Raw genomic sequence first — 57,671 nt, 5'->3', positions numbered from 1 at the left:
GCCCATGACTTTCCGGCATCCTTTGTCGTATATAATGCGGAGAACCCTTTGTCTTGTAGGGTTACAAAACCATGCAGAGAATCTACAAAAGACATATCCATGATGTAGCCTTTATTAGGAATGGCAAACGGCGTATCCTTTGAATCGTATGGTGCCTCAGTACTCTGCATAATCTTCTTCCAATTTGCTCCACCGTCATCTGTTCTGTAAAGGTATTTCTCCTCTTTCCCCATGGAAGAAGCTGATGATGTAAGAATCCACCCACGGGTAATGGTTGTGAAGGAGATTCCTTTGATATCATCCGATTTAGGTAAAGAGGATATCTTCCAATGAAGCCCTCCATTTGTCGTCCGAAGTACGACCGTTTCTTGGGTTCCTTTACCATTACGAACAATCCAACCGTTATTCTTATCTATGAAGAACACATCTGTTCCATATTTCGGGTTAGCAGTAAATTGTACATTCGCTGCGGGAGAAATGTTAACCCAAGTGCCTCCACGATCTACGGTAGAATAAAGCCTTATCGAATTTCTTGTTAGTCCCCATGCTAGCCCAGTCGTCTCGTTAAGTAAATGGAAATCAACTAATCGAGTCTGAATCTGATATTGTTCCTGTTCTTGTGCTTCAGAAGGCGTGGATACTGGAACTACATTCAATGTCTGTCCAAGTTCACTAAGATCCTCTTGTTCTTGCTCAGGTGGTTGAGATTCTAACACTCCACTATTGTTATTGGAGCATGCAGTAAGTAGCAAACCTAGTAATATGATAATACTGATGTATTTATGTCGTCGTGACTTCATCATTTCTGCCTCCGTTCATACGAGCTTCCTAAAAGTCTTTAAGAGTAATTCCTCTATCAATAACCTTCGTCTGTGTTAACTTGAAATTAGTACAAGTATAATCTAAGTGAACATTATATCATATAATGCGATTTGCATAACTAATAACAAATAAAAAAAGAAAAAACACGAAAATTATATTTAATGCACTTAAATATTAACTCAATAAATCATACTGCAAGTTGTCGGAGCGCTAAAAAAAATACCCATAGGATTTAAAGAATCCCATGGGCTGCTTTTTTTATTGAATGTACTCAATCGTTAGATTGTCTGATTTAATGATTTTCCACTCACCAGCTATACTTTTCTTTAAAGTATCGATACTTTCTGATTTTAAATTAGCGAATTCTGGACCCTTAACTTTCACAAGAGTACTTATATAGTACACTTTAGCTTCATCAGCTGAATTGGATATTATTTTCACGTTTGAATACGTTGCTTTCAAATCAAAAGCCGCATTAACTTGCACCATCCCGGACATCAACGCATCTAAATTTTCATATGAAGGATCGTATGTTGATTTTAATGCTTCCACGTCTTTATTCTCTCCCGATGCCCTATTCTTCTCAATCACCGCTAACACTTTCTTTTGCTCAGCATCTGATAAAGTAATTTTACTTTCTTTTAGTAAATCCTGCTTAAGATAATCTATTTTAACAATTTTAGAAGTAGATATTTTCCATTCTCCATTGACTTTATTCAGATTAATGATCAAGTCAATTTGGTTATCTCCAAACTCTGGTCCCGAAACTTTTGTAGTAGTTTGTTTTAATTTTACAGATGCTTTCTCTTTCTCTACACTGATTACTTCTATATTTTTAAATTCGTATTTGAGGTCATAAATCGCATTTATCTGCCCCACTTGTGCTTTCATCTGTTCAATACCAGGTGTACTTGGATCAATTGTAGACATATATCCTTCCAAATCTTCATTTTGGGAGTAGAATAAGTTCTGATCAATCACATGTAGAATTTGTTCCTTTGTGGAAGCAATATATACCGTCTTCGTTCTGCCATCCCAGCTTACATCCTTACCGGATGTTTCGCCAACGAAACGTAGAGGGATCATGGTCACATCTTTTACAATTGTAGGAGCAACGGTAAGCACTTTCTTCTCACCATTAACAAAAGCCGTTTTACTGCCAATCGTAAGCTCAATATCTAAATCATATGTAGACCCTGTTACCGTTTGAGTTTCTTCGTTCCAAATAACTTTCAGTCCTAACTTTTCAAATACCGGTTTAAATTGAACTAGCGTGGTACCTTTTTCGTTCAAAGGTTTGACAGTGAAATCAACGGCTTCACCGTTCACAAATACTTTCGTTTGTTCCTCTTTCACTTGCTCTTTAGCAAAAACTTGTGAGCTTGTAAAACTCAATGTCATTACAGCCATTAAGGCAACCAAAAATCTTTTCTTCATAATTCACTCTCTCCTGTCTAAATTATATAGCAAACAATGATTCAATAGAATCACTGTGATGCTTCCAAGGTAACCGTACTGTTCTTATAGGACCAGTCTAATTGGGGGAATTTGCTTTGGATAAAAGAAGGACTGACATAACTGATTCCATCGCGTATTACTATATTTGTAGAGTTAAGAGACAACTTTTCTTTCATATCTTTCTTTGTGAAGACTAGTGATTTTGAAACATGATCCATTGTAACGTTTCCATCCAGGATCGCCATGATAAGACGGGTTGGTACTAAAATATCTTTTTCTTTCACAATAAAAGCTTCTGATCCATACCCTACAAATTGAGCGTGATTGAGTGAATATTCAGTTTTTGTCAATTTTAGCTTCACACTCTTGGCCCCTGCGGCATAATAAGCTTCAATCATTTGTTCCACGTCTCCACGAGCTTCAATATCTGGTTTAATACCCTTCTTGTTAACTGAATGACGATTTGGGGTGAAGTATTCCTCTGTGGTTATTTTCAAAGCTCCCCCATTAAACACAGTCATTATGTTTTGTGTTACGCCTTTTCCATAGGTATTTACTCCAATAACCTTTGCTAGTTTATAATCCTGCATCGCTCCAGCAAAAATCTCTGATGCGCTTGCCGTGTTTTCATTCACCATAATGATTACAGGATACGTAGCCTTCTTCCCCCCATTAACCATGATCGATCTCTCTATGTCATCCTTATTTCGGCTAATCATTAATACTTGATCCTTCATGAAATGTGTTGCAATTGCTTTAGCAGTCTCAATATACCCGCCACCGTTATTTCGCAAATCAATAATTAAAGCCTTCATTCCTTTACTCTCTAGTTCAGCTAGCGCAGTAGTGAAAGCTTTATCAGCATCAGCAGAAAAAGAAGATAACGCTAAATATCCAATATCTTCAGCCAGTGTCTTTGAGCGGACAATCGGATACTCCATTTTTCTAAGAGGGACGACAAAATTCTTCACTACATTCCCTCTATTAATACTAAGCGTAATCGTACTTCCTTCGACTTTCTTACTTAATGCCTCTGTAAATAACAAATTCACATTAGTATGGTTGAGCTTGTTTCCGTTTAATTTATGTATGTAATCACCTTTGAGTAGACCTGCTTGTTCTGCCGAAGATCCTGTGGCCACTTCGGAAATATATACCCCTTTATCATCGTGATCCATAGTTATACCAATACCCAAGTAATCTTGATTAATAACGTTTAAAAATTGGGATTGTTCTTCATTAGTAAAGTACTCTGTATAAGGATCATCAAGTGAATCAATCATGCCTTTGATCGCTGCATTCGTTAATTCTTCCTTACTTGCATCACTTAAATGATTCGTATGGATCATCTGTAATATTTCATCGATTTTGGTTGAACTATCTGTTCCACTAGCTTTTGCATACGAGGAGAACTGACTTATGCCTATCATTGAGGTGAATATGAGAATAGTAAGTGATTTACGGTAAAATTTCATAATAAGAATGGATCCCCTTTAATCTGCTATAATTAGATAAATATCAACACGTTTATCTATTTTATCCCACAATTTAACACTAAGCAAACTCTTCTTTAATTCTACAAAATATATCAATTTCATCCCTATCATATCATGACAGTGATAGAGCATGATTCTATACACCAAAAAGACCATGAACGTTGATCGTCATGGTCTAAAATACGAAAATTTCCTCACATCAATAATGTTGTTAACGATGCGTGTTACTTATTTAACTTACTATGTCGGTAACCATATGCGAAGTATATAACTATGCCGATCAGTAACCATATCAGAAAACCTTGCCATGTTTCTTTACTTAAATTGAACATTAAATAGAAACAAGCCCCAGCACTTAATAATGGAATAAAGGGTACCCAAGGAACTCTAAACCCTCTCGGTAGATCTGGACTTGTAATTCTCATGACGATGATTCCTAATGAAACGACCGCAAATGCGAATAGTGTTCCAATACTTGTAAGACTCGCCAGCCTGTCCAGCGGAATTAACCCGGAAAGTACGGCAATAATGATACCTGTTGTCCATGTACCGACAACTGGAACCTGTGTCTTCACATGGATTTTAGACAGGACCTTGGGTAACATGCCGTCACGGGATATTGCAAATAACAAACGTGATTGCCCATACAATAACACTAGGAGTACCGTGGTCATACCTGCAATTGCACCCAATGATATAAGACCGGCCACCAAGTTCTGATTAACAAATCGAAGTGCGAAGGCAACAGGATCGGTCACATTAAGCTGTCCGAAGGGAACAATTCCTGTAATGACTAAGGATACAACGATATACAGAACTGTACATATCGCAAGCGAAGATATGATCCCAATAGGTAAGTCTCGTTGTGGGTTTTTCACTTCTTCCGCTGCAGTTGATAAGGCATCAAACCCAATATAGGCGAAAAATACTGCTGCCGCACCATTAAATACGCCAGACATCCCATATGGTAAAAATGGGGACCAATTTGAAGGTTTAACATAAAAAATACCGACAGCTACAAATAGTAATATGACAGCAATCTTGATTACAACCATAATGGTATTGAATCGAGCCGTTTCCTGAATTCCTCTAGTTAACAAATAAGTAATGAAGAGAATAATGAGAACGGCTGGAAGATCTATGTAGGTTCCCTCCGACATATTATAGGCTCCAGATATAGCTGTAGGCAGTTGGATGCCGAATCCATCTAATAACCCTTTCAGATAACCAGACCAACCGCTGGCTACTGCTGCACCTGCAACACCGTACTCGAGTGCAAGGTCCCAACCTAGAATCCATGCAAACATCTCACCAAAAGCAGTATAACTATACGCATATGCGCTTCCCGATACTGGAACTGATGATGCGAATTCAGAATAACAAAGAGCTGCTAAGACACACGCTATAGCCGCAATAACAAAGGACAGTACCAGACCAGGCCCAGCATGTTCAGCCGCTGCAACACCTGTAAGCACAAAAATTCCGGTGCCTATAATGGCTCCGACGCCTAGAATAGTCAAATCCATTGCACCAAGTGATTTTTTTAGTTTTGTTGTCTGATCTCCTGCATTTCCCTCTTCAATGTAACTTTCTGCTGACTTTTTCCGAAATAAATCCATGATCTCTCTCCTTATTGCTTCTTATGCCGCTTGTTATTATTATCGATTATGATGTGCCAAGTCAAATGAGAAAAAACGGAAATTATAGGCAATACGATATCTTGTGCAATTCTCAAGTGACATATACCTTTGATATAAACTTTGAAAGTAACAAAAAAAAGCAGCCACGAGGGCTGCTTTAGAAGGATTAACTATTAGAATTCAACCATGAGTTCAACTTTACAGTAACGGTGTTTATCTTTTTCTATAAGGGTAAAGGTTACATTCTCATGTTGCCATTGATCTCCTTCTTCTAGTTCCGATTGATGACCATATAGCCATCCACCAATCGAATCCCACTCTTCGGTTTCAAATTCTGTCGGAAGTAAGTTATTGATTAGTGATAAGGAAGCCTTACCATCGGCAATAATATGATTCTCACCAACTTTGGTGATCTCCTGCTCTTCCTCGCTATCGAATTCATCCCGAATCTCACCAACAATTTGTTCCAATATATCTTCAATGGTGACCATACCTGATGTACCACCATATTCATCGACCAGAATTGCGATATGCGTGCTTTCTCTTTGCATTTTCTTCAACAATGCATCCACAGAAGCTGTCTCGGGGACAGACATAACAGGTTGCATCAAGGTTGAGACTTCAACGTCAGGGTTATCATCGTAGGCTAAGAAGAAACGCTTCGTATTAATAATTCCTATAATGTTATCCTTGTTCTCATGTGCTACAGGAAAGCGAGTATACTGCTCTCTCTTAATGATCTCCATATTTTCCTGCTGGGTCTTATCTGTATATAAGCAAACCATATCTGTACGAGGAACTAGAATATCCTTCGCAAGCATGTTGTCAAAAGCAAAGATACGATTCACATAGCCTAATTCATTCTTGTTGATCTTACCACTTTCATAACTTTCATTTATAATAATCTGAAGCTCTTCCTCGGAATGTGCTTCTTCATGTTCTGATGCAGGTTTGATACCGAACATTCTAACTAATTGATTGGCCGAGCCATTCAATGTCCAAATAAAAGGTCTCATCAACTTGTCGAACCATATGATAGGTTGGGCAGTTAATAATGCAATAGTCTCCGTCTTGCGGATAGCAATTGTCTTAGGTGTCAATTCACCTACTACAACATGCAAGTACGTAATAACGACAAATGCGATGATGAAAGAAATGAGATCATTTAAACCCTGGGATAACTGCATTTTTGCGAATACAGGATGTAGAATACTTTCTACTGTGGGCTCACCCAACCAACCTAATCCGAGTGATGTAATCGTAATACCCAATTGACAAGCAGATAGGTAACCATCCAAATTGGAAATTACTTTTTTTACAGCTAATGCATTATTTCGGCCTTCACTGATCATCTGATCCACTCGACTAGAACGAAGACGAACCATTGCGAATTCCACCGCTACGAAAAAAGCTGTTAATGCAATTAATATAGCGATTAATACTAAATTTAACCCCGGCCTGCCACTTTCCACTACTTCATCTTCTCCTTTAAAAAATTATGATTTTAATAGATACAAGAAACAATTATACAACTATCCTAATATTTTTACAAAAAAATCTTGAATCTGCTAGGGTTGCGTAGTAAGTAATTTCATTCCCAACCCAATATAAATGGTCGCTGCGGTAACATTGGCATATTAACAGAATCATTTGAAGCGGTACATAACCATGAGAGTATTGAACAAATTGCGGTAAGCATGTAAGGAAAAATATAGCGACCTTTGGATTTAGAATATTCATCGTCAGTCCTCTAAGCAATAAACTTCTCTGACTCTTAGGCTCTGCTACGTTTAACTGAATCGGATTCTTACCGTATGAACGGCGTTACCAAGACTTAGACCAACTGCCGTATAGATTCCCGCTTTCCTTCCATTGGTCATTCCTTGTATGTTGCGATTATTCCTCTTCTAAATCATCATCTGCTACATTTGGAGATTGTAGTAGCCGTTCTGAGACCGATCTAAAGCTCTCTGGTTGTAGTAATTCAACAGGTGAATAACTTTTATCAAAGGTAAACGCGTCTCCTTCAATAATGACAGCATAGCCATCGCGCAACTTTGTCAGATGTATTTTATCTCCATAATCAGCGAGGAAACCTTTGATGAAAGTCTCTCCCAATTTGAACTTAATCTCAATCTCGGGCTTGATCTCTATAATTCGGGTGGCAGCTTCCACAACTTGTTCTGGTTCCCACTTTTCCTGTAGATTACGCTTATCACTGGCTGCCCAAAGTTCCAGTTCCCGCTCTTCCTGATGACGTTCCTCGTGGCTTGAATCAGGCCATTTATTCTCAACATAGGTTTGAACGAATTCCATAACATGTTCGTTCACGATCTCTGGAATCGATTGCTCGTAGGTAACAAATTTCAAGAAATCTTCGAAATATCTCGCATGTGATGATTGATGGATTTTGAGTTCCCAATCTTCCACGATACCCTCTTCTGGCATATAGGGATATTGAATCGATTTCATGTTTTTTGCATTAATAGCCATCTCTACTTGACTTACCAAGCTTTTCTCATCGGAAATTCGAGCGATTTTCTGTTCGAAATCACATTTGAAAACGAATATAAAGGGATCATCCAAATGCGTCGCTAATACAGACTGAACGATAATCAACGCCCCACCCCGAACAGCGCTGGTATCTAAATAACTACGAAGAAGATCGTCACATGCATTTTTGTAGTCTTCTTTATTATCTGTGGTACGAAGTCTTAAGAACAAATTGAAGTTGGGATTACTATCAAGATCATGCCCTGGTTCTACAATAAAACGACCGATTTTGGTAGGTGGTTGCTCACTGTTCGGATTCTTCTCCACCTTACGTTTGGCCGTTCGGGTAAATTCTCCATCGAGGAACTTACTGATTTCGCTATCGATGTATTCTTGTTCATCCAGTGTTTGATAGTGTTTATAGCTTTTGACAGCTTGACCGTCACGGCTTTCCACCTGTATGACAAAAAAAGATAAGTGCTGTACGCTAAATCGCATGATGAACTCCTTTTTAGTATGAATGTTATTGTCTAATTCAATTGATCTCATTGGGTAATCTGATAAAAGTGATAGCTATTACATATAATAGGTAAGGATATAAGATCGAAAGCTTTTATAATGAAAACATTCGTCCAAGGCTATGCCAATTCTGTTCTGTCAGAGCTGCTACGGCATCAGCATTCACTTCACGGCAAGCCATAATAATAGCTTCATGTTCGCTGACTGCGCTCAATTCACACTGTGAACTAAATCTAGCTAATTCAAGTCGACGTAGCTTAGGTGTAATGCGTTCCAAGACAGCTTCAATCTCAGGATTAGCCGCTGCCTGCACAAAAATGGCATGAAACGCGTCATCTTCTTGGATTGCTTGTTCTGAATCTTTCATTTCTAAGGCTTGTAGAAGTCGTAGATTAGTCGCTTCTAATCGCAAAATATGCTCATTTGTGAGCATAGGAACTGATGTTCTAGCCACGAGCGCATGCAAGGCAGCAACGATTACTAGTGTTTGTGTAGCTTCAGTCTCATTTAAAGGCGCTACACGGGTAATTGAACCCGCAAATGACTGAATAAGCCCTTCATCTTCTAACCGCTTGAGAGCCTCGCGAACTGGTGTTCTGCTCACACCAAATTGCACTGCTAATTCTGCGTCACTGAGTTTCTGACCTGGAGAGAACTGCAACGTCACGATCCCGCTTTTGAGTGAATCATAAATCTGATCACGTAGCGTGGATCTTTTTAGTTTTTGAATATGAGTGTTGTTATCCATCAAACCAATATATTGCATATCGGTTTTGATAGCAAGAGAATTATATTGGTAGATTCGCTAATACTCAGCATACTTCGAGACATAATACATGTCATCATGAATAACCACGGTCTCAAAGGCTTGGACGAATCGTATAACATTGGACCCATATATCTGGTCGATTTTTCGATTGAATTTCCAATGAATTCTTTCCGATGAAGTAATCTTCAAATAAGATCATGATTTCCACTAGAAACACCCGAAAAGGTTAACATAATAATTATTATGTTAACCTTTTCGGCACTCATATCTGCTGACTTATCATTTCATCCTTATTTTCTTCATTAACTTGTCCATTCAAAGAGAATGACGGTAATTCTATAGTCAACCTCGACATGGCTTCTTCTTTCTCGCGACTCGTAATATGCGTATATACCGTTGTCGTCTGAATGGAAGAATGACCTAATAGCTCCTGAACCGTGCGTAGATCCGCTCCTTTGCGCAATAACATGGTTGCAAATGAATGGCGTAACTTATGGCTGGAATACGGAGTTCGCTGCAGTGGAGGGACATCCATTTGAAATCGTTCAAACGTTTCAGATGCCGCCTGTTGAATCGACCGTATCGATAACCGACGCCCTTTTTGTGAGATGAACATGGCATCTTCTTTGTTGCGCTTAGGCTCTAGGCGTTCATTTACTGCCCGCTCCAGCACAGGACACACGGATTCAGGGACAGGAACGGTACGCCATTTGCGACCTTTACCGAATACGCTTAGCGATCGACGTTCCGAATTGAAATCACTTAGATTCAGCGTATGAACTTCTCCCACTCGCAGACCCATATATGCCATCAATAAGAATATCGCAAGATTGCGATCTCGATGTTTCCCCTCTACTGCACTAAAGAATCTTACCATTTCAGATTCATCTAGATACACCGGTGCTCGGTTCTTATCTGTCTTAGATTTCTTAATATCTAACGCCGGATTTACGTTATGTAGTTCCAATTCGATCAAAGCTTTAAAAAAACAAGATACCGAAGCATGCTTGCGGTTACGTGTCGCATCACTCACACCGCGTTCGCGAACAGATGATAAATAAGACACAACATGAAACTTCTTCACACTCTCTAGCGACTTACCTCCAAGTGCCTCCAAGAATTCATTCACGTCTCCAAGATAAGATCTCTGTGTATACGTTGTATAACCGGCGTCCTTCATCCAAATTAAAAAGGCGTCCAGCGCTTCTTCGTAGTCTTGACTATAATCATTCACGCTTTCTCCACCTCCGCTTCTTTACAACAACCTATTCTAACATAGATTAACGATGAGGAACGGAACAATTATACAATTTCCATTCGACTCAATACATGACCAAGAATATCTCTGAACTCGCAGTCCAAATTATATTATCACTCGTAAACCTCGGATCACGAGTATAAGTTAACATAATAAATATTATGTTAACTTATATACTTATTCTGAATTTTAATCCATATTTTAGATGCCAACCTATTTTTTGAAATGTCCGCATGGTGGATTTACTTCTTGACATTGATTTTCCTCTTCAGGCCATAAATTGTAATTAATAAGACAATTTCCCATTAAAAGCATTATTAACAACGCAAAAGTTGTTGGTACTTGTTCAACAAACATTATAAAAACGGCTTACAATCGAAACAGCGTATAATTTGTGTTATACGCTGTTTATTTTCGGCATTTATAGGCCTTATTCTATCCCTCTGCCCAATAACTAGTGTCGGGTGTCATGAATGTGTACCGATAATTTGGCTGCCTTTAATCGCTTATTTTTTCTGTACTTAAAAATCGATCATGACGCTTTGTGTTGAGCTCGTCTGACTTGCAACAATTAAAAGCGGCTGCGTGACACACTCTTTAGTAAAAACGGGGTGCGGTGGTCTATGAATGACCGCCGCGCCCCGTTTTTTATATTTCTATTTTTTTCATTTTCTTACTAATTGCGTGTATATATTTAATTGTAAGTTTCCATAACACTTTCCCCAACCAAAACATCAACACACCAATCACAATAGAAATTGGTAAGAACTGCATTGGGCTTGGTGTAAATGCTCCCATTTCGATTGTTATTCCGGCAATATCATATCCCATAAGATACCCGACAAATTTAATAATTCCGCCTATTAGTGTAATAACTCCACTAATCATTAAAGCAATGGAAAGAGTACTGATAAAAGGCAAAAGAAACATACCGCTGACGCCTGTAAAGCTGCTACAAAATGCAAATACAGCGCCGAATTTACGCCAACTAAATTTACTGTTCTTTGAAATGGCTTCACCTAAGTATGCTTTCGCTAATTCTTTTGGGTTTCCTAACCGTTCGATGATTTGCTCAGAAGATACACCATTATTTTGCAATTCAAGCATTACACTTTTAATTTCTTTTACAATGTCAATACGCTCCGAATCGGACATAGATTTCAAATACTTTTCAATTTTTACAAGATAGTCATTCATAATTTTATCCATCATTTAACGCTCCTTAATTTCCGATATAGCTGTTAATAAATTATCCCATTCTAAGGACATAGCGTTTAAGTATTCGTTTCCTTTTTCTGTAATGGTATAATATTTTCTCGGTGGTAAGCCCACTGTACTTTCTTGCCAAGATGAAGAAATATATTCTTCTTTCAATACTCTTCTAAGCAGAGGATAAATTGTATTTTCTTTTGCAGCAACAATAGGATACTGCTCTAACTTACTTATGATTTCATACCCATAATATGGTCGCTGCTTTATTAGCAATAGAATACAATATTCGAGTGTTCCTCGCTTAATTTGTGATTTCCAATCTTCTACATTCATGTAATGTACCTCCTGCATTTACATCGTACAACACAGTACATCAAATATCAATATATCGGAATTTTTTTATTCAACGGAATAGAGATATTTTGAAAGAAATTCAGTACCAACAACTCCCGAACTCAAGCAGAAACAGCGGGCAAGGTTACGCAATAGGGGCGCATATGCCCTTGTATAACGCAGGTTTTCCGGAAAAAATTGTCAGACGACAAGTACATATAGACATTGGAAGCCGCTAAAAAATAGTAGCATCTAAAATACGTATACGTTGAAAATAAGAAGTCTATTGGTTTGGAATTTGAGATGAATCGGTTAGTTTGCTATTGACTAAGCGGGGAAATACACGTTGTAGAAAATAAAACAGCGCATCGTTAAAACGTTGATTAAGTCCTTCTGGGCTCATGAGTGTAGCTGTATTTACATAAGCTGACTACATAATCGAGTGAGGGAATCACTTGCTACATGTTGACTGATCCAAATACATAAAGCAGCCAAATCTCGTGCGCCATCCTTTCCTATGATTCTACAGAAAGAATAGCGTACTTTCTCATTTTATGGAGGGATTTTGTTTTTTTGTTTTATTAGCTTAATAGCGTTGGGTTGCCGCCAGAATTCCAAAAAGCCCCAAACTTATTTTTAAAAGTAAGTTGGGGCTTTTGAACCAAAAAGGTATATTTTTAACTATAAAAACTATGACAAAATTATTCCGTTTTTCCTTTTTGCCTACTTGCTAAATTCAGCAAGTAAAATATTTGTAAAAGGATTAGGACTGGTATCTCTACCCATACTGTTCAAACTGACGACCAACGTATGCTTGCCTCCAAGTGTACCTCCAGCAAAAGTAGAAAACCCTAGAATGCCACCTGTGTGTCCCCATATCGAGACACCGTTTGGAAGCTTAGTTTCAAAGATTCCCAGACCCCATCCATCCATTCCTGCTCTTCCTGTAGGAACTGTAGTAAGCATTTGTTTTAGTTGCTGTTCCTTCAGTAATTTGCCACCGAGCAAGGAAGAGAAGAATTTATTTAAGTCGTCAGCAGTAGAAATCATATCTCCAGCCGAGCCACCTGCACTTGGGTTATAATAAGTAACGTCTTTTATCTCACTTGCTTCGTCTGGTTGGGAATATCCCCGAGCATGCTTGGTGCCTGGAATAACGCTTGAATTGCCAGGTAGGAATGTATCCGCCAATTCAAGCGGTTCAATAATCCGATTTTCAATCTCTTCCGCGTAGCTGTTTCCGGTTACTTTTTCAATAAGAATACCCAGTAATACGTATCCTGTGTTTGAATAAGACCATCCCTTTCCTGGTACAAAGTCTGGGGGCAGAGAAATCCCCATCTTCACTATTTCTTCAGCCGTATACGATTTTTTTGTATCCATAAAATCAGCGTCTTTTGACCTTGAGTATTCAGCGATACCACTTGTATGGTTCAATATCTGCCGGATGGTAATCTGTTTACCATTATATCCGTTTCCTTGAATGACACCAGGCAACCATTTTTCGATGGAGTCGTCTAGATTCAAGCGGTTCTCTCCAGCTAATTGAAGTACAACCGTTGCGGTGAACGTCTTCGTCACGCTGCCAATGCGAAAACGAAAATCTGTTTCCATTGGTTTCTTGGTGCTCAGATTCGCTACCCCAGCGGCATAACCCCACGTTTTTCCACCCTTAGAAGTTTTAGCAAGTATCCCCGGGAATCCAAGTTGCAATGTATCCCGCATTGCTTGCTTGACGTAATTATGATCTCGTTGAGTACTTGTTTGTAACGAACTAGATACATTTTGAGTGGGCTCTGCTTTTACAATTGAGGTTGGCGATGTGTATAGCAGGGAACTTCCAGTTAATAAAAGGGCCAGACTTGCAAATGTAATTTGACTACGTATTTTCATAAGGCATTCCTCTTCTCTATTAATATTGTATAGGTGGTTGCTTGTTGTTCCATATTAATCACACAGCTATCACCTACGCCAATGACGAAATGTCATCATTAAGTTTATAATCATCTTCATAATTGTTGTTTTACCAACACCATTCTGTCTAACAAGCGGTAAATTCCTTTTTTCCATATGTATGTTAACCCCAGAAATTACTTCTATTCCTTGAAATACTCTTGTTAACTGGTTTGTATTTCATACATACGTCATATATCTGTTCCGCCTTTCACACCTACCTCCTGAATACATCGTACAACACAGTACCTCAATTGGCAATAGTATATCAGAATTTATTTATTCAACAAACAGAAACAGCGGGTAATGTTACGCAATAGGGGCGCATATGCCCTTGTATAGCGCGGGTTTCCGGGCGCGTTTGAGAGGGTATACCTTTTTCACTAAAAATCAGCGTTCTGCTACGTGGACACACCGATAGTAAAAACGGGGTGCGGTTGGTCTATGAATGACCGCCGCGCCCCGTTTTTTATATTTCCATTTTTCTCATTTTATGACTAATTGTGTGTATATATTTAATTGTAAGTTTCCATAACACTTTCCCCAACCAAAACATCAACACACCCATCACAATAGAAATTGGCAAGAACTGCATTGGGTTTGGTGTAAATGCCCCCATTTCGATTGTTATTCTGGCAATATCATATCCCATAAGATACCCGACAAATTTAATAATTCCGCCTATTGGTGTAATAACGCCACTAATCATTAAAGCAATGGAAAGAGTACTGATAAAAGGCAAAAGAAACATACCGCTGACGCCTGCAAAGCTGCTAGAAAATGCAAATACAGCGCCGAATTTACGCCAACTAAATTTACTGTCATTTGAAATGGCTTCACCTAAGTATGCTTTCGCTAATTCTTTTGGGTTTCCTAACCGTTCGATGATTTGCCCAGAAGATACACCATTATTTTGCAATTCAAGCATTACACTTTTGATTTCTTTTACAATGTCAATACGCTCGGAATCGGACATAGATTTCAAATACTTTTCAATTTTCACAAGATACTCATTCATAATTTTATCCATAATTTAACGCTCCTTTAATTTCTGATATAGCTGTTAATAAATTATCCCATTCTAAGCACATAGCGTTTAAGTATTCGTTTCCTTTTTCTGTAATGGTATAATATTTTCTCGGTGGCAAGCCCTCTGTACTTTCTTGCCAAGATGAAGAAATATATTCTCCTTTCAATAGTCTTCTAAGCAGGGGATAAATTGTATTTTCTTTTGCAGCAACAATAGGATACTGCTCTAACATACTTATGATTTCATACCCATAATATGGTCGTTGCTTTATTAGCAATAGAACACAAAATTCGAGTGTTCCTCGCTTAATTTGTGATTTCCAATCTTCGACATTCATGTATTGTACCTCCTGCATATACATCGTACAACACAGTATATCAAATATCAATAGTATATCATGATTTTTTTATTCAACGTAATAGAGATATTTTGAAAGAAATTCAGTACAAACAACCGCTGAGCGCAAGCAGAAACAGCGGGCAATGTTACGCAATAGGGGCGCATAAGCCCTTGTATATCGCGAGTTTCCGGGCGCGCAATCCATTCATCATCGAATTGTTTCTTTTCCGATTGTACCTATTCAGGAATCTCTTCGATTCCACCGTGTTTTAACATAATCGTTAAAAGTAGTTTACCGTCACTCTTAAGGGCATATTTCAAATTATTGAGACTTTTGTCAACCAACGCATCAGGTAACAGTGAAAATGAACCAAATGGAATTATGATTAAGTACGCATTTTACTGTTTCCGCACATAGGTTCGAACACTTTCATATTCGCGTCTTTTACAAAAGAAAAGGTAAAAATCAAGCTCTTTCCCTTCTGAATATGGTTTACTGCTATTTACGCGGGTCTGAATCGGTATATATTCTTGACATCCGACAACTAGTGTCCACCCTAAATGCAGTCACAACCTTATCCTTGTTGAGATCTTAAATATTTATCAAACGCAAAAGACCCTATATCTCCAATAGATTAAAGGGTTTTGTGTGTCTTCTATTATATTAACGCTACCAATGAAAGCTCATTGGACTTCAGATTATAAAGACTGAGCAAGGCGGAATCCCAGGTCGTCGATGAAAAATGTCGGGTGACTGCGACGGCGACAGGTTGCCCCACATCCCCTTTCCTCTTCGGCCCAGCTACCCCCGCGAAAGATTCGGTAGGATCCATATACCTTCTCATCATATAAATCCCAACACCATTCCCAGACATTCCCTAACATATCATGCAACCCCCATGCATTCGGTTCCTTTCTTCCAACTTCATGGGTTGTACCTTCTGAATTCTCATTATACCAAGCGATCATATCAATCTCTCCGTATCTATATCCTGTAGTCCCCGCTTTACATGAATACTGCCACTCTGCTTCTGAAGGAAGGCGATAGCCGTCTGATTCCCAATCGCAAATAATATCTTCACCATCATTGCTTATCGAATAGCACTCTTTCAATCCTGCCTTCTGAGAAAGTGAATTACAAAAAGCAATAGCATCATTCCAAGATATATTCACAACTGGCTTGTGATCTCCACCATCAGATATAGGTGATTTCTTAGTGATGGCATAATATAGTTCATCAGTCACAGGGTACTGAGCAAGAAGGAAGGGTCTTACTTCGGCCTTCCATTTCCTTTGTGTTCTATCGTCTCTTAATTCTATCTCTCCACCTGGGATTTTTACCATTGGATAATCAATAAGGCTATTTAATGCATTTGACATTCAACTTCCCTCCCACTCTATACTAGCCATATCTGCTAGATCTACCTAGGTTAACATCACATTACAATGAAATATACTCATCAAAAATAGTTCACCAATAAGTCAACCAATGCTCAATTTAACGACAGCTTGTTGTTCATTTGACAAGAAAAATATATCCTTCCCTTTGTTACACTCACTGATGAAATCTTTCAAACTCTTACTTGAATACACCGAAAAATCACCGACAATCGCCATTTTTACATGATAATTAATAAACTTTTGTAATATTTCTCCTGCAAGCCGTGTGCTTAAGTCGAAAAACTCCTCACATAAAGCTGATTTATTCAAAATGATACGATCACAACCTGCTTCATAATTTACGGTTGCTATAAAATCTAATGCCGACTGAACATCAGTTATCAAAATCTCACTGCTGCTTACAACGGCAATTTCTACATCGTTCTCTTTTATCATAGTAATTTTCATAATTATCCTCCATATTAAGTTGTTCAAATAAACGTTCTGCATTGATTATGTCCTAGGTCATATTTCAAAAATAGACTCTTCCAGTTTACCCCTCCAATAGGGTTTCTTGAAATCAATATACCCTCATATGGTCAAAAAATCTAGAAAATTCCGGAAATTTATGAAACCATTTTGTATCATTTGACAAAATCTCGTGACAAACTTAACCTTTTTGAGCATAATAATGTAATAGTAAAATCGTATGTTGATCTTTACATACATTAACACCATACATAGGAGGTATTATTTTTGGCAAGTTCCAATTCTCAATCGTCATCAACGGCATCAACAGTATATCCTATACTATTTGCGATCAGTATTGTTCATCTCTTGAACGACACGATGCAGTCAACCGTCTCTGCTCTATTTCCGATTCTTAAGGATTCTATGAGCCTTAGCTTCAGCCAGATTGGTCTGATTGCCTTCGCTATGAATATTACGGCATCTCTGCTACAGCCACTTGTGGGAATGTTCTCGGACATTAAACCACGACCGTACATACTGCCATTAGGTGTTTGTTTCACTTTGTTGGGCGTCATCATGTTATCCATAGCTCCCAGTTTCGCGATTGTATTGCTATCTGTCATATCGATCGGAATTGGATCGGCTGTATTTCATCCAGAATCATCACGTGTTGCATTCCTAGCAAGCGGAGGTAGACGCGGTCTTTCACAGTCTATTTTCCAAGTTGGGGGAAATATCGGGAGTGCATTAGGCCCTATCATGACGGCACTTATTTTCGTGAAAATCGGTCAATTTGGTGTTATCTGGTTCTCCATCGCCGCTGTCATTGCTATTGCTATTCAGTACAGAGTAGCACAGTGGTATGGTAAGCTCCCACTTCATGTACGCCCTGCAAAGAAGAACAAGGCGTCGGCGGAAGCTCGTACTCACGGATTAAGTCGTACCCATGTGATATGGACGATTGTTATCTTGGTATTTCTCGTATTCTCTAAAAATGTCTATATGTCCAGTATCACGTCCTATTACACATTCTTTTTGATCGAAACCCATGGTGTAACAGTCCAGCAAGCGCAGTACTTTTTGTTCGCTTTCCTTGCAGCAGCGGCTGTAGGCACCTTCTTCGGGGGTCCCCTATCTGATCGGTTTGGACGGAGGAATATCATATGGTTGTCCATTCTAGGCACAGCACCATTCTCAATCCTTCTTCCTCATGTGCCGTTGGGATTAGCGGCTGTCCTGAGCATATGTGCAGGCTTCATACTATCTTCGGCGTTCTCCATCATTGTGGTGTATGCACAAGAACTTGTACCAGGTAAAATCGGATTGATATCCGGCTTATTCTTCGGTTTAGCCTTTGGATTAGGAGGATTAGGCTCGGCTGTAATGGGGAATATCGCGGATTTCACAAGTATCCCTTTTATCATGAACATTTCGTCCTATCTGCCTTTACTCGGGATTTTAGCGATCTTCCTTCCTAAGGATAAGGAGATTAGTGGATAACATTAAGCGATAAGCATTACAACAAAAAGAAGCTGCCAGTGCACCCGACTAAATATCGGAACACGCTGGCAGCTTCTTTTTGTTGAAACGATCTATTTTAGAGGAGAATGATCATCATATCTTATCCGTTAATTCATTATTCAATCAGATCAACTGCATCCTGTGATACCCACACTTTACCCTCGATCATAACGGTCAAAGCGTTGAGTTTGATGCTCTTTCCATCCAAAATAGCAATATTTTTATCGATTGGTAGCTTAAGTGTTTGGCCAGCCTTTTTCACGAGTATGACAGGATTTGTTTTATCAGTCTTGTCGATTGTAACCGTGGCACCTTTATCTTTGAACTTCTGACCAGATACGAACAGTGTATCTTCTAGCGAAGTTAGATCTAATCCCGTAACGTTTTGGATGTATTTGTTCACATCCGTGTTCTGGATCACGCCACTTTGAGCGAAATCAGTTGGTTTGAAATTAGCTGGATGATAGGCGAACAAGCCGATTTCTTCCGATGTGTGATCATCTGTAGAGAAACTTACGCCTATTTTGTCCCCGATAATTTTACCAATGACTGGTGAGAGGTTATCCTTCAATCCTTCTCTAACGGCATCAGCTTCTTCTTTCGTCAAATTACTAAGTCCGTAATTCTCAGCAAGAACTTGTTTGAAATTCTTCTCATTAATGATGCCTTCAATGCCGTAGCTCGTACGCTTTGCGTTCTTGAACACCGATACCAAATCTTTGGCAGAATCGTAGTTGGTCATATTGAGTCCACCTGTAGCATGGTCAGAGACAGATATGACGGCTGTGTTCCCATCTTTCTTAGCAAAATCAATCGCTTCTTTGAAAGCTTTATCAAACGCCAATGTTTCGCTGATAATTCCAACTGGGTCGTTATCATGTCCATACCAGTCAATTTGACTCGCTTCAACCATCAAGACAAATCCCTTCTCATTTTGAGACAATTTATCGACAGCAACTTTAGTCATTTCAGCAAGACTTGGCTGCTCTTTAGGGTTCAGGTCAAAGTCAGCATCTAGTGCTTCAGGTTGGAATAACCCCCAAATTTTGTTCGTCGTCGATTTCATCAGACTTGCTTTATCCGTTACATATTCATAGCCATTGGATTTAAGTACTTTCGTTAAATCTTCCCCATCCTTACGATTAACCTCTTCCTTACCTGGTACGAGGTACCCTGATCCGCCCCCAAGTAGCACATCTACTCCGCTATATACCATTTGCTCCGAAATTGAATCGGCATTGTCGCGAGAATACGCATGGCTCAGGAATGTCGCTGGTGTAGCATCCGTCAATTCACAAGTAAATACGCTACCTGTGCTTTTTCCTGCAAGTCTAGCTGCATCCATAATCGTAGGGAGTGGTTTGTTCGCATCCCCAGGTTTAACCGCATCCACAAACGGCATCGTTATTTTATCAGGAAGAATGGATACGCTTTCACTCCTGATTTTATGGCCTGTGGCATAAGCTGAAGCACCTGCTGCTGAATCCGTAGTGATGGAATCCGTGGAATAGGTTCTGACCAGTCCTGTAAAATACTTATCCATCGTAAGTGCTTGACCGCCCTGATACCAACGAGTCAGATTCACATCCGACAGACTCATACCATCCGTCACAAATATGATAACGTTCTTTACCGCTTTGTTAGATGAAGCATCTGTTGTAGTACCGCTTGCATATGTAACCCCATTACCTCCTACAAGCAAACTGCATGAAAGTGCTGTAGTACAAATGCCTGTTATTAATTTTTTTCGCATAATAGACTCCCTCTAATTAATGTATTGTGAATATATTTATATTGTAGAACATGGATGTTAGCTGAAATACCATAATTCAACTTGTTGTATTAATTCGACAAATATTTATCGCAATTAATTTACATTGTGAAAACATTCCTTCTAAAAAGTGCTTTGTATCCTGCAAAGTTCTCGAGGCGACCGGTTTGAAATTTGAAGTTAAACCGCTTTAACTTTCAACACAACATGATTATATGCTTGAGAAATTGTAATTAGAATCTTGGAAAACGCCTTCTTAAGATAATCATAATCATAGAAATGAGTTTAGACATACAAAAATGAACAAGATCATACTAATAAAATATATGATTCTGCATTGTTAGTTAACATAATAATTATTATGTAAACTATATGTTCTATCATTGCTCTACTACCAACTTTTTCGCATTAAATTAATTTTTTTACACAGCGTTTACATTTATATTGTAAGCTAATAGAGAATAATGACGATAAATCAAAGCATGGTGGAGGAATTATGATTACAGAAGAAAAAGCAGTATTAAATCGCACCTTACCATCCGTATATTTGAATCGAGATCTAAGTTGGCTTGAATTTAACTGGCGCGTCCTTCAGGAAGCCCAGGATACAGACAACCTCCTCTTAGAACGAGCTCATTTTCTAGCCATTGTCTCTACCAATTTAGAGGAATTCATGAGCGTTCGCGTGGCAGGTATTCAAGACCAGATTAGAGCGGGGTATACTAAAAAAGATTTCACAGGCTACACCCCTTTAGGGCTGTACAAACGTCTTTTGAAAAAAGTATCCAAAATGATTAATGAACAGTATCGTACGTTTCGTGATATTACTAAATTACTGTCCAAAGAAGGTGTTGTATTCTCCACCTACGATGAATTGACTACCGTTCAACAGGAAGTTATGGACAAGTATTATCAAGACATCATATTTCCAGTATTAACACCTATGGCAGTGGATCAAAGCCGACCTTTCCCGCTGGTTCATAGTCAATATGTTTATTTATCTGTCGTGCTTAGCCGAATTGGAAACCCTGTAGAAGAACCCTTTTTCGCTATTTTACAAATCCCGTCTAATCTAGCTCGTTGTATCGCACTTCCTCATCGCACCAACAGTAAGAAGCGCCAATTCATCTTTATTGAAGATCTGATTAAGCAACATATACATACGTTATTTAGCGGATACACGCCCATCGCAGTTCATGAATTCCGCATCACACGTAACTCAGATCTTACGATCAATGAAGAAGGCGCCGAAGATCTATTGGAAGAGATTGAGAAGGAATTACGCAAGCGCCGATGGGGATCTCCTGTTTGTTTGGAGGTTGAAAAAGGCATTCACCCGTACGCTCTAAGTCAGTTACAACATGAATTTGAAATTACCGATTTTATCATAGAAATTGATGGTCCACTCGACCTCAGCTTTCTACATCGTTTTGCAGGGTCATTGAAAGGGTTTTCTCATTTGAGTAACGCTCCTATCGAGCCAGTGTATCCTATGGAATTCGATGAAAATGAGGACTTTTTCGAGGTCTTAAGAGAACGTGACGTGCTTGTGTATCATCCTTACGAATCATTCGAGGCTGTGACAGATTTTATCATTCAGGCTTCTGAAGATGAACATGTCATGGCGATTAAGATGACGTTATATCGGGTGAGTGGTAACTCTCCGCTCATTCAAGCTTTAGCTACCGCAGCAGAGTCGGGTAAACAGGTTACTGTCGTGGTGGAATTGAAGGCGAGATTTGATGAGGAACGTAATATCGCATGGGCGCGTAAGCTTGAAAAATCAGGATGCCATGTAGTGTATGGCCTTATTGGATTAAAAACACATGCGAAGGTTACGCTAATCGTGAGGCAAGAAGATCATGGCTTACAGCGTTACGTGCATGTAGGTACAGGAAATTACAACGATAGCACTGCCAAAGTATATACGGATCTGAGTCTATTCACTTCCAATCATGACATTGGTATAGATGCTTCAGAGCTATTCAACCAGATGACGGGATATTCGAATAATTATGATTGGGATGCGATTACCGTCGCACCGTCCAATATGAGCCAGTCCCTCTTCAAACTTATACGTAGAGAAGCTGAACACGCAGCTGCTGGCAGACCTGCAGGTATTATTGCTAAAATGAATTCTTTATCGAATCAAGAAATGATAGACGAGCTATATGCAGCATCCCAAGCTGGAGTTCAGATAGACCTCATTGTACGTGGTGTATGTTGCCTACGACCTGGTGTACCTGGTTTAAGTGAACACATTACGGTACGGAGCATTGTTGACCGCTTTCTAGAACATTCACGCATCTATTATTTTGAAAATGGAGGTACGCCAGAGGTATGGATCTCCAGTGCGGATTGGATGACTCGGAACTTAACGAGACGTATCGAGCTCATGTGTCCGGTATATGACCCCGATATCTTGAAGCTAGTGTCCAAAATATTGAAATTAACACTTAAAGACAATGTTAAATCTAGATTCCTACAGTCGAGCGGTAATTATGAGTTCTCAGACGACAAAGAGGCTCCATTTAGGAGCCAGTATGAAGCAATGAAGGTTAAGAAATGGAAGAAAAATCAATCTTTAACTTGAGATCCCAAGCACTCTTGAATACTTTAGCTACACTGTCCATTTCTTCTTGTTCGATCCATGTCTCCACATCGCTCTGAACGGTGAGATGCAGGTTCTTATTGGCAATCTCTGTGACAATTGCTTTAACAGCCTGCGTCTCACTTTGATCAAGAGCGATACACAACTGTACCAAGGATCCTAACTTATGAATCCAAACTTCGTCGGAAGCAAGGAGGATGTCCTGATGGTCTAGGGACAATTTCTGCTTCCGGCTTTTTGTATTATAGGAGGAGATTAAGGCACAAAGAATGATCTCCCTATGCGTAAGTCCTCGAATCGATGAATTCATGATCCAATACTGGGTATGTCGACTGTATTGATAGTAATTGATGTGTCCCCCAATACGGTACAACATAATTGACACGTATAGAAGCTTCTTATGCTCCTCGTCATCTCCATCACTTTTCAAATTATCGTACAACATATTCGATAATTTGTAGACATGCTCTAAATGAACCCTTGAAGCCGCTCCCTCAAATGAGAGTAATGTCTTGATACTATAATCAAGCGTACTTGGTTTAACGGCATGCGCGGGATTGATGAGATCATGTAGCATCCCTTCACGTAAACCTTCTCCACTGATAAGACAATGTTTAGCTTGGATATAATGATAGACCGTATGGACAATAATGAGTCCAGAAACGATAATATCGGCCCGACTCTTGGACAATCCATTGATCTGTTTACGTTTCTCTAAAGGAAGGCTTGGTAGTATATTATAGAGCTGATCTACACTGTCTGTCGTCAGAGTGTATCCATGGGAGATTGGCATGGAGTAATGAGCGTCTTTCTGGTCTATTTTACCGAGAGAACGTATCGTTCCACCTAGACCAAATAAAGGTAATTGAGGTCTCGATTGCATCCAATCATGCTCTTCAAGCATGCTAAGCACATATTGACGCAGATTGAGTATTTGTTCTTCATTCCAATTCCCATCGTTGCCAAACTTGACGTTAGTGTTCACTGCGCCAAAGGGTAAGGACACACTTTTCTTAAAACTACGGTTCTCAAACAGTGTGATTTCTGTACTTCCTCCGCCGATGTCGACAATGAAACCATCCTCAATATCAAAGGAATTAATGACACCTAGAAATCCGAAATATGCCTCTTCTTCCCCTGAAACAAGTTTAATATCTATAGAAGATTCCTGTGACAGGAACTCGATAATTTCTTGAGAATTAGTAGCATTACGAATCGCTGCAGTTGCTCCCGCACGAATCGTATCCACTCCGAAGTTGATACAAACCTGTCTGAATTGTTTGAGAATGGGTACAATCGTGCACATCTCTTTCTTGTCCAGACTTCCCTGTTCATTAATCTTCGCACTCAAACGGGCGGAATGTTTACATTCCTTAATAATCTTGTACCCTCCACCTTGTGTTGTATCATAAATGACCAACCTAATGGAATTGGAACCAATGTCGATTATGCCAATCCGATATGGATTTTCTATCATCATATATACTCCTCTTTCTTGCTGAATGGTCAACGGGTTAATATGGATATCTAAGTCATTAATATACCATATTCCTCCTATAATATTTAATGTGGGTCAGATATTTAACAATGATACTAGGATTACTGATGATTGTGTCTTTATACAATATGCTGAAAGTTCAATAATGGGAAAATAGATATCGTTGATAAAATGTATGGATTAGATGAGAGGTCGGAGGATACTTACGATCGGTTCAACACAAAATCTGTGCTTGATGAAGCAGGAATTGAATAACAGGAGTTTCTCCAGTTAAAGCAACTCAAACACCGTCGCAGGAGAACTTAACTGGAGAATTTCCAGTTAGATACAGGAAAGCTGAGTATTCTCTATAATTAACAGGAGGTTTTCCCGCTAAATCAAATTACCCAGCGGACACTGACACTATTATCGCTCTATCATTTTCAAGAAAACATCTGATTCTATATCCATATTACTTTATATCGATTTAGTTAATCCGCACAGAAATCTCATCTTCCGTTGGTTCATCGAATTTAGAATCGAAGAATTGCCGCATGTCCTCATCAATAAGATACACATTCGATTTACCATTAACTATATCTTGATTTCGCATATGTAATTGCTGCTTTGTTTGAATGGCTGGTGTATTAATATAATGCAGTTCAGTTGATATTCCTTTATCCAAAAAGTATTGCCGGACTTCTAATCTGTCTTCCTTACTCCAAAAACCAAAGTCCAGAACCACATTCACATCTATAGATACTAATTCCTCTGCAAGTTGATATAAATATGCAATACTTTTACGATGGATGCGTTGATGTTGATCGCCCAAATGTTCATCAAACAGCGAAAGCATTAAATCATCACATGATAAAACCATCGCTCGATGAAGCTCTTTTAATGTCTTGGCATAGGTACTCTTCCCGCTTCCTACTTTGCCACATAGCATATATATGATCGCCACGCTAATCTTCACTCCTAACGGTAAGCTGACTGATATGATTATAGATAATACTATCATAAAAGAGTATCAACGCATCACCATCAACCTAAAAGAATTAAGGACGCCACAATGAAAAAGAGCTTACATTACTAGCTTCCCAGCAATTTAAACTCTTATTCAAATATTAAATTTCAAACCCCATTAAATCTTTAACACGTTTGACGTTTGCTTCGGAAGTTAATTGTTCAAGTAAGAGAAAAGCAACATTAAAACCAGTAGCGGGATTCGATGAAGTTATAATATGGCCGTCGTGCACAATAGGTACGTTCTGAACGTTTGCACCAAATGATTGCAATTGATCTTGTCGATGACTCGTTGGATGACTGTAGGTAGTTGCCTTTCTATCTTGTAATATCCCGCTTTTACCCAAGGCTAAAGATGCTACGCAAATACTAGCAATCGGTTTTTGACTAGCATGAAAGTACCTAATAACTCCAAGAAACCTTTCATCAAAAGCATCATTGTAAAAACCAGCTTCTTCAAATCCTCCAGGGATAGCTAGGGCATCAAATTCTTCTACATCTATATCTGAAATCACTCTTTCAGGAATGATCGTGAAGTTCCAAGTGCATTTTACTTGTTCTCGTAATCCTACAGTGACTAATTCTGTAGATCTATCACCTTCCCACTTATTCCAACCAAAAACGTCTGTAAACACACTAGCTTCCGCAGCTTCAAAGCCATCTGCTAATAATAACAATATCTTTTTCATTATTAACCCTCCTTTGTTATTATATTAGACAGAAATTAAGGCTAATAACACAAGGTAGGAACGATTAAACTACCGTTTTTCTTTACTTAATTAGGAGAATGATCTAGTATTCTTTATAAAAAAAAGGTCGTGTACAAATGGATCAGATCGATGAGAGAATATTAACCGAATTACAGAAGAATTCTAAGATTTCAATGAAAGATTTGGCTGAAATTGTTCATTTGTCTTCACCAGCTGTCATTGAACGAGTCAGAAAGTTAGAAGATAATGATACGATTGAAGGATATCATGCGAGTGTCTCCCTAGAAAAATTGGGTCGGAATATCGTGGCACTTATATTGTTTGAATCAAAGGACTGCAAAGCTCTTGCAAACTTCTGTCATCATCATCCTGACGTATTGGAATGCTATCGGGTGGCCGGAGAAATTAGCTATATTGCAAAAGTAGCAACTCATTCAGTGGAGAGTTTAGAAATATTTATTGATGAATCCATGAAATATGGAACACCTTCAACTAATATTGTTTTGTCATCCAATGTGAAGAAAGTAAGAAGTACTTATACAAAGGAAAGTTACCATGGGGAGGAATGATGTACTCCTCGATTAAGTAAGTAATATTCCCCCATCAACGGATAAAACCGTTCCTGTTGAGTAAGGGCTCTTCATCAGGTACAATACTGCATCCTTGCATCTTCTGGTTGCCCAATTAGACTGAATTCCCCGCTAGGATCACTTTTTTACTAATCTCTTATCATACGTACAGCGGAAACGATGTATAAGATAAGGAATACACCAAATAGATTCCAAACGCTAGGTGTTGATGCTAAAGTTAAATAAAGACCGTACGGCAACGACCAAACAAATACTATAGACATTAAGATCGCACTTCTTAGAAACGAAACAAGGATGCCTAGACATGCCGGTAAGATCAACATGATAGAAATAATTAGTATGGTATCGTTACCAGCCGGTGTGCTAGAATACGGATTCTAGAACAATAAAATGAGACACAGAATGATACATCCTACAGAAGCGATCATAGCAATAAAATCAAAGTGTTTTGAGTTCATTAATCGCCCTCCATCGTTAATTACGCCGCTATTTAGCCTAAACTCCTTTTATCTCAATCAGAACCGTCTCACAAACTTATTTTTATGAATTACAGGAATGTGATTGTCCTCCGCCCACCTCGCAAGTTCTTCCATCCCCTTGTCTTCATCAACATGAAATTGAAAACACCAATGGACTGGTACAATAACTTTGTTGTTTGGTTTAATTCCAAGAATGTAGTTCTTTCTTCTTATATTCTTCATCACCATCAAGCTCTTAATCTGGTTAGATTCAAGTGTACGTCCGCGAATTGATACGTATTCCGAATGGATGAAAAGATCCCATGGCTTCTTCAATGACCTAATTACTATGATCCCTAAAGAAATTATGCAAAATGACAGTAATCCAACTTCCATATAAAATGAGATCCAATCCACATCATTTCTTCGAATGTGTCGAAGAAAACTATTCAATATCAAACCCGTAAAGAAACCTATGAATATGAAATCAAAGATCCCTGATGGATTTTTGATCTTGAAGGAACTACTTTGAAGTATCCTTTCATCCATGATGGTTAACCCACCTCCTAACGTACTCTACCTACCAACTCAACTATGATTCGTATAATAAATGAGTAAATCCGCCCAGGTATTCTTCAAAGGAAAACTCTTCTGAAGTATCTTAGTTACCCAGAATAGACCTACTATCGTTATTCACATTTCCATTGGAACTCATTCTCGAGTATAGACATCATTATCAAATCATGAAATTCTTCATCATAATACAATGTATCTCTAAGAATACCTACCCGCTGAAAACCAATCTTCTCATAGACATGTATGGCTCTTGGATTAAATGTATAGACACCCAGCTCAATACGATGTAGGTTTAACGTTTCAAAACCATATCTGAGCATAAGCTTTATCGCTTCGGTGCCATATCCTTTTCCAACATGTTGCTTCCCGATACCGATACGAATATTCGCACTTCGATTCATAGAATCCATTTCGTTAAGCACGACTTCTCCCATAAATTCATCCGTATCCTTTGATACGATCATGAAATCGACACGATCCTCATTGGGGATACTAATTTTCTTAATCCAAGTGGCAGTTCCATCTAGTGTGAAATCCCCATGTGTACCCGTCAACCGATTGCCCTCAGGTTCCAACAAATAAGAATAATATAACTGAACGTCAGACTCCCGTGCAATGCGCAGATTAATAGTACTACCTTCCATTTGACTTCCTTTGCATTGTTCCTTCATATGTAATCCCTTCCACTCTCACTTATATTCAACCACGATTCTTATAAATAACAAGTCAGTCCAGTTACTATCCATTAAGCAAGTAAAACTCTGTTCTTACACTTTCAAGGAGAAACCCTGTCCTCACAGCAATTAATTACATTAAAAAATCTATTATTGTATCATTAACAATTTCGTGCTAATCCATCGTTAAGGCGTGACCCGCACCCTGTATAACACTTGTATGTACGTTAGGTAGTAGCTGTTTGGCTTTAGATAACATTTTGTCGTAATCATAGATGACTTCCTGATCTCCAACCATCAATAAAATCTCCATTGAGGGACACTATTCATCCCTGAGATTACGAACTGTCGTATGAGCGCATCAGCCTTCTCATCTGGTTGATAGGTTCGACTCATGAACCCTGATAATTCTTTATGAATCCTAAATTCAGACGGTAACACGATAGCAGGATATACTTATAAAAAGAATTTGGGAGTGATTTTGTGAATTCCAGCTGCAGGTGCTAATAAGATCATTTTATTTACTTTTTCAGGAGAATTTAGATAAGGATTCAACACTCGGATACCACATCATCGCACTGAACGTCATTCCATGTAAAAGAATTAAAGCGGGAGCTTCTATCGAACCTGATGCAACGATATGTGTCTCACCAAAACGCGTCGAAATCATTAGATCTTCAAACGGTACATTCCATACCTTCATAGTCTCATCATATGCTTGAATGAACTGTTCTCTATTACCCTTTTCACGAAAAATAGAATAGCTACTATCCATAAATGAATCCCCACTCTCTGATAATCACTTAAGTTGTAAACATAGCAGCAAGTATTTAGTTTAATGAGTACGAGCTAATTGAGATGCGAATTTGATGTGATGATTGATCCTTTGGGAGTTTGTTTATACCATTTATGGTATAAACAAACGTACAAGAGAGCGAGCAGCGCAACAAAAGAGCATTCATATCCACCTACCGAACCGTTTATGGACAAAAGGAATCTGATTGAGCTCTGCCCAGCTCTTAAATTCCTTCATTCCCTTATCTTCATCCTCCAGAAAGCGAAAACACAAATGGGTTGGTACATACTTTTTGTTGATTGGTTTAATGCCTACAATTGGTTTGAAATATCCCATGACCATCACAATTTTGATCTGATTAGCTTCAACTGTGCGACCGTTAATGAATAGGGATTCCGGACTAATATGTAGGATAGACGGTTTTATAAATGCTCTAACCCTAAAGAACATGAACAGTGGCCAAATTATTAAAAACAGAACCAGAGCACATTCGATAAAAAAAAGGATCCAAGGAACATTGTCGCCCTTAATTAATAGAACTACCATAGGCATGTGCATTATCGACAGAATGATAAGCGATATGATTGGTCCAACCATTGAAGGATATTTGATCTTAAATTTACTGCCTTGAAACATATTTTGCTGCATCGTAGTTATTTCTCCCCTTCAACCCTTTAACACCTTCCATATAATAACACATTAAACAGGATAAAGTTGGATAATTGATACAATAAGCCCTCTTCGTAACCTACTTTCAACAATAAAAAAAGACCCCCTATATAGGGTCCTTGTTCAGTCAAACTCAGTCTCTAGCTAGACATCATACTCAAGTTATGAAATGCGCCTACCAATCTCTTTGAATCCCCTCGTGTTTAAATCCTATCTCATATACATGGATGGCTCTCGGATTAAATGTATAGACTCCAAGGTCCTACAATTACATTATTTAACCTCATTAATAATTCATGAAGTTAAAACATAGTCACGGATTCATCATATCCACCTGATAAACTGTTTATGAATAAAAGGAATCTGATTCTCCTCTGCCCATTTCGACAGTTCTTTCATTCCCTTATCTTCATCATCTAGAAATCGAAAACACAAATGGATGGGTACAATTTTGTTATTCTTTGGTTTAATTCCTAGAATTGGTTTGAAGGAACCTCTTACCATCACCATCTTAATTTGGTTAGCCTCAACTGTTCGACCATTAATGAATAAAGATTCCGGATTGATCCGCAGGAGCGATGTTTTCATAAATGACCTACAAATATTGATTACTAAGACAATGGAGATTACTAAAATCCACCCGTAAATGACATAAGTAAGGAGTGAAGCGCTATTATCTTGCCTTGTATCGTAGATTGCAATCCTCAACATCATCACCAGTAAAATAATAAAACATACGATTTGAACAATCCCTGATGGATTTTTAATCTTAAACTCATTGCTTTGAAGCATCATTTGCCCTCTTTCTTAGATCTATTCAGCTCAATTAACGTGTCTACCTTTTGCTCTAAGGACCTCAATGTTTCAGTCGTTAATCGTTGTTGAATAGTCCTGTTTTTAATATATCGAATCAAGCTATACAAGGACAGTATGAACAGCCCCACTACTAGCCCAATGGAAACAATCGTAATCATTATAGTTTCCCAATGGATATCCATTTCCAACCCCCTACGCATCATCAGATTATTTTATTTGAATCTCATCTTCCTCGGAACAATCGAAACATATTACGGTTTGGTTTTCTAATACTATACCGCTAATAAATCCATCATAGCAGTAGATTTCTTTCGAGCATTCTTTGCAGTGACCAACAAATTCTTGCATACAGATTGCCTCCCAAGTTTAGTTCAACAGATTCATCTATTAAACACGAATATGGATGTCCTTTGCCTGAATAGCATCAGTAACTACTTCACTAGGATGTTTCACGTAATCTTTTAAAATATGCTGGACTGCTGTCTTATGGTCTTCTTTACCCGCAATGAACACGATATCTCCAGCCATAGCTAATTCAATGGCTCTAGTTACCGCTTGAGTCCGATCCGACATCAGCTCATAGGTGGTATTATTCAATGATGTATATTCTCCAAGCTCACTTTGTATTTGCTTTATCTTCCTATTCGTAGCTTGAGCTGATAATTGTTCCGTGATCACAATCACAACATCACTATACTTAGCAGCTATATCACTCATCCGTGAAAGTGAGTCACCCTCATTATCATTTTCACAACAGCTATACACCGTAATCAATCTCTGATTCCCAAGTTCACGCAAGGTTGACAGTGCATTGTTTAATGAATCTGGTGTATGCGCGTAATCAACAATCACAAGAAAGTCCTGGCCCCCATCTATAATCTCCATTCTACCAGTCACATTGGTGAATTCAGACAATGCTTGTTGAATAACATGAAGCGGGATTTGCTCGCTTAGGGCAGTCGCAATAGCTGCAAGTGCATTGTAAACATTAAAAGAACCAACCATCTTACATTCGATAGGAACCGTTCCTGCGAAGGAGACCAGTCTGAATGTCATTCCTGTACCCCTTAGTCGAATGTCTTCAGCCATTACGTCTGCTTGCTTGTAAATACCGTACGTGATTACTTGTGCGGTTGTTAGACTATGAAATACTTCGGATGCTTGATCATCCGCGTTGAGAATTGCGAATTTGTGGTTTGCATGTTCAGGTGAGAACGAATTGCCCATTCTTGAGAATAGGGCTCCTTTTGCCATAAGATAGTTCTCCATCGTCCCATGATAATCGAGGTGATCATGCGTTAAATTCGTAAATACGGCTGTTCGAAAATCGCATCCCACTACACGTCCAATATGTAAACCTTGTGAAGTTACTTCCATTACACAATAGTCTGTCGAACAATCCTTCATTTTTGCCAAATTCGCTTGAAGCTTGTGTGGTTCTTGTGTATTGATGCTACTTTTGCGTATTGTGTTTCCTATCTTTGTTCCGATATTGCCCATTAGACCCGTCCGATAACTAGCATGAGACAAGATCGCTTCAATCATGTGACTTGTCGTAGTCTTACCATTGGTCCCTGTCACACCAATTAACTTCAGATCATGACTTGGATATCCGTAGAAATGTGTGGACACCACGGCTAATGCAAATCTAGCATTTGGTACTTTTATAGTGGGTACTTTGGCGATGACATCTCTTTCAACAATTAAAGCCACAGCTCCGGCTTCTATCGCATGATCAATATATTGGTGACGATCCTCTTGAAGTCCTGCAATACCTGATATACATACGAATAAATCACCTTGCTTCACTTCTCGCGAATTCATATTAATCCCGGATATATCAACGTCCAACTCTCCCTGAACGGAAGCAATCGTTAACTGCTCAATAAGTTCTTTTAACTTCAAGTAGGCAACCTCCAATATATGATGGATTGTAACACCAAATACGACAGAACTTACGCATTCCTCTGTAAGATTCGAATCTTTTACATAAGTATTCGTTAAAAGTTATATTTTTCCTGTAATAGATTGAAACACCCATGATAAAATCCTCTGGAGATTGCGCTCCAAAGGCTATTTGTCTGTATCATTCAGTACTTCACTATGCTGATAAGACTTCGTATTTGAGCACCATCGATTGTTTTATAATCACTTTTTTCATCAAATCACGCTGTACAGACATTGGCATATTATTGAGATTCTCTTCTTGCACTAAGGCTAACAGTGCTGTTTTCGTTGCATCTATCGCAAGATTTTCATCTTTCAGGATGTAGTATGCCACTTGATAACCATACGTTTCTAACCGTCTCAACACTTCTATTGTTCTATTAAAATAATCCGTTGATCTCATTATATCTACCTCGCCTGTACGTAGTGACGTTGATTTAACGATTCTAAACAAATCATAAGCGCACTATTCAGCAATTTCCATATAGATTCTTTCCACGTTACTCATTGTCCAATTAGTTCCTAATGGCTTACCATCATAAACAATCTCACCTGTATATCGAATCGCTCCATTCGTTTCATCTAGTACAGCAACCTTGGGAATATCATTTTTGTGAGATAGAATATACAGTCTGTTATTTTTCGTTATTCCCATTACGATTTGATCTGCATCCAGTTGCTTGGCAGTTAAGGAGATAACTTTATTGGCTAACGATCCTGTATCTAAATTGTAACGTGTTAATTTAATAAATTCTTCTTCATAAATCAGGATAGAAAGAACGTTACCATCTAAACTGAGATTTCCGATATCATCGATTCCAGCTTTCATCAGTGTTTCTGATAGATCAGTTAATTCACCTGTTTTATACGCATAGGAATAGAAATGCTCATCCATGTATTCGTTTACTCTAGGTTGCTGATCCGTAACGCTTAATATTGCATAATCACTAGGAGAAGAAACAATGGAGTTCATAATACTCCGATCAAAGAGCTCAACATAATCCTTCGTGGTATCTCCAAAGGCAATTCTTCCATTGTTCGTAATTGCTCCACTATTTATATTAATAGCATAATCACGATACTCACCCTCTGAACCATTGATAATCCCAGTTGAACGTTGGCTTATAAGTAAGTGGATCTGCTCACCATTCAACTGAACATCCTCGATAAAGGTTTGAGAATAGTTCGTGGAATCATCCACTTTGGTTTCATAATGCTTAACTACACCTGTTGTCTTATTAAGAAGGTCTATACTTAATACTATCTCTGTTTTGGCATTATAAGTAATATGAACAACTGCATCCGCATAAATAATCCATTTATCGTCCTTATAGAAGTTACTAATTTTCCCTTTGCCCCTCATAAAAGATCGATGATCCTTGATAATCTGACGGATATCAGTTTGCTCGGTCATCCCTGACCCTGTACCCCAGAACATTTGGGTAAATAAATTGCTCCTAATCGGATAATCGCTACCCTCAGCAGTAGCAAATATGGACTGGTATCTTCCCCCCTCTAAAAAGCCACCTTGAACCACAATCTTGGTTCCCTCGTTTACATCTCCCGATACTTTAGATATCTTATACTCCGGAAAACGTACAACTGCACCATATACATAATACGTACCCAATCCGACAACAATAAAAACACTTAATACTATAGAAATCCAATAACGTCTCATGATATTCCTCCTTACACTGATATCTTTTTGGAAAGAAGCCGACAACCTAGCCAGACCGATATAGCCATTACACCTAGACACATGACTAGTTCGATCGCAAATATTTCATTAGGATATAAATATGTATTTAAATCATTCAAACCTAGACCGAACAAAGGGAATATGAGCAAGAACGAACTTATGCCTATATAAAGAATGGCGTATATAATACCTACACGGCGATAGCTTCTCTCGATCAGAATAGCAGTGAATATAGCCATAACAGCAATAATTCCTAATCCATAATAAAGCAGAAACGTATCCAAATTCCAAGGTATAAGCAGCGGCAATGCTCGATTTGCATAAATATTATGTGGGAGATAAGAAAAATCTCTCATATCAGAAGGAACGATCAGGTTGAAAATCAACTTTTCAACTGGTAACAATGCCAACTGAAAAGTTACAAGTGTAAAAATGAATATAAGAATAGCCGTTAATTTAGCGAAATAAATATGTCGTCTTGCAGTTGGTAGGATTAACAAACGATATATAAATGTGTTTCTACCAAACCAATCGCGATACCAAATTAGAAATACGTATATCACAAGTACGCCAATACTGAGTAGGATAGGAATCATAGATATAGATTGGGTGTTAGAAATCACTTCAGTAAACGAAAGGTTACCGTTATGGGAAGAATTATAGCTACTATAAGGCATGGAACTCCCATTGCTCCAGGCTCCACTTTCTCTATAGGATAAAGCATTCTTAGTCCACCAAATCACAGCTCCAAACTGACAAATAAGTGTTAGACTCATTATGCCTGCCAGTATGTATTTAAAGCGATCTACTTCCATATGTACAAGCTTTAAATATCTATTCATGCTTGGTACACCTCCCTCATAACGTCAACAATGGACTTACCTTCCTCGCTACGTATTTGTTCACTATTGAAATCCCGACAGATGGCTCCATCTTTCATCAGTAGTGCTCTATCGATCAAATGCTCTATATCACCGATCTCATGCGTAGTCAGAAGTACGCCGCGATCTTCGATCAAGTGGCTGGAGAATACCTCTGCAATCAAACCTCGACTGAACATATCTATGCCCGAAAATGGTTCGTCCATTAGGACATATTCTGTATCCTGTGCAAGACCAAGCATAAGATTAAATTTAGCTGCTGTTCCCTTCGAAAGATTGCCAATTCTCTCTGTCTGATCCAAGCTAAAAAATTTCATGAGCTCTTCTGCTCTATTCGGATTCCAGCTCTTATAAAAGTCTGCCATGAACCGAAGTCCCTCAGACAGCTTCATTCCAGAAGGCATCGTTAAATGATCGGGGATAAATGCTATGCTTTCATACATGTTCTTATCCAATGGTTGACCATCAATCCGGATTGTACCTGCCTTCAGGGGCGTTAAGCCCATAATTGCCTTTAGAATCGTTGACTTACCCGCTCCGTTAATTCCTATAAGACACGTTATTTGTCCCTTCTCGACCGTGAAGGAGGCGCCGTTTAGCACAGACCGTCCACGATATCTCTTATGAATGTCTATAACCTCAATCATGCCTGGTCTCCTCCTTCCTGGGCTTGTTTCTCTATATCGGTTCTTTCAAGATATTTTCGCTTTACGATATCTAAAAGTTCATCTACGGGAACCTCAATTTTACGGACCGATACCACAAAAGCATCCACAGCATCGCTAATTAATTCAGAACGGATACTTCGCAGCACTGTATCATCAAGCGTGATTCGACTTGCTGAATTCCCTTCAGTTACGATCAATTGTTGTTCCTCCATTTCTTTATAAGCCTTCTGCGCTGTATTGGGATTAATTTTTAGCATTGCTCCCAACTCCCTCCGTGAAGGAATGATCTGCCCGGCCTCCATCCGACCGGTTGCAAGTTGTTCTTTGAAATGACGAACAACTTGTAAATACACCGGATCCCGACCATTGAAAGTGATGTCCGTCCAGCCTTCATTCATTTTCATCCTGCACCTCGCATTCTTTTACACTGTATGTACTACGTGGTTCATACACTATAGATGTATTATGCTAGTAATACAGTTGGTTGTCAATACATTCCAAAGTACATAGGAATAGGTATTTACACCTTAACTGCTGTCGTAGCGATTTAAAATGATTATAAATGAATCAATTTCATAAATCGTTCTCTCATTAATCAGATTAACCGAATATTTACGCCAGCATTTTTAAAATTAGGAGCTACGCAGTTAATTTATTCGCTTTATTATTTTGGTTCAATCGGTCAACGGTAAGTTTACAAGCGTTGTACGTCAGACAAGCTAGTTCAAAATCGACTTTGGCCACTGCTCCGCGATGACGAATGTTGTTCAGTTGAAAGTATTCCTTCAAATAAGCATTCACACGTTCTACAGCCGTTCTCTTTTTATAGTGTTCATAGTAACTATCACTGCCACGAGCAGGGACGGTATATCTTCTTGGATGATCTTCGACTTTTTTCTTGAATACCTTCTGGCATTGTCCATCGTTAAAGGGACACTCCTTGCTCTCTTTGGGCTGCGTGTATTTTATGGTTTCATATGTTGAGTCAAAACTATCATATCGGTAAGAATGACCCTCTTTACAGATCGGACGAAAGTACTTGTCCGCATCAGGATCCGGTTGCTCATTACGACGGTTGTAATCGATGAGCCCTCTGGCTCCCATTTCCTGAACTTGCTTGTAAATGGGTACTAAATCATAGCCAGCATCCGCGCATGAGAAACAGGTAACTCAGGGTGCCTTTCGGCCAGTCCTTTAAGTAAGGGGATCCCCATCTTGCCATCATTAATGTTACCGGAAGAAAGTAATGTTGTAAGGATATATTGGCTTTTGCAGTCGACCAAGAGATTTACTTTAAAACCACACCAAAATACGTTTCTGCCTTCGGAGTTCTTCTTGACACCCCATACAGGGGTCATTGGGATTTCCTTCACTATATCATCATAGGAGTAAGGCAGTTGTGCTTCTACCTTCTTTACAAACAGAGGGGGAGGTTCTTCAAATTCTAGTTGTTCCTTTAACCATTGCTCGCGCTCACCCTTGGATTTACGGCCACGCTTTTTCTTTGGTGGTTCAGTTGTACATGTATCCGTATCCTTTTTCTTCTTCTCCGGTTGGCGGTCTCTGGCTTCAATGTGAGTGGCGTCCATAGCGATTGTTGTTGCATCGATAAAGCCTTCTTGAAAGGCTTGCTGAACTAATTCTTCTTGCGATTGCTGAAAGACATTGGATTTTTGAAGCTTTTGGATCAGCCGTGTATACGATGCTTCACTTGGAATCCGATCAGAGCCGGTAAAGCCACAGTCCGTGCAAAATTCAATACTTCTTTTCAAACGTTTCCTTAGATCTTTTATGGTCGGAATTCGTTCCACAATTCGAATGAAAAGTGAATGAAGCATAGCTACATAATTGAGCTGAGTCGGTGCCCCTAGAAAGGCTTACTTCGATACGACACGTAAGAATGGATTAATATCTAACGTCTCAAAGAGATAGCCGTAGGTATCTTTGGGTGACATTTCTAATAAGTCTTGCAAGGAAAACAGGCTTTCTTGTTGAATATTGTACATTGAGAGATGCTCCTTTCTTCTCATCAGTGTCTGGTAGCGGTACTAAACACTTCGAGATTTGGGGAGGTACTCCTTTTTCCATGCTCTATGAGCTTAAGCGTAGTAAGGCTTTGGAATTATGAAATTGATTCAAATAGCATCTTTTTACATGCCCAACACCTCAACAATATCTTGCACAGCTGTCTGCTAACAACCTTTGTCCGTAAAACACCCTTGCTGATGTAATAACCGAAGCATATATTTCCAAGATTATCTCTTCCTTTTATTTACTATTTTTCTAGTTTATCTTATAGTTAGTAATATATTAAGTTGACAGTAGTGTTAACCGATACTATTGGAAGGAGCTATAGAGGCATCCTATAAACATATGATTATTTAGACTACCCTGCTTATTGCTTTAACTGCAAACACATCATTTCTATTAATGAAGAAGAAATGCCTGACCTACACTTTTAACACCACATCTCCATACTTGCAGCAAATCCTTTTTTTCACTAATTTTCTGTGGAGGTATCAACCCATAAATGAATATGAATATGGATATGGACTGGTATGCACTATTCGTCAAAAATGGAAGGGAGGTCCTCATCGCTGACCTGTTAAACAAACGATTTTGTCCGAATGAACTGAGCTTCTTCATTCCGAAACGAAGGGTACCTGAAAAAAGAGAAGGACGTCAATTTGACACCGTTAAGATGTTATTACCGGGTTATGTGCTTATTAATACCAACATGACCAATGAAATCTACTACAAGCTTAAAAAAATCCCACATATCTTCCGAATGTTAAACAAACATGAGACTTTGAACGAAGAAGTACATTACTATAAAATCGAAAGGCGTGAAATGGAACCCATTATTCAGATGTCGGGGGGCGATGGTTGTATTGATTATTCCGACATTAAACTCTCAGGTACCAATATTGTTGTCGTAAACGGACCTTTGAAAGGGATGGAATCCCAAATAAAGAAAATAGATAAACATAAAAAAAGAGCTAAACTTCAATTAGATTTCCTAGGGAAAAGGCTACAGTTCGATGTTGGAATCAACATAATAAATCCCACTCAAGAGTGAGCTAAAATTAGAAAGGTAGGATGATAAACAATGAATAAACAAATTGGTAATCTTTTAGGCCTTCTTTTTATTATAGCTGGCTTCTACTTCGCTACAGCTGGAAGCTCCATCCTTCGATTTGAGACCTCCTTTGATATTTGGCATTTGATAAGCCTATTTGCTCCAACCTTTGTAATGATTTCATCCGGCCTTTATTTGCATTACCGATTTTTCGTGCGATCCAGAAAGGCAATTACGCTATTTTTTGGTGGATTCCTAGTTATCGGGGGAGGATTAACCCAAATCGCCATGTTGTTAGATATTTGGGATTACATATGGCCAGGCTTTCTGTTTGCGATTGCCTTCGGTTTGCTTGAATGCACAATCTTGATTAGACCTAATCTTAAAATAATCTTTGCCGTAATCGTGCTAATGATCCTCTCAGTCTTGTTTTTTGTACAAACGATCTCTGAGGAACTTCTTCAGGAAAACAGCAATCAATTCATACTTCCTAGTTTTCTGGTCATTCTTGGCATTGGCGTAATCGTGAATAACACACTTCGTCACAAGAAGTCGCAATCAAATCTCTGAAATTAAGACGATCGAAATACGTGGGGTAGATACTTTAACATCAGCCATCCCTTTACTCAGAAAAAAAAGGAGCGAACCCCTAGGAACTTATGATCCCAGGTTTCGCTCCTTTATAATAGTTTGAAACAAAGTTATAAATTGATTAGGCCAGCATTAAATCTGAACTGCTTACCAACTCTTGCAAGATACGATTAAGCGTATCTCTTAAAGTATAATAGTTTCCCGTCTCGTCAACCATTTGCTTAAACCACTGTTCCTGTTCTTTAACGGGCAGTTTTTTTGTCTGAAAAATTGTTTTCAGTAACTCAAGCGCTTCCGTCATTTGCACTTCCGTCGGACTGGTCCCTTCTTCTTTCAGCTGCTGTAGCATATCTTGAATACGTTTATATGGCACAATGGCGCCAGCTTGATACTCCTCATTATTCCAGTTTGTATTTGGCGTGGCGACCCCAGCTGCTAGACATCGCGTAATGATCGTTGGAAAATGCTTTCTCAAAAATGGAAATCTCTCATGCAGATTTGACAATGATTGTCTGTCTTCCTTCTCAGCAAAACAAAGTGCCTCGATTCCCTCCACATTTGCCGCCACCAAATTGCTCAGTACATTTTTAGGCCCCATCTCCACAGTCAGTGTGATTCCTTTTCTTTTCAGATATTGAATGGTGGCTTGCCACTGCACCGGTTTGATCATATGCTGTACTAAATTCGCTACAATTTGATCAGGATCATTGTACGGCAGTCCAGTTACATTAGAAATTACAGGGAATTTAAACCAGTTGAAGCTGTACTGTTCGAGCTCAGCCCGTAGCAATTCGGACGCCTGTGTCATTAGTGGCGAATGAAAAGGAGCACTCGCTAACAGAGGCGTTACCATACAGCCGGTGGAGAGTAGCTTCTCTTCCACAGACAAAACGATCTCTTTCTCACCGGATATACTCGTTTGAGTTGGAGAATTATAGCATGAGATGGCCACCACTTGTTCTGGGGTAGTTAATTTCCTACATTCTTCTTCAACTTTTGATTTATCAATCCCGTCAATTATGGACATGGCCCCAACATCCTGTAAAGCGATCTGATCTGCTAACCTCCCGCGAAAACGGGCAATGGATACTGCATCGGCGAAGGTGATTGCTCCGGCACAGGTTAGCGCTGAGTATTCACCCAGACTATGACCCGCGCAGAACTGTGGAGTAATACCTATCTCTTGCATGTACACACGAAAGGCGACGACACTTGAAACAAGAATGGCTGGCTGGGCGATATCATTCTTCGCCAATTCGGCCAAACTGCCTTCAAAACATATCTTCGCTAAATCAATGCCCAATATTTCATTCGCTTCTTCAAAGGTCTGTTTGGCGATTTCATATTGGTTGAACAAACTTTTAGACATTCCTACAAATTGGGAACCTTGACCTGGAAACAAAAAAGAGATTTTTTCCATCACTTTCACCTCGTAAAATGTATTTGTACGCTCTTTATTAATTAATTAATTAATTACTACGTTTAGATAAGCAGGATAGGGTTGTATGCAAGCATTTTTTACATCAATTAACATTATCCTAGAAATCCTCTTCCCGCCATCTGTTTTGTCTCACAGAAGTAGCGCGACTAATTCCTCGTTAACACTTCTAATAAATTTATGGTAAACTATTTAAATATTCGACAACCCGCAATTTCCCCCCATCATCACCTCTATATCAAGGATTGAACGCGATGATGCTAGTAAAATATACTAGAACAAGATGCGCTGCCGCCTGTTTGAATGGTCTCAAGTAAGTACCATAATGGGTGAAGCTCTCATAGTGAAAGGAATTGGCTATGTGAAAAATAGAAAGACGCTCACTCTAATTATGATCGCTGTCACTCTCTTAACAACGTACTTTGTCCTTCACTCATTTCGTATATTCGACTCCAATACATTCGTGGCGAAAAATGGTGTTCTTTCATTGCAGCATTGGGATTGGCAAGATGAAAAAACTATTGCGCTTGATGGAGAATGGGACTTCTATCCAGATGAATTAATTGTGCCAAGCCCGGATGAGGATGTCTTTGAACGTTATAAGAACAAACGCCAATCCATTCTAGTACCTACAGCGTGGGATCGCTATAGAGCTGAGAGCGCTACTCCTTATGGGACAGGCACGTACCGCTTGCTTATTCATGTTCCGGAGGATGACCTTTACGGTGTAAAGCTGAATACGATTCGAAATGCCAATAAAGTGTATTTAAACGGGGAGGAGCTTGGTTCAGCAGGTGTTCCTTCAAAAAGCACCGAAGAATATCGCTTTGATTACAAAAAATATATCGTTCTGGGAAATAGTGAAAACAAACAAATAGAACTTGTTATACTAGTTGCCAATTATGACTATGCTGTTGGTGGGATTGTCAGTTCGCTCCAATTCGGTCTAGCCGATCAAATATTAGCAAAACAAGGCCGTGAAAAATTCATTGAAGCCTTTCTCATTTCCGGCTATTTTCTGTTTTCATTTATATACTTTACGACATATTTACAACACAAACGGAAATTCCAGTATGAGCTCTATTTCAGTCTATTCAGTTTAGCGCAAGCTGTACATATATCTACGATAAATGAAAGATGGATCTACTTACTATTTCCGGAGCTCAGCCCAGCCTCACAACTAGGAATTCAAGCCATTTCACTTACACTTTTCGTATTGTTTTTCCTACTATTTGTTTATCATTTCTTCAACATGTCTGCCAGCAAAAGGATCGTCACTGCATTAAGTGCAATCTTAGGATTTCAAGCCTTGGCAGTGTGTGTGTTAAACATGACCATTGATCTAATGGTAAAGGTTCCATTTCCGTTCATTCAACTCATTGTTTCAGGGACTACTGCTATTAGTTATGTGTATATTTTTATTATGCTGCTAAAAGCCTATAAGCAAAAAACGGATGAGTCCGACTATGTGCTGATCGTTGTTTTTGCTTTTGCTGTTTATGGTATTCTACTTGCAATTGTCCTGCTATTTGATGTGGATATCGAAGTGCCGTCACTTCTTTTATTTTTAATTATGGTGATGAGCTTGGCGCTACTAATGAGTCACCGTTCACAGCAGGCATATAATAAAGTGGAGGAACTGTCTAAGGAATTGCTTGAATTCGACCGAATGAAGGATGATTTTCTAGTCAAAACATCACACGAGCTCGGCACTCCGCTCCACGGCATTATTAATCTCTCTCAATCGCTGCTGGAGGGTGTAGAGGGGCCTTTAAAAAGAAAACAGCAAGAAAGTGTTATTTTGATACACTCGGTTAGTAGAAGATTGGCAGGCTTGGTTAAGGATCTTTTATTTATTTCTAAAATAAAGCAAGGTGAGGTGTCTTTTACATCCAGACCGATCGAAATTCGAATTATTGAGGAAGTGCTCGCTGAGATTGCCTATGTTATGCCGCCCACCCTGCCTGTTCAATTGATCAATACGATCCCAGAAAATTTGCCGCTTGTCTACACCGATGAGCAAAAGCTAAAGCAAGTTTTCTTCAATCTGATCTACAATGCGATTAAATTCACCAAGCAGGGAACGATCACGATCTCAGCTCAAATCATAGAGGAACAGATGCACATATCGGTTGAGGATACGGGTCCAGGTATTGCTTCAGATTACCAAGACCTCATATTTACTACCTTTTATCAAGTTGAAAGCAGCCGGACTAGGAAATCAGAAGGACTTGGTTTGGGATTAAGCATTACCAAGAAAATTGTGGAGAGTGCAGGTGGACGTATTTGGGTAACTTCTGAAATAGGTAAAGGCTCATGCTTCACCTTTACGATCCCACTGGCTACTAATCAGCAGCTATTAGGGCATAATGAAATAAACAATCACAAAATGAACGAACAAGTTACGTCTACCCAAATGAAAAATCGGGAGATGAAGCAGTCGCAGGTTATCCTGCCAACAAAAGTGAAAGGACCAAAACCGTATACGATATTAGTTGTAGATGACGAGCCTGCCAACTTGAAGGTGCTTATTAATATGCTCCATTCGCTTCATTATAGCGTAATTGCAGTAGGCAGCGGGCAGGAAGCACTCGACATAATTGAAACGGAAAAGGTGGATCTATTAATTTTAGATTTAATGATGCCCCATATGACGGGATATGAGGTTTGCAAAACGATCAGACAGAAGCAAGACTTAGTAGATTTGCCTGTCATCATATTAACAGCAGCAGGACAATTGTCTGACTTAGTTGTATCCTTCCAATTAGGAGCCAATGATTACTTGCAAAAGCCTGTTAATTTAAAGGAATTAGAGATGCGAATCGAGTCCTTATTATTAATGAAAAAGTCATCGCAGGATGCTGTGGAGCATGAACTCAGCTACTTTTACGCTCAGATTACACCGCATTTTTTATACAACACACTCAATGCGATTATTTCGCTAAGTTGGTCTGACCAGAATAAAACCCAAACTGCATTAGAACATCTTTCTACCTATTTCCGAGGAAAGCTGGATTACCAGAAGCAGCGCTCACTCGTCCCTTTGGAGGAAGAAATACAATTAGTGATGGCTTACTTAGCGATAGAACAATTGCGCTTCGAAGAAAGGCTTCATATCGAATATAATATCGACGAAACGATTCAAACCTATATCCCAGCAATGACACTGCAGCCGCTAGTGGAAAATGCTGTTACTCACGGGATAATCAAAAGTAGAAAAGGTGGAACGCTGCGACTTACTATCGAGCGGGAACAGCAGCATATCAAAATCACGATAGAGGATAACGGTGTCGGGATTCCTCTAGAAAAGCAGCAAGAGCTAATGCGTGGTCGAAATGAGCGATTGGGCTTCACAAATCCATTTAGAAAGCTTTCACTTATTAAAGGAGCTCGTTTTCAAATGAACAGTGAAGTGGGCAAAGGGACAACGATCATCATTCATATGCTCGAGATCAAAGACAACAGGCAATTGTTCTAATTTTCACTCATACATAAGTGAAAACTCCTAATCAACCAAGCTGTTCATGCAAAGCTTATTTCTCCACGACTGGGACATGGCGACATTAATACCACGATGAACGTTTTTGGACACGCTCTACGATCAGCCGATCAATCCGCAGCAGACAAGTTTGAATCGGGAGATTGAAACAACATGCATTTTAAACTTCAAGACCAACTGAAGGACGTAAAATTAAATTACGTCCTCAACTCGTCCCCAACTCCTTTATTCACTAACTCAAACCCCTTGTAGATCAAGGAACAAACATTTTCGATATGTTTGGTACGCCTATCATCGAAGCCTATCATCGAATATTCTTGAGCGATAATGTCACATCTCATTTATTTCGAATCATCAATATTAAGCACTCCACATGTGTGGAGTGCTCATTATTAATAAAAAGGAAAGGGTCGACTTATGGACTTGATTACTCAACCGTTGACTGTGCAAGGTTGTTATGAATGGTGGAGCCTAGGGGGTACTTTTAGTCTAACTCACTTTCCCATCAAGAGACTGTCCGAATCTTGATCTAATGGCTGCCGAAGCCGACTCGATGAGGACTTATAGCGGAAGATTCAAACGCAACGGTTCTCCATTTGATGCCGTTTCTTTGAAGCTATTTCATCCACTGCGTCCCCGAGAGCTGAACCTCGAGGTTCGCTTCCTATAAGGCTCCTTAGAATTCGCTTCATAAATCTATTCTTTAAGTAAGTCATTCCATATTTAATTAACTGCTGCTCAGCAGAACCTCCGGATTCACAAGCGGTTCCCGGCTGGGATAAGTTTTCCCTGCTTCCCGTAGTACCAATAATCCAATTAACAAGGACACAACGCCAATAATGATCAGCAGCGCCCCCAACTCCTGACTGTAGGCTGTTAGCGAACCATCCCGAAAAGCCATTCCGCGTATGAGGCGGTTAAGCCAGTTCATAGGTAATACCCATGCAGAAATTTGAAAAGGCTCTGGAAACGCAAGTGGACTCAGTTGGATTCCAGTAGCAAGAAACGACGGATACAATACGAAATTGGTTCGTAAATTGACTTTGGACACGTCTTTGGCAGTATAACCAATCAACAGGCCCATAAGTGACAAGGCAAAGGCATACACAAGCAGCGGAATGATAAAAAGATAAGGCTCCGCTTCAAAGCGCATTCCCCCCACCTGCTTTAATAAGCCATAACATAGAAGCAGCGAAAGGGTAGTCAAGACAGCGTAAGGTACACTACGAATCCAAAGCGGCAAAGGCGACTTTCCGTTTGCAAAGAGTTTCCCTTCCTGACGCAAGCGAGGAACTATCGAGCCTGCTGCGCTTGTTGTAATCATCAATACCACGATATTCACAAATCCAATTACCATAAAGCTCACGTAACTTGAGGTCGGATTAAACAGCATTCGCTGCTGCAGGGACAACGGAGAAACAAGCCCTTTAGAGGTTTGCGCATCCATCCCCTTTTGGACCAGACGGGTCATAGAGAGAGTCATATTTTCCGTTAGGATGATTTCCTGAATCGCAGTCCTAATGCCGGTTAGCCCTGAGGGCATCGTGTTATCCATTAAAATGCCGATATTCGTTGATATCCCCTGCTGCTGACGTAGCTCCAACTGTTTGGGAAGCATGATGACCGCTACAGCCTGCTCATTTGCCAGTAATATTTCTGGGTTCAGGCGGCTTGCGTACACGTTTGAGACGTTCATGTATGGGGAAGCATTTATTTGTGAGATCAGCTGCCGTGAATACGAACTGTGATCCTCATCAATGACAACAACAGGCGATTTGGTGATTTGGTTCTGCGAAAACATTAGTCCAAAAAATATGGCCGCGACAAGCGGACCGATAAAGATCAGGCGAAAATACTTACTGCCCGATACGTACTTCCACTCGTCAATCAGTGATTTCATCAAGTTTCACCTCCGCTGTCATACCCGGAAGCAAATCAGCATTCGAATCCATAGATATTCGGACAACAAACATACTTAAATCTGCTTGCCCTTTTTCACGTGTCATGCGCAAGCTCGCAAATTGAGGAGCGGCTGAGATCGAAGTAATAACACCAGTCACCTGTGTTGGGTGATCCAAATATGGAAAATGAACACCAACGCTTTGATTAACCTCAAGCTTTTGGATTTCACTTTCCTGTATGTAGAGATCTGTATAATAGTTGTTTTTTTGCAGAATCGCCATCGGCGCTCCTTGCTGTACTTGATCCCCCGGCTTTGCAACAATCCTGTTGATCAATCCGTCATCCGGCGCGAGTACATCCATTTCTCCTTCTACAGCTGATTTAACCTTGAATAGCACCTCACCCTGTTTCATAGAATCGCCTACAGCCGCACCGACCTCTACAATCGACCCTGGACTCTTCTGATAAAATATTGTCGTTTGCTCCGCCTCAATCATACCTTGTTTCCTGCTCTCAGCCTGACTGACAGCATCCTTTCCTTTAACAACAAGAAGCGAACCTCCAACAATCAGCGCTATCGCCATTCCGATATAAAAACCTACTTTTATCTTCATTCTTCAATCTCTCCCATTCCTATTCTCTATATGTTGTTAAATCTACTGCTCTTTTTTACTTTTCATCATTATTTTGCTGACCGCGATGTCAGCAGCCTCCATAATCACTTCTCCCAATGTGGGATGGGGATGAATCGTCATAGCCAAGTCCTCCACGGTTGCCCCCATCTCGATTGCAAGTCCAAGCTCCGATATGAGAGTTGATGCTTCCACGCCAACGATTTGTGCACCAATCACGATTCCTGAGGTCGGGTTCGCCACAATTTTGACGAATCCTTCGGTTTCCCTCAATGCCAATGCTCTTCCGTTGATCGCAAAAGAGGCTTTACCAATAACAATCGGGATGGCGTGTGCCTTTGCCTCCGTTTCACTTAAGCCAACGCTGGCAAGCTCCGGATTAGAAAAGACGACGAGCGGAATGGCTTTATAATCAACCTCGGAGGTATGGCCTGCAATGGCTTCTGCCGCAATCTTGGCTTCATAGGACGCCTTGTGAGCGAGTGCCGGACCAGCCGTAATATCTCCAATTGCGAAAATATGCGGGATAGCCGTTCTGCACTGTTCGTCCGTCCCGATCAGTCCCCTGCTCGTCACCGGCAAGCCTATGCGCTCCAGCCCTAACTTGCCGTCTGTATTTGGTTTTCTGCCGATAGTGACTAACGCATATTCCGCCGTAACATGATGCTGCTCCTGATTTTTTAAATAATGCAGTGTAATTGAATCAGCATTCTGCACCACTTTCTCAGCTGTCGCCCCGGTTATAATGTTAATACCATCGGCTTTCATCTGCCGGACAACAGGAACCGCAAGGTCTGACTCGAATCCCGGTAGCACTTGTTCTCCGCCCTCCAGAATCGTTACCTTTGTTCCAAATTTGGCATACATTTGCCCCAGTTCGATACCAATATATCCACCGCCTATAACTACCAGGCTGCTCGGAACCTCAGGGAGCGACAGAGCTTCTGTGGAAGACATAATACGCCCTCCAACCGGAAATGCTTGCAGTTCAATTGGACGAGATCCCGTTGCCAGTATGGCATACTTAAAAGAAATGGTTTGCTCCTGTCCAGATTGATTGATAATAGCTGTATGTTCATCAACCAAACTAGCCTCTCCTTCCAGAATGCTTACGCCGGCAGTCTTTAATAAATAACTAACTCCGCCTGCTTGCTTATTCACAATCCCCTGCTTGAAATCCTGAGCATTCTTAAATGACACTGCCGCATCTGCGTTATTGAACTGTTTGAGTACATTATAACGATGCGATTCTGCAATTAATGCTTTCGATGGAATGCAGCCAACATGCGTGCAGACTCCACCAAGCTGACTGCGTTCGACAATCGCCGTCTTCATACCAAGCTGCGAAGATCGCAACGCCGCCACATAACCTCCCGGACCTGATCCAATGACCAGCGTTTCTACGGATTCAAGCTTACTCATATCCTGATACCTCCTGTTGAAACTTTTTTTAAAATATGATGATCATAATATATTATATGCATCATATTTTAAAAACGTCAACAGCTGTGTATAGCATTTCTTGAACTAACAGTTACGGGGCCACTAAATTGACAGGCTTAATTATGACGATTATAATATTTTGAAGGTAGAATTATGAAGCTGTGGAGTGATTACAATACCGTATCCCAAAGGACATAAGATGAAAGTGCGGAAAAGAATAGTTGAAAGTGCTGCCCAGGCTTTTCGCACCAATGGTATCCACGATGTAAGTGTTCCGTTCATTATGAAGGGGGCTGGATTGACTCATGGAGGGTTTTATTCACACTTTGACAACAAAGAACAGCTGGTCGCTGAAGCCTGCCGGTATGCCATCAGCGATACCATCGCACTTCTGCAGGAAGCCGCTGATCAGGAGAAGCAGAACCCCCCGATCAATACTGTCATTGATTATTATTTAAGCCCGTATCACCGCGACAAAACGGAGATGGGCTGCATTCTTCCTGCCCTTTCTGGCGAAATATCCCGTTCTTCAGAAGAGGTTCGGCAGGTATTCACCCATGAACTGGAGCGGATGATGGCTTTTATCTCCAATCTGGCGGAAATTGACACGTCCAAAGGTAGCGCACTGTTAAGTACCATGGTCGGCTCTCTTGTTCTTGCACGGTCTGTTAATGATCCTGAACTGAGCGACAGCCTTCTCTCGGCAGGCAAGCAGTACGCCAAAGAGCTGGTAATGACCTAGTCTTGTCCAAGCGCTATAATCCGTTCAAGTCTTAGAGGACATAGACGATCTGACAATTTGGATGAACTTACTCTCGGTAATACCAACGGGAAATAATCTTAAATCCATAACATACATGATAAGATCCATGAGCCCTTATACGACTTATACGATACGCTTGATCCATAATATCCAGCCAGCAAACACAAAAAAACACGCCAACAAATGGCGTGTTTTTTTGTGTTTGCTGGAACCTAGGAGGGGGATCGAACCCCCTGTCCTCATCGCTCTCCCAACTGAGCTACTACCCGTTCTTACTTCTTTTGAATCATAACATACTGCTCTCCAATTAAGTTCTGTCCTGTTGAAGGATCCGCTCCCATCTTCTAGGATGACTATCATCTATGTACAGAGGTTGAAATCCTAATTTCAAATAAATCCGGATCGCAGGCAATCTGAAATCGTCTGTTTCCAAATATGCCGCTTCCCCTCCTGCTTCTCTTATCCTATGCAAAGCTGCAAGGCTCGCAGCAAATCCGAGGCCTTTGCCCGAATATTCTGGAAGCACACCTACCATATGCAAGTACCAGTTCTTATTGTCACCAATACCTGTTTCCCAAGCCGTAGCTGTCGCGACAGGTTGTTCCCCTCGGCAGAAGAATAGAACACGATCCGAATAACACGGTACATGTTCTCCGATTTTATCGGCAAATTTCACTTCTCTTGTAAAAGAGTGACGGATGATATCCTCCCAATTTCGTTCATCTCCTGGCTGGAAATGACGAAATCGGTACCCTAATGGACATTGAAATATGGGTAAGTCGGAGAGCACCTCTTTCTTCATAATGAGTTTGGAAAGAACCTGGTCCATCGTTATTTCCTCTCTTTCGCTTTGAAATCAGGAAATGATATTACTTTACCACCTGCTTCGACCGATTCCATCGACAAGGAAAATACAGAACTCCAAGTCACTGCATCATACACGTCCACTGAGGGAGATCGATCTTCTTGAATAGCAGAAATAAATTCCTCCAGCACGAGAAAATCCCCCCCGCCATGTTTCGTCTCAGCAGCGAATTTCCCCCATTCCTTCCATGTCGGATGATCATACAAGGGCTGATAGTTCCGCAAGGGTTCCCACATATCCGACCCATCTTCTATGTTCTTAGGTGAGTGATCTTTGAACCATATCAAATCGTCTTCCAGCTGATGGCGACCCGTAATAAATGCACCCTCGGTTCCCTGCAGCAAGTAATGCGTTTTATTATGTGGCCTAACAGAAGTCCAATCGACACGTAGTTCAATTAGTACCCCATTCTCTGTTTGTAAGACAGCTACCGCACTATCGCCCTGTCGCCAGAAGCCCTTCCGTGCTGCTGGGTGATCTTTACCGTAATGTTCACCAAAGTAATACTGTAAGGATCTCGATTTGGAAACAAAGGTGGACACGCTTTCCAGGCGGTCTCCGTTAGGTTTGTTCAGATTGATCCATTGCGCAAGCGGTCCTATCGAATGGGTCGGATAATTGATCCCATTATATTGTTTATGCAATTGCCCTCGCCAAGTAAGCGAGCCGTCCGGATGATGAGTCAAGTGACGCAAATCGTGGATATATCCACCTTCTAAATAAGTAATTTCGCCAAACATCCCTTGATCAGCCATATGTTTAATCGTCAGGTTCGAACGAGAGAAGCAATAATTCTCAGACATCATATATTTCAATCCGGTTCGTTCTACCGTCTCGATAAGCTCCCAGGCTTCCTCTAACGATTGGATGGAAATGACTTCGCTCAGGACATGTTTCCCAGCGTTTAACGCATCGATGGACTGCCTTGCATGCAGATGCATGGGGCTCAATATAAATACCGCGTCAATAGACGGATCCTTCAGCATTTCGTGATAATCTCGGTACGTTCGGATTTCTGGAAACTTCTCTTTCCATTGATTGAGCACCCACTCGTTCAAATCACAGGTCGCACTCAGCTGAATTCGATCTGAAAGAGAGTAAAGGGCATTCATAAAGCTTGCTCCCCGATTTCCACCAACGATAGCTAAGCGTACTGGCTTACGAATCACTTGTGCTCCACCTGCTTTCTTCCGGATGAATTCGGCTAACGATGAGCTCAAGTGCTTGCGAATCCCCTTCCGCGTTCGGGTACTTCTCATAATCAAACATATTGCCGGTAAATCCAGATGCCCACTCACTCAATCGATCGCTTGCCATGCTAACCATTTCCAACCTGATTTCATGATCAAGGACATTCACGATCCGTACAGCGGGAACATCGGGCACGGCTGCCGTTTGGATGAAATGCCAATTCTCTTTCCTGACGATGGAATGAATATGATTATGACCGTTGAAATAGAATGCAATTCCCTGCCATTGTTCGAGTATCGGCCAAATGTCCAAGGTAGGGTCGAGCGACATCATGGGCTCGGTTGATCTGGCCGTCGTTCCATATGGAGGGTGATGGCCGAATACGAAAAGTGGCTTATCCGTTGTCCGACTCATTTGCACTTCAAGCCAGGCCAACTGTTCTTCATCGATCGTTCCGCTCCAATCGTCACGGTCTTCACGCGCGGTATCCAGCAACAGGATTATCGCATTCGGCTCCTCAATGACACCGTATCGCTGTTGCTGAGTGATAGAAAGAATGTCTTGTTTCGGGTAGTTATACGTATCATGATTACCTAGAACGTGAAGGAATCGACCAGGAAGCTTACTGCTTTCAATTTTCATCATCATGTCATTGAATTCGGTTAATTCCCCCGCATGAGTCAAATCCCCCACGGAAATATGATAATCGGCATCCATGGACAAGAAATTGTCCATAAAGTGCCCATAATACGAATCCCGTGCTTCTTCAATGGTTGGATTGCAGTCTGTCAGTTCGCCCGGGTAGTGTAAATCCCCAATAATAGCTAGTTTCATGTTAAGCTTCCCCCTATCCTTTAATGCCAGAACTCATAAAACTTCCGATCACCTGCCGCTGGAACAATAAAAAACCTATCATGAGAGGTGCCGAAACAATCAGCGTTGCCGCACATACATCAGACCATTGCGCACCCGACTCGGTGGCCTTCGCAAACATTGCCAAACCCACGGTTAATAAACGATTGTCCTCCGAGTTAGTCACAATGAGCGGCCATAAGAAGTCATTCCAATGAAAGCTGACGGACACGATAGCAAATGATACGTAAATTGGACGAGACAACGGAACATAGATCCGCGACAGAATATGCAGGCGCGAGGCTCCTTCTACGCGGGCAGCTTCATCCAGCTCCTTAGGTAATTGCTTGAAGGACTGCCTTAGCAGGAAGACGCCAAATGAGGATGCAAAGTAAGGTAGCATGATCCCGAGCAACGTATCCAGCAATCCCATTTCGTTCAACACTTGATAATTAGAGAAAATCAGAACATCCGGCGGCACCATAATTTGCACCAAGAATAACATGAACAACAAATCTTTCCCAGCAAACTGAACCCGCGCGAACGCATAAGCAGCCATCGTCATTGTGACAAGTTGGACAGCCAGAACACCACTGCAAACAAGCAACGTATTCATGAAAAATTGCCCGAATGGCGCAGCCTGCCACACATGGATGAGATTATCGAATGTCAATCCCCATGACCACCCTGAACCAATCGCTGACTCCTTTGGAAGAAAGGCCGTTCTGACGACCCAGATGAAAGGTATCATCCATAGCGCGGCAAAGCCGAAACCCATCCCATGCCATAACAACTGAAGGATTCGACGTCGTGTTCTTTCTAAACGTAACGTGCGATTGTCTACCAAGGGCTTACGGTTATTACGATTCAATAACATTGGTAGCTTTAATGGATTGTCCATGAACTTCCCTCCTATTCATAATGGATTTTATGGTCCCATCCAAAAAACTGCATCGAAGAAATGATGAGCAGCAATACAATCATCACCACAGTCATCGTGGCAGCCATACCCTGATCGTAGAAATTGAAGGTCGTGTCGTAGATATAGTACAGTAGTAAATTGCTCGCGTTGTTCGGTCCGCCTTTTGTCATAATCCAGAGATGGTCGACTAACTTAAAAGAATTCGTTATGGCTACAACACCCACGAACAACGTGGTCGGCATAGTGAGCGGAATAGTAATCCGCCGTATGGATGTGAGCGCGCCGACACCACTCACCGCAGCTGCTTCATATAAATCTTTGGGAATCTGTTGCATGCCCGCTAAATAAAAAATCATGAAGTAACCCGCTTCCTTCCAAACCATCATGATAATTAAAGCACCCATCACCGTATTTGGCGTTCCAAGTAAATTAATCGGTTGCTCCGCGATCCACGTGGCAAGCCTTGCCAAAAGCCCGAAATGCGGTGTATACAGAAACAACCAAATGTTCGCCACTGCGATCATCGGTATCATATTCGGATAGAAAAAAGAAAGACGTGCAAGCCCTCGGCCTTTTATCGCCTTGTCTGCAAACAGTGCCATCAAGAAAGCTAATCCCAATGAGGTCGGTACTGTTCCTATTGCAAAGCCAATATTGTTACCGAGCACTTTCATAAAGACTTGGTCTTTCAACAGATTCGCGTAATTACCGAATCCCACGAACAAGGGTTCGGGCGTCGCTAAATTTTTCTCATACATGCTGAGCCAAACCGATTTCAGCATAGGGTAATAGGTAAACAGGCATAGAAACAGAAGCGAAGGTAACACAAGCCCCCAGCCGAATCCGTTTCGTCTAAGCTTCTCACTCCATCCGGCCATCGTACCATCCAGTCCTTCCTTATTAGGGTTCCATGATAATTGAATGAACGAAATATGTCAGGATAAGCGAACATAGCTGTCCTGACATCACTCGAACATTCATGCCTTTAACCTTACTTATTGAAAGGGGCAAGCGCCTGATCCGCTTCTTCCTGCGCTTTCTTTAGTGCACCCGCCGCATCAATTTCTCCGGCCAAAGCAGCTTGAATCTGATTTGTAATGGCCTTCGACACTTTACCATGGTTATGGGTCGATAGTTCTCTGAAGGCATATTCCAGTTGATTCCGCGCAACGAGAGCTTGCGGGAAATCCGCCGTGTATTTCTTCATCGCTTCCGTATCGTACGCGGATTTCCGTACACCGACATAACCTGAAGAACTGCTGAATAATGCAGCTTGCTCTGATGCTGTCATATACTTAACGAATTCCCAAGCCGCAGCTTGTTTCTCGGGAGAAGTATTTTCAAAGATGTACAAGTTGCCGCCACCGGTAGGCGATCCGAATTGCTTTTGCGCTGGCGGGAACGCCACGCCGAACTCGAATTTGGCGTTATTTTTCACGTTCGTTAAGTTGCCGCTCGTATGCATCATCATCGCAGTTTTACCTTGAATAAAGTCAGTCGGCACCGTAGCCCAATCAATCACGCCTTCTGGCATAACTTTCTGTTTATGGGACAAGTCTAGCCAGAATTGTAATGCCTCAACATTCTCCGGTGTATTGAACATCGCCTTTTTACCATCGGAGGACATTATATTTTGCTTGGGATCGGTAGCATTTTGCCGCGCAAGCATTTGAAACATCCAATAGGAATCGTCATTACCCGGGATTTCCAAACCTGCATGACCATCTCTGTTCAATTTCTTGGCGTACGTCACAAGTTCATCCCATGTTGCAGGCGGCTTCTCTGGATCTAAACCTGCCGCTTTAAACATTTCTTTGTTGTAGTACATGACAATCGTGCTCCGTTGGAACGGAATGCTGTACGTTGTACTTTCCGTCTGTGTATCTTCTAGAAAGGCAGGATAGAAATCCGACATCTGGATATCCGTATCTTTCACGATAAAATCATCAAGTGGAATGATCGCCTTCATATCCAGCATGCTGTATAGTTCAGTCGACATCATGACAGCGACATCCGGCGGTTGCTTGGCCTGAACGCCCGCTTGGATTTTTACCGTGTTATCGCCATAATTGCCTGTGTACACGGGATTCACTTTAATATCCGGGTGTTGCTCCATGAATGTGCTTACCATCCCGTCGATCACTTTCGTCAGCGGACCGCCAACGTTAACTGGATAATAGAATGTGATCTCAACATTCTTAGATTCCGAAGATTCCGGTGTGCTTGCAGTCATCGCAGGTTGATTCGTATTCATATCCTTCCCCGCTGAACTCTTATTCGTTTGGCCGCAGCCTGCGATCGCCATTATAGAAACCAACAGCAACAACGCCGTTAACTTTGATTGCTTTAACATTTCTGTTATCCCCTTTTCCTCTTCGTTTCGGATTAAAATGCATAATGGCGAAAGTTCAAACTAATGCGATTCGAACCAACGTCAAGAATATGGAGTTCTGCGCCATTAGCAGTCGGTAGAACGGCGATTCCTTGCGCTTCTGTACCACTAGGTAAATTACGGTCAAAGGCAACGGACACACTACCGGTATCCGTATCGATCTGATAGACCGTCTGGGTCCCATTATCCGATGAAGCGTACAGGATACCGTTATACATTTCTGCCCCTTGGATTCGATCAATGCTTTGTGTAAGGGGAACTGTTCTGATCAGATGCATATCATCGAGGCTAAACACATTCAATACACTGGCATTACTCCACTGGGCTGTGTATACCTGTCCGCGAACGGCATCTACTGCAACCCAAGGTACACCTCCAATATGTAAGTCCAGCGGCAAAGCGAATGAAGTGCCTGTATATTGCAAGGTATTTGCATCATAAAGGGCGATATAAGGATGCTCGTAATGTTTGCCATCTTCAATGGGAGCATAGATTGTATCGTTGTAGTAAGAAATATCTCCGATGTGGTCTCCACCTAAGGCAGAAATTTCCGATGGAATAGCCAATTGATTCCGGGCCTTCACCGTCTTGCCGTCCAGTGCAGTGCGCAAGAGGCCATATGGCGAACTAAAGATCCATGAGTTGCCATCCGTAGTCACGCCTTGCCCTCGTTCAAGAGCCTCAAGCAACCAGAAGGTTTGCTTGGATACCTCATGCCAAGACCCATTAACCTCAGCTACCTCTGCAGTCATAACCACAGTTGTGCTTGCAGGGTTATCCGATCCGACATCGGCAGCGGATGCTACCATTGATAAAGAACTAGTCGCAAAAACTCCCGCACACATCAGACCGAATAATCTCGTTAATTTCATGTTTCTCTCCTCCTAATAAGGTTGTAGCCCGGCACCTTCGCGCCTTGCTTCAACCTTATTATAGGGCTAGCTTCTATCCCTCCAATTGAACAAAACACGTCTTTCCTTGAACAAAACTCTCATTTACATAAATTAAATCAATACATCGCGTGGCTTGGTTTTAATGAAATTTGATTAGCATAAAGTTTCGGGGTAAGACCTGTCTCACGCTTAAACAATCTAGTGAAATGCCCTTGATCGGCAAAACCAACCTGAGCAGCGATCTCCTTTAAGCCAACTTTACCTGAACGAATTAGAAATTTAGAACGTTCGATTCTTAACCGAATTAAATAATGATGTGGAGTAAACCCGGTCTGCTGTTTAAAAATACGAATAAAATGGGACTGGCTCATATTGGCCATTGAGGCTAGCTCCGTCAGTTGAATTTCCTCTTCCAAACTCTCCCGCATATATTGGATAACCTGAAAAATCTCTTGATTAGCTGGCGTTTTGCTGTTCGAATGCTGGGGGATCACGGAAGAATAGTGCTGTAATAAATGAATGATCAACATGTTAGATAATGAATCGCTGTAAATTTTCCCTTTAGCTCCGCCATTCTGTAATTCCTCAAGCATCCAGAGCCCTAGTTGCAGGAGCTTAGTGTCTTTTACATGAAATTTGCGGTCCAATTGTATATGGCCTTCTGTCAGAAAACCGGATTCACGAGCGATCTCTTCGATGACCGAAGGAGTAATTTCAATTTTGAGAAAATAGAGCGAGGTTCTGCCCCAAGGACAAAGAGTGCTCTCATTACATGGGGTAATGTGAATGGTATAGTAATTTTCATAGTAGGCAGTGCAATGAATCCCTATCAAATACTTAGACTCTGACGAAGGGCTGAACGCTTGTTGTGGACTATACCATTGCGAAACCTGAAGCTTATCCCAACCATATCTATCACTTGCAAGTACAGGCTGGAAAGCCATAGGGGACGATCCTTCAAATTCCTCCATTGTTTTCATATCTATCTATCACCCCTTGTTACCCCCAATATATCAGTCTTGTATGCGCTCCGCGTCAATGAGCTGTAAAAGCTATGTTAATTCCTCCACTGAATCCGTAAATGGAAGAATGGATTAATAGAATAGAGATATACAGTCACAATAACAAAAAAGAGGGTTAGCC

General features: G+C 40.4%; 52 protein-coding genes, 1 tRNA gene and 4 pseudogenes (1 of these 57 only partly in view). 8 read left to right on the top strand and 49 right to left on the bottom strand.

Annotation, left to right across the window (positions count from 1 at the left end; genetic code table 11):
- The 17 genes and pseudogenes from PGLA_RS12260 to PGLA_RS12190 form a co-directional block, all read right to left on the bottom strand.
- A protein-coding gene (locus PGLA_RS12260) for a YCF48-related protein (RefSeq protein ID WP_068533080.1) crosses the window boundary here: on the bottom strand, nt 1-803 show its 5' portion. The gene continues 484 nt to the left of window position 1, outside the view; 803 of the gene's 1,287 nt are visible here — the first part of the coding sequence; the start codon lies at nt 801-803; the stop codon falls past the left edge of the window.
- 277 nt (nt 804-1,080) lie between these two features.
- Nucleotides 1,081-2,259: a copper amine oxidase N-terminal domain-containing protein gene (locus PGLA_RS12255; RefSeq protein WP_068533078.1), complete on the bottom strand. Its 1,179-nt coding sequence runs from the start codon at nt 2,257-2,259 to the stop codon at nt 1,081-1,083.
- A gap of 50 nt (nt 2,260-2,309) precedes the next feature.
- Nucleotides 2,310-3,755, bottom strand: a complete 1,446-nt coding sequence (locus PGLA_RS12250; RefSeq protein ID WP_068533076.1) for a S41 family peptidase — start codon at nt 3,753-3,755, stop codon at nt 2,310-2,312.
- 245 nt (nt 3,756-4,000) lie between these two features.
- Nucleotides 4,001-5,395 (bottom strand): branched-chain amino acid transporter BcaP, encoded by a 1,395-nt coding sequence (gene bcaP / locus PGLA_RS12245; RefSeq protein ID WP_068533074.1) that lies wholly within the window; start codon nt 5,393-5,395, stop codon nt 4,001-4,003.
- 194 nt (nt 5,396-5,589) lie between these two features.
- Nucleotides 5,590-6,888, bottom strand: a complete 1,299-nt coding sequence (locus tag PGLA_RS12240) for a hemolysin family protein (RefSeq protein WP_068533071.1) — start codon at nt 6,886-6,888, stop codon at nt 5,590-5,592.
- A 424-nt stretch (nt 6,889-7,312) separates the two neighbouring features.
- Nucleotides 7,313-8,407, bottom strand: a complete 1,095-nt coding sequence (locus PGLA_RS12235; protein WP_068533069.1) for a DUF3900 domain-containing protein — start codon at nt 8,405-8,407, stop codon at nt 7,313-7,315.
- A gap of 115 nt (nt 8,408-8,522) precedes the next feature.
- Complete coding sequence (locus PGLA_RS12230) at nt 8,523-9,194, bottom strand: GntR family transcriptional regulator (RefSeq protein ID WP_145939542.1); 672 nt, start codon at nt 9,192-9,194, stop codon at nt 8,523-8,525.
- A gap of 265 nt (nt 9,195-9,459) precedes the next feature.
- The gene (locus PGLA_RS12225; protein WP_281197291.1) at nt 9,460-10,431 is read right to left on the bottom strand and encodes a tyrosine-type recombinase/integrase; all 972 of its coding nucleotides are present in this window, start codon (nt 10,429-10,431) and stop codon (nt 9,460-9,462) included.
- A gap of 672 nt (nt 10,432-11,103) precedes the next feature.
- A complete protein-coding gene (locus PGLA_RS12220; RefSeq protein ID WP_245699826.1) occupies nt 11,104-11,667 on the bottom strand; it encodes a DUF1700 domain-containing protein in 564 nt (187 codons plus the stop codon).
- Nucleotides 11,668-12,000, bottom strand: a complete 333-nt coding sequence (locus tag PGLA_RS12215) for a PadR family transcriptional regulator (RefSeq protein WP_068533065.1) — start codon at nt 11,998-12,000, stop codon at nt 11,668-11,670. It abuts the gene before it with no gap.
- Between the two features lie 286 nt (nt 12,001-12,286).
- Nucleotides 12,287-12,531, bottom strand: a pseudogene (locus PGLA_RS26750) (IS4 family transposase); the annotation flags it as partial.
- Nucleotides 12,532-12,723: 192 nt separating this feature from the next.
- Nucleotides 12,724-13,893: a serine hydrolase domain-containing protein gene (locus tag PGLA_RS12210; protein WP_068533063.1), complete on the bottom strand. Its 1,170-nt coding sequence runs from the start codon at nt 13,891-13,893 to the stop codon at nt 12,724-12,726.
- A 96-nt stretch (nt 13,894-13,989) separates the two neighbouring features.
- Nucleotides 13,990-14,100 (bottom strand): annotated as a pseudogene (locus tag PGLA_RS28900) (ABC transporter ATP-binding protein); the annotation flags it as partial.
- Between the two features lie 322 nt (nt 14,101-14,422).
- On the bottom strand, nt 14,423-14,983 hold the full coding sequence (locus PGLA_RS12205; protein ID WP_068533060.1) for a DUF1700 domain-containing protein: 561 nt from the start codon (nt 14,981-14,983) through the stop codon (nt 14,423-14,425).
- Nucleotides 14,976-15,320, bottom strand: a complete 345-nt coding sequence (locus PGLA_RS12200; RefSeq protein WP_068533058.1) for a PadR family transcriptional regulator — start codon at nt 15,318-15,320, stop codon at nt 14,976-14,978. The genes PGLA_RS12205 and PGLA_RS12200 overlap by 8 nt, the downstream gene beginning before the upstream one ends.
- Nucleotides 15,321-16,021: 701 nt before the next feature.
- Nucleotides 16,022-16,702, bottom strand: a complete 681-nt coding sequence (locus PGLA_RS12195; protein ID WP_068533057.1) for a formylglycine-generating enzyme family protein — start codon at nt 16,700-16,702, stop codon at nt 16,022-16,024.
- Nucleotides 16,703-16,804: 102 nt separating this feature from the next.
- Nucleotides 16,805-17,170 carry a DUF4180 domain-containing protein gene (locus PGLA_RS12190; RefSeq protein WP_068533055.1) on the bottom strand — a complete coding sequence of 122 codons (366 nt, stop codon included), beginning with the start codon at nt 17,168-17,170 and terminating at the stop codon, nt 16,805-16,807.
- Nucleotides 17,171-17,458: 288 nt separating this feature from the next.
- On the opposite strand from PGLA_RS12190, the gene PGLA_RS12185 reads away from it, so the two are divergent.
- Nucleotides 17,459-18,673 carry an MFS transporter gene (locus PGLA_RS12185; protein WP_068533053.1) on the top strand — a complete coding sequence of 405 codons (1,215 nt, stop codon included), beginning with the start codon at nt 17,459-17,461 and terminating at the stop codon, nt 18,671-18,673.
- Between the two features lie 136 nt (nt 18,674-18,809).
- Here the strand turns inward: PGLA_RS12185 and PGLA_RS12180 are convergent, their stop codons facing one another.
- On the bottom strand, nt 18,810-20,447 hold the full coding sequence (locus PGLA_RS12180; RefSeq protein ID WP_068533051.1) for an alkaline phosphatase: 1,638 nt from the start codon (nt 20,445-20,447) through the stop codon (nt 18,810-18,812).
- Nucleotides 20,448-20,961: 514 nt separating this feature from the next.
- On the opposite strand from PGLA_RS12180, the gene ppk1 reads away from it, so the two are divergent.
- Nucleotides 20,962-23,058 (top strand): polyphosphate kinase 1, encoded by a 2,097-nt coding sequence (gene ppk1, locus PGLA_RS12175; protein ID WP_068533049.1) that lies wholly within the window; start codon nt 20,962-20,964, stop codon nt 23,056-23,058.
- Here the strand turns inward: ppk1 and PGLA_RS12170 are convergent.
- From PGLA_RS12170 to PGLA_RS12160, 3 genes are all read right to left on the bottom strand, one after another.
- Complete coding sequence (locus PGLA_RS12170; RefSeq protein WP_084410996.1) at nt 23,024-24,556, bottom strand: Ppx/GppA phosphatase family protein; 1,533 nt, start codon at nt 24,554-24,556, stop codon at nt 23,024-23,026. The two genes, ppk1 and PGLA_RS12170, sit on opposite strands and share 35 nt — an antisense overlap.
- A 484-nt stretch (nt 24,557-25,040) precedes the next feature.
- Complete coding sequence (locus PGLA_RS12165; RefSeq protein WP_068533047.1) at nt 25,041-25,517, bottom strand: P-loop nucleotide/nucleoside kinase family protein; 477 nt, start codon at nt 25,515-25,517, stop codon at nt 25,041-25,043.
- Nucleotides 25,518-25,680: 163 nt separating this feature from the next.
- The gene (locus PGLA_RS12160) at nt 25,681-26,268 is read right to left on the bottom strand and encodes a DJ-1/PfpI family protein (protein ID WP_068533045.1); all 588 of its coding nucleotides are present in this window, start codon (nt 26,266-26,268) and stop codon (nt 25,681-25,683) included.
- A gap of 137 nt (nt 26,269-26,405) precedes the next feature.
- Here PGLA_RS12160 and PGLA_RS12155 point away from each other — a divergent pair, with 137 nt between their 5' ends.
- Nucleotides 26,406-26,858, top strand: a complete 453-nt coding sequence (locus PGLA_RS12155; RefSeq protein WP_068533043.1) for an Lrp/AsnC family transcriptional regulator — start codon at nt 26,406-26,408, stop codon at nt 26,856-26,858.
- 536 nt (nt 26,859-27,394) lie between these two features.
- Here the strand turns inward: PGLA_RS12155 and PGLA_RS12150 are convergent.
- From PGLA_RS12150 to PGLA_RS12090, 15 genes and pseudogenes are all read right to left on the bottom strand, one after another.
- A complete protein-coding gene (locus PGLA_RS12150) occupies nt 27,395-27,886 on the bottom strand; it encodes a hypothetical protein (RefSeq protein WP_068533041.1) in 492 nt (163 codons plus the stop codon).
- A gap of 140 nt (nt 27,887-28,026) precedes the next feature.
- The gene (locus tag PGLA_RS12145; protein ID WP_068533039.1) at nt 28,027-28,584 is read right to left on the bottom strand and encodes a GNAT family N-acetyltransferase; all 558 of its coding nucleotides are present in this window, start codon (nt 28,582-28,584) and stop codon (nt 28,027-28,029) included.
- Nucleotides 28,585-28,762: 178 nt separating this feature from the next.
- Nucleotides 28,763-28,900, bottom strand: a complete 138-nt coding sequence (locus PGLA_RS27960; RefSeq protein WP_161487883.1) for a hypothetical protein — start codon at nt 28,898-28,900, stop codon at nt 28,763-28,765.
- Between the two features lie 216 nt (nt 28,901-29,116).
- Nucleotides 29,117-29,362: a hypothetical protein gene (locus tag PGLA_RS12140; RefSeq protein WP_068533037.1), complete on the bottom strand. Its 246-nt coding sequence runs from the start codon at nt 29,360-29,362 to the stop codon at nt 29,117-29,119.
- A gap of 183 nt (nt 29,363-29,545) precedes the next feature.
- Nucleotides 29,546-30,031: a hypothetical protein gene (locus PGLA_RS12135; protein ID WP_068533035.1), complete on the bottom strand. Its 486-nt coding sequence runs from the start codon at nt 30,029-30,031 to the stop codon at nt 29,546-29,548.
- Between the two features lie 345 nt (nt 30,032-30,376).
- Nucleotides 30,377-30,640 (bottom strand): hypothetical protein, encoded by a 264-nt coding sequence (locus tag PGLA_RS27955; protein ID WP_161487882.1) that lies wholly within the window; start codon nt 30,638-30,640, stop codon nt 30,377-30,379.
- Nucleotides 30,641-30,843: 203 nt separating this feature from the next.
- Entirely contained in the window at nt 30,844-31,050 is a 207-nt protein-coding gene (locus tag PGLA_RS12125; protein ID WP_068533032.1) for a hypothetical protein, read from the bottom strand.
- 25 nt (nt 31,051-31,075) lie between these two features.
- Complete coding sequence (locus PGLA_RS28365; RefSeq protein ID WP_169810196.1) at nt 31,076-31,216, bottom strand: hypothetical protein; 141 nt, start codon at nt 31,214-31,216, stop codon at nt 31,076-31,078.
- A gap of 39 nt (nt 31,217-31,255) precedes the next feature.
- On the bottom strand, nt 31,256-32,773 hold the full coding sequence (locus PGLA_RS12120) for a UDP-N-acetylmuramoyl-L-alanyl-D-glutamate--2,6-diaminopimelate ligase (protein WP_068533030.1): 1,518 nt from the start codon (nt 32,771-32,773) through the stop codon (nt 31,256-31,258).
- 196 nt (nt 32,774-32,969) lie between these two features.
- Complete coding sequence (locus tag PGLA_RS12115) at nt 32,970-33,269, bottom strand: hypothetical protein (RefSeq protein WP_161487881.1); 300 nt, start codon at nt 33,267-33,269, stop codon at nt 32,970-32,972.
- A 12-nt stretch (nt 33,270-33,281) separates the two neighbouring features.
- A complete protein-coding gene (locus PGLA_RS12110) occupies nt 33,282-34,496 on the bottom strand; it encodes a hypothetical protein (protein WP_068533026.1) in 1,215 nt (404 codons plus the stop codon).
- A gap of 11 nt (nt 34,497-34,507) precedes the next feature.
- The gene (locus PGLA_RS12105; protein WP_068533024.1) at nt 34,508-35,359 is read right to left on the bottom strand and encodes a hypothetical protein; all 852 of its coding nucleotides are present in this window, start codon (nt 35,357-35,359) and stop codon (nt 34,508-34,510) included.
- A complete protein-coding gene (locus tag PGLA_RS12100) occupies nt 35,356-36,045 on the bottom strand; it encodes an ATP-binding cassette domain-containing protein (RefSeq protein ID WP_068533021.1) in 690 nt (229 codons plus the stop codon). Before PGLA_RS12100 ends, PGLA_RS12105 begins: the two co-directional genes overlap by 4 nt.
- The gene (locus PGLA_RS12095; RefSeq protein WP_068533020.1) at nt 36,042-36,464 is read right to left on the bottom strand and encodes a GntR family transcriptional regulator; all 423 of its coding nucleotides are present in this window, start codon (nt 36,462-36,464) and stop codon (nt 36,042-36,044) included. The genes PGLA_RS12100 and PGLA_RS12095 overlap by 4 nt, the downstream gene beginning before the upstream one ends.
- Nucleotides 36,465-36,705: 241 nt before the next feature.
- A pseudogene (locus PGLA_RS12090) lies at nt 36,706-38,072 on the bottom strand (transposase).
- Nucleotides 38,073-38,596: 524 nt separating this feature from the next.
- Here PGLA_RS12090 and loaP point away from each other — a divergent pair.
- Nucleotides 38,597-39,145, top strand: a complete 549-nt coding sequence (gene loaP, locus PGLA_RS12085) for an antiterminator LoaP (RefSeq protein WP_084410992.1) — start codon at nt 38,597-38,599, stop codon at nt 39,143-39,145.
- A 30-nt stretch (nt 39,146-39,175) separates the two neighbouring features.
- The gene (locus PGLA_RS12080) at nt 39,176-39,715 is read left to right on the top strand and encodes a hypothetical protein (RefSeq protein ID WP_068533018.1); all 540 of its coding nucleotides are present in this window, start codon (nt 39,176-39,178) and stop codon (nt 39,713-39,715) included.
- A gap of 142 nt (nt 39,716-39,857) precedes the next feature.
- On the opposite strand, the gene fabD is transcribed toward PGLA_RS12080, so the two are convergent.
- Nucleotides 39,858-41,156, bottom strand: coding sequence for an ACP S-malonyltransferase (gene fabD, locus PGLA_RS12075; RefSeq protein ID WP_068533017.1), 1,299 nt, complete (start codon nt 41,154-41,156; stop codon nt 39,858-39,860).
- A 379-nt stretch (nt 41,157-41,535) separates the two neighbouring features.
- Between fabD and PGLA_RS12070 the strand changes: the two genes are divergently transcribed.
- Complete coding sequence (locus PGLA_RS12070) at nt 41,536-44,652, top strand: ATP-binding protein (RefSeq protein WP_161487880.1); 3,117 nt, start codon at nt 41,536-41,538, stop codon at nt 44,650-44,652.
- A 24-nt stretch (nt 44,653-44,676) separates the two neighbouring features.
- Nucleotides 44,677-44,820: pseudogene (locus tag PGLA_RS29915) on the top strand (site-specific integrase); the annotation flags it as partial.
- A gap of 580 nt (nt 44,821-45,400) precedes the next feature.
- Here the strand turns inward: PGLA_RS29915 and PGLA_RS12065 are convergent.
- The 3 genes from PGLA_RS12065 to lpdA are packed head-to-tail and all read right to left on the bottom strand — an operon-like array spanning nt 45,401 to nt 48,629.
- Entirely contained in the window at nt 45,401-46,573 is a 1,173-nt protein-coding gene (locus PGLA_RS12065) for an ABC transporter permease (RefSeq protein ID WP_068533013.1), read from the bottom strand.
- On the bottom strand, nt 46,557-47,189 hold the full coding sequence (locus PGLA_RS12060) for a biotin/lipoyl-containing protein (protein WP_068533011.1): 633 nt from the start codon (nt 47,187-47,189) through the stop codon (nt 46,557-46,559). The genes PGLA_RS12065 and PGLA_RS12060 overlap by 17 nt, the downstream gene beginning before the upstream one ends.
- A 42-nt stretch (nt 47,190-47,231) precedes the next feature.
- Nucleotides 47,232-48,629, bottom strand: a complete 1,398-nt coding sequence (gene lpdA, locus PGLA_RS12055; RefSeq protein ID WP_068533009.1) for a dihydrolipoyl dehydrogenase — start codon at nt 48,627-48,629, stop codon at nt 47,232-47,234.
- 196 nt (nt 48,630-48,825) lie between these two features.
- Between lpdA and PGLA_RS12050 the strand changes: the two genes are divergently transcribed.
- Nucleotides 48,826-49,392, top strand: coding sequence for a TetR/AcrR family transcriptional regulator (locus tag PGLA_RS12050; RefSeq protein WP_068533239.1), 567 nt, complete (start codon nt 48,826-48,828; stop codon nt 49,390-49,392).
- Nucleotides 49,393-49,619: 227 nt separating this feature from the next.
- Here the strand turns inward: PGLA_RS12050 and PGLA_RS27765 are convergent.
- From PGLA_RS27765 to PGLA_RS12010, 9 genes are all read right to left on the bottom strand, one after another.
- A tRNA-OTHER gene (locus PGLA_RS27765) sits at nt 49,620-49,676 on the bottom strand.
- A gap of 44 nt (nt 49,677-49,720) precedes the next feature.
- The gene (locus PGLA_RS12045; RefSeq protein ID WP_068533007.1) at nt 49,721-50,242 is read right to left on the bottom strand and encodes a GNAT family N-acetyltransferase; all 522 of its coding nucleotides are present in this window, start codon (nt 50,240-50,242) and stop codon (nt 49,721-49,723) included.
- Between the two features lie 2 nt (nt 50,243-50,244).
- The gene (locus PGLA_RS12040; RefSeq protein ID WP_161487879.1) at nt 50,245-51,498 is read right to left on the bottom strand and encodes a Gfo/Idh/MocA family protein; all 1,254 of its coding nucleotides are present in this window, start codon (nt 51,496-51,498) and stop codon (nt 50,245-50,247) included.
- Nucleotides 51,437-52,303 carry a metallophosphoesterase family protein gene (locus PGLA_RS12035; protein ID WP_068533004.1) on the bottom strand — a complete coding sequence of 289 codons (867 nt, stop codon included), beginning with the start codon at nt 52,301-52,303 and terminating at the stop codon, nt 51,437-51,439. The genes PGLA_RS12040 and PGLA_RS12035 overlap by 62 nt, the downstream gene beginning before the upstream one ends.
- 13 nt (nt 52,304-52,316) lie before the next feature.
- Nucleotides 52,317-53,099 carry a carbohydrate ABC transporter permease gene (locus tag PGLA_RS12030; RefSeq protein WP_068533238.1) on the bottom strand — a complete coding sequence of 261 codons (783 nt, stop codon included), beginning with the start codon at nt 53,097-53,099 and terminating at the stop codon, nt 52,317-52,319.
- Between the two features lie 134 nt (nt 53,100-53,233).
- Nucleotides 53,234-54,121, bottom strand: a complete 888-nt coding sequence (locus PGLA_RS12025) for a carbohydrate ABC transporter permease (RefSeq protein ID WP_068533002.1) — start codon at nt 54,119-54,121, stop codon at nt 53,234-53,236.
- 113 nt (nt 54,122-54,234) lie between these two features.
- Nucleotides 54,235-55,596 carry an ABC transporter substrate-binding protein gene (locus PGLA_RS12020; RefSeq protein WP_068533000.1) on the bottom strand — a complete coding sequence of 454 codons (1,362 nt, stop codon included), beginning with the start codon at nt 55,594-55,596 and terminating at the stop codon, nt 54,235-54,237.
- Nucleotides 55,597-55,628: 32 nt separating this feature from the next.
- The gene (locus PGLA_RS12015) at nt 55,629-56,507 is read right to left on the bottom strand and encodes a hypothetical protein (RefSeq protein ID WP_068532997.1); all 879 of its coding nucleotides are present in this window, start codon (nt 56,505-56,507) and stop codon (nt 55,629-55,631) included.
- A 137-nt stretch (nt 56,508-56,644) separates the two neighbouring features.
- The gene (locus tag PGLA_RS12010) at nt 56,645-57,508 is read right to left on the bottom strand and encodes a helix-turn-helix domain-containing protein (protein ID WP_068532994.1); all 864 of its coding nucleotides are present in this window, start codon (nt 57,506-57,508) and stop codon (nt 56,645-56,647) included.
- Nucleotides 57,509-57,671 lie beyond the last annotated feature (163 nt).

The sequence above is a fragment of the Paenibacillus glacialis genome (assembly GCF_001637205.1).
Classification (GTDB): Bacteria; Bacillota; Bacilli; order Paenibacillales; family Paenibacillaceae; genus Paenibacillus_AQ; species Paenibacillus_AQ glacialis.
The sequence above is the reverse complement of the archived record's forward strand: the minus strand, read 5'-3'. Positions and strand labels throughout refer to the sequence as shown.

What these genes read in the sequence shown, in the direction of transcription:
- PGLA_RS12255 (WP_068533078.1), bottom strand. Translation starts at nt 2,259, where the DNA reads ATGAAGAAAAGATTTTTGGTTGCCTTAATGGCTGTAATGACATTGAGT.
- PGLA_RS12250 (WP_068533076.1), bottom strand. Translation starts at nt 3,755, where the DNA reads ATGAAATTTTACCGTAAATCACTTACTATTCTCATATTCACCTCAATG.
- bcaP (WP_068533074.1), bottom strand. Translation starts at nt 5,395, where the DNA reads ATGGATTTATTTCGGAAAAAGTCAGCAGAAAGTTACATTGAAGAGGGA.
- PGLA_RS12235 (WP_068533069.1), bottom strand. Translation starts at nt 8,407, where the DNA reads ATGCGATTTAGCGTACAGCACTTATCTTTTTTTGTCATACAGGTGGAA.
- PGLA_RS12230 (WP_145939542.1), bottom strand. Translation starts at nt 9,194, where the DNA reads ATGCAATATATTGGTTTGATGGATAACAACACTCATATTCAAAAACTA.
- PGLA_RS12220 (WP_245699826.1), bottom strand. Translation starts at nt 11,667, where the DNA reads ATGATGGATAAAATTATGAATGACTATCTTGTAAAAATTGAAAAGTAT.
- PGLA_RS12215 (WP_068533065.1), bottom strand. Translation starts at nt 12,000, where the DNA reads ATGAATGTAGAAGATTGGAAATCACAAATTAAGCGAGGAACACTCGAA.
- PGLA_RS12210 (WP_068533063.1), bottom strand. Translation starts at nt 13,893, where the DNA reads ATGAAAATACGTAGTCAAATTACATTTGCAAGTCTGGCCCTTTTATTA.
- PGLA_RS12205 (WP_068533060.1), bottom strand. Translation starts at nt 14,983, where the DNA reads ATGGATAAAATTATGAATGAGTATCTTGTGAAAATTGAAAAGTATTTG.
- PGLA_RS12200 (WP_068533058.1), bottom strand. Translation starts at nt 15,320, where the DNA reads ATGAATGTCGAAGATTGGAAATCACAAATTAAGCGAGGAACACTCGAA.
- PGLA_RS12195 (WP_068533057.1), bottom strand. Translation starts at nt 16,702, where the DNA reads ATGTCAAATGCATTAAATAGCCTTATTGATTATCCAATGGTAAAAATC.
- PGLA_RS12190 (WP_068533055.1), bottom strand. Translation starts at nt 17,170, where the DNA reads ATGAAAATTACTATGATAAAAGAGAACGATGTAGAAATTGCCGTTGTA.
- PGLA_RS12180 (WP_068533051.1), bottom strand. Translation starts at nt 20,447, where the DNA reads ATGCGAAAAAAATTAATAACAGGCATTTGTACTACAGCACTTTCATGC.
- ppk1 (WP_068533049.1), top strand. Translation starts at nt 20,962, where the DNA reads ATGATTACAGAAGAAAAAGCAGTATTAAATCGCACCTTACCATCCGTA.
- PGLA_RS12170 (WP_084410996.1), bottom strand. Translation starts at nt 24,556, where the DNA reads ATGATGATAGAAAATCCATATCGGATTGGCATAATCGACATTGGTTCC.
- PGLA_RS12160 (WP_068533045.1), bottom strand. Translation starts at nt 26,268, where the DNA reads ATGAAAAAGATATTGTTATTATTAGCAGATGGCTTTGAAGCTGCGGAA.
- PGLA_RS12155 (WP_068533043.1), top strand. Translation starts at nt 26,406, where the DNA reads ATGGATCAGATCGATGAGAGAATATTAACCGAATTACAGAAGAATTCT.
- PGLA_RS12150 (WP_068533041.1), bottom strand. Translation starts at nt 27,886, where the DNA reads ATGGATGAAAGGATACTTCAAAGTAGTTCCTTCAAGATCAAAAATCCA.
- PGLA_RS12145 (WP_068533039.1), bottom strand. Translation starts at nt 28,584, where the DNA reads ATGAAGGAACAATGCAAAGGAAGTCAAATGGAAGGTAGTACTATTAAT.
- PGLA_RS27960 (WP_161487883.1), bottom strand. Translation starts at nt 28,900, where the DNA reads ATGGAGATTTTATTGATGGTTGGAGATCAGGAAGTCATCTATGATTAC.
- PGLA_RS12140 (WP_068533037.1), bottom strand. Translation starts at nt 29,362, where the DNA reads ATGGATAGTAGCTATTCTATTTTTCGTGAAAAGGGTAATAGAGAACAG.
- PGLA_RS12135 (WP_068533035.1), bottom strand. Translation starts at nt 30,031, where the DNA reads ATGCAGCAAAATATGTTTCAAGGCAGTAAATTTAAGATCAAATATCCT.
- PGLA_RS27955 (WP_161487882.1), bottom strand. Translation starts at nt 30,640, where the DNA reads ATGAAAACATCGCTCCTGCGGATCAATCCGGAATCTTTATTCATTAAT.
- PGLA_RS12125 (WP_068533032.1), bottom strand. Translation starts at nt 31,050, where the DNA reads ATGGATATCCATTGGGAAACTATAATGATTACGATTGTTTCCATTGGG.
- PGLA_RS28365 (WP_169810196.1), bottom strand. Translation starts at nt 31,216, where the DNA reads ATGCAAGAATTTGTTGGTCACTGCAAAGAATGCTCGAAAGAAATCTAC.
- PGLA_RS12110 (WP_068533026.1), bottom strand. Translation starts at nt 34,496, where the DNA reads ATGAGACGTTATTGGATTTCTATAGTATTAAGTGTTTTTATTGTTGTC.
- PGLA_RS12105 (WP_068533024.1), bottom strand. Translation starts at nt 35,359, where the DNA reads ATGAATAGATATTTAAAGCTTGTACATATGGAAGTAGATCGCTTTAAA.
- PGLA_RS12100 (WP_068533021.1), bottom strand. Translation starts at nt 36,045, where the DNA reads ATGATTGAGGTTATAGACATTCATAAGAGATATCGTGGACGGTCTGTG.
- PGLA_RS12095 (WP_068533020.1), bottom strand. Translation starts at nt 36,464, where the DNA reads ATGAATGAAGGCTGGACGGACATCACTTTCAATGGTCGGGATCCGGTG.
- loaP (WP_084410992.1), top strand. Translation starts at nt 38,597, where the DNA reads ATGAATATGAATATGGATATGGACTGGTATGCACTATTCGTCAAAAAT.
- PGLA_RS12080 (WP_068533018.1), top strand. Translation starts at nt 39,176, where the DNA reads ATGAATAAACAAATTGGTAATCTTTTAGGCCTTCTTTTTATTATAGCT.
- fabD (WP_068533017.1), bottom strand. Translation starts at nt 41,156, where the DNA reads ATGGAAAAAATCTCTTTTTTGTTTCCAGGTCAAGGTTCCCAATTTGTA.
- PGLA_RS12065 (WP_068533013.1), bottom strand. Translation starts at nt 46,573, where the DNA reads ATGAAATCACTGATTGACGAGTGGAAGTACGTATCGGGCAGTAAGTAT.
- PGLA_RS12060 (WP_068533011.1), bottom strand. Translation starts at nt 47,189, where the DNA reads ATGAAGATAAAAGTAGGTTTTTATATCGGAATGGCGATAGCGCTGATT.
- lpdA (WP_068533009.1), bottom strand. Translation starts at nt 48,629, where the DNA reads ATGAGTAAGCTTGAATCCGTAGAAACGCTGGTCATTGGATCAGGTCCG.
- PGLA_RS12045 (WP_068533007.1), bottom strand. Translation starts at nt 50,242, where the DNA reads ATGGACCAGGTTCTTTCCAAACTCATTATGAAGAAAGAGGTGCTCTCC.
- PGLA_RS12035 (WP_068533004.1), bottom strand. Translation starts at nt 52,303, where the DNA reads ATGAAACTAGCTATTATTGGGGATTTACACTACCCGGGCGAACTGACA.
- PGLA_RS12030 (WP_068533238.1), bottom strand. Translation starts at nt 53,099, where the DNA reads ATGGGTTTCGGCTTTGCCGCGCTATGGATGATACCTTTCATCTGGGTC.
- PGLA_RS12025 (WP_068533002.1), bottom strand. Translation starts at nt 54,121, where the DNA reads ATGGCCGGATGGAGTGAGAAGCTTAGACGAAACGGATTCGGCTGGGGG.
- PGLA_RS12020 (WP_068533000.1), bottom strand. Translation starts at nt 55,596, where the DNA reads ATGTTAAAGCAATCAAAGTTAACGGCGTTGTTGCTGTTGGTTTCTATA.
- PGLA_RS12015 (WP_068532997.1), bottom strand. Translation starts at nt 56,507, where the DNA reads ATGAAATTAACGAGATTATTCGGTCTGATGTGTGCGGGAGTTTTTGCG.
- PGLA_RS12010 (WP_068532994.1), bottom strand. Translation starts at nt 57,508, where the DNA reads ATGAAAACAATGGAGGAATTTGAAGGATCGTCCCCTATGGCTTTCCAG.